Genomic DNA, 55,169 nt, shown 5'->3' with positions numbered 1-55,169 from the left:
TCCCGGATTTGCCGGGTTGTATGTCGGACGGAGAAACTCCCGAAGAAGCTATTGTCAACGGTCGTGACGCGGTTGCCGCCTGGATGGCGGCCGCCAAGGAAGCGGGCCGAGAGATTCCCCGCCCAGGAGAATTGCCCAGTGGCAAGTTCATTGCCCGCATTCCGCGCAGCTTGCACGCGCGACTGACTGCCCGTGCAAAGCAAGAGGGGGTCAGCATGAACGCTTTGGTCTCTGCCTTCCTCTCTGAGAGTCTCGGCCGAAGGGAAGGCGCGGAGAAAGCCCTTTAACGAGGTGTCTGAGGAGCCCCCCATGACCCGAATCAATATCGACCAGCTGACCGAGGCGGAACTGATCGACCTGAACCGCAGTGTCGTCGAACGGCTGAAATTCCTGCAGCACATGCGCGCGCACAGCGCGATGATGAGGTTCAGCATCGGGCAACGGGTCGTGTTCGACGCGCCCGGGCAGCCGCAAGTGACGGGCGTGCTCGTCAAGTACAACAAGAAGACGGTCAGCGTGGTGACCGACGAAGGGGTGCAGTGGAACGTGTCGCCCGGTCTGCTCCGCCATGCGGAACCCAAGGACATCACCCCCGGGGCGGGCAACGTGGTGAAGCTCAAGTAAGCACGGGTCAGACCCAGTTCTGTCCGACCGCGAGCAAGCCGACTGATTCGCCTATCCGGCGACGGACGCTTTCATGTTGTAACGTCGTGACGCTATAGTGTTTTTTGTCGCACGATTCGGCTTTTCGGGCAAGAGCGCTACCGAATCCGACAGGGTGTGTACCGAATCCTGTACGAGGTAACCGCCGAGCTTCTGACCGTGACGGTCGTGAAGGTGGGCGACCGAAAAGCTGTTTACAAGACCAGTTGATTTCCGGGGACAGCAGTACCCCCGTTTCTCTACGGGGCCCGCGGGCGGTATCATCTACCGGAATCGCAAGGAGATGAGCGATGGCTGGAATGACTGGATTTCCTTCCGGGGCACCCGCATCATGTGCCGCAACGCGGCCATCGCCGGCAGTCAGCGGTATCGAGGTACTGTCCCCTGAAACGAGATTGAGGACCAGAACATGGCACTGCCAGTTTCGATCCAGGAAGTCGTGGATGCCATGCAGCTTCCGAACGATGATTGGTGTTCATACCTCAACGTGGACACCGGTGAAATCGTGACCGTAACCGATGAGGATCGACGTCTGGTCGAAGACGATGTCGCTCTGGACGACGTGCCAGTCTGGCAGCGCGAAGTGTTGCCCAAGGCTCGCGAGGCCCTGGAGTCGGACCGTTTCCTCCCACTTCCCGGACCGTTCGATATTCACGAATGGTCGATCATGGAAGAATTCGCCGACGGCCTCAGCGATGAGGATTCACGCGCGGAGGTTCTGGACGCATTACGGGGTCGGGGTGCATTTCGCCATTTCCGGTCCACGATCGAGCGTCTGGGGATCGAAAGCGACTGGTACCGATACCGGGACTCGGCGTTCGAGCGGATCGCGAAGGAGTGGCTGGACGCCAACAACGTGCCGTATCGCTAGTGGGTGTGTTCAAACGGCGAGTGGAGTGCGCCGGGTGGCCGGCGCTTGTCGCCCAAGGCGGTGCGTGTAGGCATTGGTCTTCTTTTGGGGAACAGTGCAGCGGTTTCTCGTCGGCCCGCCACGTTGGCATGGTCTGAGGGACTCACAGAAAGGGTAGAAATGATCAGAATGCCTCGTGTGCGTTCCGCGGTAGCCAGCTCACGCTCCGCCGCGCGGCAATCGCCGGCAGGCAGCGATACATCGAGGGGCAACGTCCCCGAATGCCGCTGACTATATGCCGGAACTGCCACGGCTGCAGAGCGGTGTTCGCCCCCGCACGCCTGAGGTAATCGTCCACATCCTCGCGAGAAAGCTCGGCCAACCGGCGCCCCGAAAACGATTGAATGAACTGCTCTGCACGCAGTACGTACCAGCGCACGGCAGTGGGTTTAACGCCTTGCTTCAGAAGCAGATTCCGGTAACGCTCCCAGAAACGACGCTCCGCGTCGCCGCGACTTCCTGTCGCCATGAGCCAACCTCCTGTAAGCCGATGGACGAAGTGCCGCCCAATCCTGCCGCACGGAGCGCGCAAGACGCAAGCGCCGCACCATGCTATACAGAATCTGTCTATCTCCGATATTCCAGTTTCTTCTGATTATACTGTTCGATCTGAAATAACAAGGAGGGAACATCATGCTTGACCCGACGCTCTATGGACTTCTCTCGCAGATCGATAGAGACGAAATCGTCTTGCCCGCCATGCAGCGCCCCTTCGTGTGGAAGAACGAACGCATCAGCCGGTTAATTGACAGCTTGCTACGGGGATTCCCGATCGGAGCCGTAATGCTGTGGCGGACGCGTACGGTTCAGCGGTACAGACGTATTTCGCGGGACATCGATACTGGGGTAGCGACCAAATATGTATTCGAGACTTCTTCGAGGAACGATAATCGGTATTTGGTGCTGGATGGTCAGCAGCGGTTGACAAGCCTGTATGTGTGCTTCCGGGGATCGTATGATCGACGGAAGTTGCATCTCGACGTGCTAAGTGGTGATGGCACGGACAAAGACCCCGGGACCGAGTACTACGACTGTAGGTTCCTGTCGAGCGGGGAGGCCGAGGCGCTGAATGGAGAGGCCAATGGTGCCCGCGTCCGGTTCGTGCCCGTTTCATCTCTGGTCAACATTTCGCCTCAGAAGGCAGCGATCACCGCCAACAAGATCGGGACAGAACTGGGACTCAACGAGCCCGAGATGGTGCGTATGGCTGATACGTATATCCGTTGTGCCTCCATTCTTGGCGACCACAAGTCGCTTCAAGTCATCACGGTTGACGAGGACCCCTCGGACAACACGCCAATTGAGGAAGTGCTCGAGATCTTTGTCCGGATCAACTCGGGCGGACTGGTTCTGCTGAAATCCGACCTGCTGATGAGCCTGCTCGATCTGAAGTGGAATGACATTCAGCCTGAGCTTCAGGATCTGGTGCGAGAGGTCAACGAGAATCGGCCGTACGAGTTCACAAGGGATGATGTCCTTAAGAGCCTACTGTTGGCTGAAGGTGCCGAGACACGCTTTGATCGGCTCGTCTCGGACCGGAACCAAGTCGAACTTCTGGCTGAGAATCTGCCACTGCACATAGACAACGTCCGCCGCGGATGGCAACTATTGGGCTGTATTCTCTTGGACGACTGCAAGATCTCCTCCGAGCGCTTTTTCCGCGGCGGCCACAACGCATTGCTGCCTTTCGTCCTATTTCTGGCTTGTAATCCAGAATTGAGCCACAGCGAACGGCGCAAACTTGTCCTTGGCATCTACGTCGCGTTGATGAGTGGCATTTTCGGTGGTGCGGAGGCGCGCATGGGAGTTTTCGCTCGAAAGACGGTTGCCTGCGCGTACAAGTTCCCGCTTCGCGAGTTGTGCGAACTGACTCGCAGGCACTACGGGATTACTTCGCTGGATGATCTTCTCAGGAGACATCTCGATCTGGCTCTGAATATCGCTCACGGTGGCATCACGCTGGATCGCAATCCGGAAGAACTGCAGCGAGACCATATTTTTTCGAAGGCGCGGTTACAAGAGAAAGGCTATGAGCATGAGCAGATCAACCACTACGCGAACTTCCATTTTCTTCGCGCCACTGACAACCTGAACAAGTCTGATCGCCCGCCTCACGAGTGGTTCCGGAGTCCTGGGAAGGCCCCAACCTACAGTGACCAAGATCTCGCTGAACGCCTCCTTACCTGGGACGAATTGGAGCCCGGGAATTTCGAGCGGATGCTTGACGCCCGGGGGCGGAGGATTCGAGAAAAAGCCGAGGAAATTCTCGGGTTCTCAGAGACCGAGATCACCTCTCTCTTCGCAAAACATGCCGAGGAACGGAAGGTCGAACAAGAGGATGGACAGGGACGGTCAAAACTGTCGCCGCTGGACTCTCTTAGTTTTTACCGCCCGTCATCCAATCGTTAGGACATCGAGTCTATGACCAGAGACGATTTACGGTTAGTAGCGGAAGATCTTGGGTACCTAGCAGAGTGGGGGCCCGACATTACTGACCGTGAAATCCGTCACGGGAGCGCTGTCCTAAGAAGGCTTCTCGTTGAGGACGTCTACGGGGCTGCTTGGCGAGCTGTTGGCTGGAAAAAACAGCCAAAGCTTATTGCTGTATCGATTGATGAAATTGCTTCGCCTGACAATCTCTCCAAAATTGTCTATGCAATTGCTGCAGGAGCAAATTTCCGCGGTATCCAAATGGCATGCATGATGATGAATAAAGGCTCATCGCCTATAGGCCAAGAGCTTGGGCCACCGTTGCGGGAAAACGGCTATCCCGGAGATCGAGAGTTTTCACTCAGTGCGTATCTCTCATCCTTATCTGGTGTCGTAGATGGTAAAACATTTAATCGACGTGAAGTAATAAAGTACATCGCCAATGTGAAAGGTGGTGTTCATCTAAGCGCCAAGGAAAGAAAGGCCGAAGCGAAGCTAGTAGCTAGGCTTGGAAAAATAGAGAAGAAAATTATGGTGCATACAACGGATGGGCTGCTCGTTGAACTCGTCGCAATTGGCCAAGCGGTAGGGGCTTCCACAGATGCGCAGTCATTTATTAAACATGTGCGAGAAATGTCCTAATCGGGTAAGGGCGGGTCTTTAACCCGCCCTCCCCACACCACCCGGCATGCGGGTCCGCACCGGGCGGTTCATGAGAAAGAAGCACACGGGGAGATCAAGCGTAGCCATGGGCCTTCGTCCACAGATCGCGGACGCTGATCAGCCCTTGGCGGTGCAGCCACTCATTCGTCATTCCGCTCTGTGTCGCCAGCGTCCGCGACAAGCGCCAATAGCTCTTGCTGCTGAGCGCCGTCAGGATCGCCTGGCGTTTGAACGTCCCCAAGGCGAGCGGGTTGCGGACCTTGGTGCGCACGTAGCGCCACTGTTTCCAGTAGCACATGCGCACCCGGCGGCGCAGCCAGTGGTCGACCTCGGGGATCGGACGGTAGTAGTCCGAGATGCCGAAATAGCCCATCCAACCACGAACGTACTGGGCGAGCTTCATGAACCGGTATGGCATCGAGACGCCCCAAGATCGTCCGGTCAATCGCCGAACGTTGTGCTTGAAGTCCTCGAAGGCGCGGTCAGACCAGCGCAGTTTCGTTCCCCGGAAGGTGAATCCGAGAAACTGACAGTCGTTGGTTTTGACCACCCGGGTCTTTTGCTCGTTGACCAGCAGCGCCAGCTTGCGGGCAAGAAAGCGAGTCACGCTCGCCTTCACCCGGTCCCCGGCGCGGAGCGTCTTGACGAGGATCACGAGATCATCCGCATAGCGGGTGAATCGGTGTCCTCGCCGTTCCAGCTCACGGTCGAGATCGTCCAACAGAATGTTGGCGAGCAATGGGGAGAGCGGCCCGCCTTGCGGCGTGCCGATCCCCGTTGCCTGGACGGACTTTCCGACCAAAACGCCCGCCCGCAGGTAGCGGCCGATCAGGGCCAGCAACCGCTTGTCGCGCACCTTTCTGGCCACGCGGGCCATCAGGACGTCGTGCTGGACGTTGTCGAAGAACTTCGCCAAGTCCAGATCGACGGCGATGCGGTAACCGGCCTGGATATGGCCCTGTACCTGCCTGAGTGCTCCGTGGGCGGAACGGCCCGGTCGGAAGCCGAAACTCGAGTCCGAGAAATCGGGATCGAAGATCGGCGTGAGTACCTGCGCGATGGCCTGCTGGATCACCCGGTCCATGACCGTGGGGATGCCCAGCAGCCGCTCCCCGCCCTTGGGCTTCGGGATTGCGACCCGTCGCACCGGCTGGGGTTGGTAGACACCATCGGCAAGTTGCCGGCGGATCTGGGGCCAGTGCCGTCGTGCAAACGTTGGGAAGTCCTCGATGGGCATCCCGTCCATGCCGGGAGCGCCCTTGTTGGCCTTCACCCGCTTCCATGCCCGCTGCAGGTTGGTCCGGTCCAGAACCCGCTCCATCAACCCCTCGTGCAAGGCTGGCTGCGTGGGGCCACGCCGCGACACATCTCCCCCGGACGGGTTCGGCGATGGTGGCGAGTGATCCACGGCTCCCCCTTGGTTTCTCATGTTCGGCCCTTCATCGTTGGGGGTTCCGCCCCCCCCCCCTGCCGATTACTATGGCCTCTGCTGGCTTCTGCCCAGTCACGCCGTGCGTTGCCGCAGGGCGCGCTGCCGGATGCGTGCGGTAGGGTCCGGTGGCGGTTCCGCGGCTTTCCCCGCGGGCCTCAGTCCGGCTCCCGTGACACACCCCGGCCGCAAGCCGGGCAGACCTCCCCGAATAAGGACATGAACTTTCAGTGCACAACCGCCGCATTTACCCTATCCCCTGCACCTGGCGGGCTTCGTCATCTTGTGCTGACTCGCCCGGGGACTGAGCCTTCTATGCGATTTCTGTCCGTCGGCTCGCACCTTTGCGCTCGGGCTTCCTTCAGACATCCCCTCACGGGTTTGCCCTTGCCGTCGGCTAGTAGTTACATTCGTCCACACTTCGGACACTACAGGTACTCCTACAGGGGACTTTCACCCCATCAGTTCATGCCCATGTCGGGCGTACACAACCGCTTCGAGTCCGACGGCTTGCCCCTCCGCTGCGCTCCGGCGCAAGCCCCGGCTCAAGCCGAACGTTATGTGTAAGGGGAGCATGGATGGGATTTCAAGCTATTCCAATCATCCGAATTTTCGATGAAGCCAAAGCCAAGGAGTTCTATCTGGAATTTCTTGGTATGTCGTTGGATTGGGAGCACCGCTTTGAGCCGGGCTTTCCTATCTACATGCAGGTTTCCAAGGGTGGTCTGGTCTTTCACCTCAGTGAGCACTATGGAGATTGTTCTCCCGGTGCTAAAACGTTTGTGAATACTGACGAGTTTGAGGCCCTGTACGGTGGAATTACCTCGCGAGGTTACAGGTACTCTCGGCCAGAACTTACGACTGCACCTTGGGGTGATAGGGTATTTGAGGTGATAGATCCGTTTTCAAACAGAATTTTGTTTAATGAATGTATAAACACATAACCAGGTCAAGCACGGGGACAGCTTTTTCGTTGCGGCTTTGCCTCCACTACAAAGCTGCCCGTGTTGGCAGCGTTAGGTGCGCTTGAAACCCGAGGCGTTACAGGTTACACTCAGAGTATGATCCGAAGCTTCAAGCACAAGGGTTTGGCCAGATTTTTCAGGTCCGGTAGCACCGCAGGGATACAGGCTGCTCATGCGAAGAGGCTTCGATTGATTCTCGGCAGGCTAAATGCAGCGTCAGAAATCAAAGACATGGACTTGGCAGGCCTTCGGCTGCACAAGCTCTCTGGGGGTCGCGCCGGGACTTGGTCGGTAACAGTTAGCGGTAACTGGCGAGTGACCTTCCGGTTCGAGGACGGAGACGCCGAGATAGTGAACTATGAAGATTACCACTGAGGTGCCGTCGATGTTGATGCACAATCCCCCCCATCCTGGTGAAGTGTTGCGTGAGCTTTGTCTGGAGCCCATGGGTCTCTCTGTAACGGCCGCTGCAGAAGCGCTGGGAGTAAGTCGAAAAACCCTGAGTTCCGTATTGAACGGTAAGGCCGGCATTAGTCCAGAGATGGCCATTCGACTATCCATTGCGTTTGATACTTCGGCAGAGAGTTGGCTGAACCAGCAGTCCCAGTATGAGCTCTGGCATGCTGAGCAGCACCGTAAAGAGCTCAAGGTTAAAAAGCTTGTCGCCGCCTGAAGAAGCACATAACGGATAAGGCTAGATCGTGTGAGCGAAGCGAGCCACGATCTGAGCCGTTTGTTGGACAAGCCTGGTTCAAAGGGAAGTGGCGGGGGTTCTGAAAACAGCTTTTCGGCGGGCGGGTGTCGCTGCCGATGGTCAACGTGTCACGGGCGCGCTCGAGGGTTTGTCGGTCCGTGGTTCCGGCAAGGCGGGCGCCAAGAACGGGGATTTGGGGCGGTGACGGCCGTTTTCCGGGCGCGCACACCCCTCGGCTCGAAGGCACCGAACGCCGAGGGGACCCGTGCTGGCGAAGGCGTTTACATAGCCGCGGCTCCGGCGACGGCATCCTGGATGCGGGTATAGCCCTGCCCTATACCCACATCTAGTGCTGGACAAACGCCTGCCGGCCGGGTACCGTGCCGGGCATGTGGGAGCAGAGCCAGATCAAGCGCACGTTGAGCGCGCCGGCGAACCTGGCTCGGGTGCAGGCACTGATCCGGGAAGCGCCGGAACTGCACCGCACCGCGCTGGCGGATCAGATCTGTACCACCTGGGGCTTCTTCGATGCGCGTGGGCGGCCGCAGCGGGCGGGCTGCTTGAAGGCGCTGCGGGCGCTGGAGCGCGCGGGCCGGATTACGCTGCCGCCTGCGTGCAGCAGCCCGGGGCGCGGGGGCCAGGGCCGGCGCCTGGGGGTGGCGGTGCCGGCACCCCAGGGAGTGGGCCGCGAGGTCACCGAGCTGGAGGGCCTGGCGCTGGTACGGGTGGACACGGCCGAGCACCGGGCGCTCTGGAATGAGCTGATGGCGCGCGAGCACCCGCGCGGCATGGGGCCGCTGGTGGGCGCGCAGCTGCGGTATCTGGTGGGTTCGGCGCAGGGCTGGCTGGGGGCGCTGGGGTTTGCGGCGTCGGCGTTGCAGTTGGCCGCACGCGATGCCTGGATCGGCTGGGATCCGGCGCTGCGGGAACGCCACCGACACCGTGTGGTGGGACTGAACCGGTTCCTGTTGCGTCCGGGCGTTTCCTGCCGGAACCTCGCGTCGTGGACGCTGGGTCGGGCGTTGCGGCGGCTGGGGGCTGACTTCGAGGCCTGCCATGGGTATCGTCCCTGGCTGGTGGAGACCTTCATCGAGCCTCCGCACACCGGGGTCAGCCTGCGGGCGTCGAACTGGCGTTTTGTGGGCGAGACCGGCGGGCGGGGGCGCCAGGACCGGGGCCACGCCGCGGCCGAGACCCGCAAGGCGATCTATCTCTATGAACTCGAACCCGATTGGCGCGCACGCTTGGGGGTGGGTCCGGCACCGGCACGGGGCGACACACCGCTGGAACCCGCCGAGGGTCTGGATGCGCAGCAGTGGGCTGAACACGAGTTCGGGGGTGCGCCCTTGGGGGACAAGCGATTGACGAAACGGCTGGTGGACAGCGCCCGGCGCCAGGGGGAGGATCCGCTGCGCGCCTTTACCGCGGTGGCCCGCGACGACTGGGCGGCGGTGAAGGGCTACTACCGGCTGATCGACCAGCCGGCCGATTCCGAGGTCACTGCGGAGCACATCCTGGCGCCACATCGCGCGCGCACGCAGCGCCGGATGCAGGCGCAGGCGACGGTGCTGTGCCTGCAGGATGGCACCGATCTGAACTTCACCACCCGCCCGCAGACGCGCGGCATCGGCGTCATTGGCCGTAACCAGACCGGTGCCGAGAGTCTGGGACTGCATCTGCACTCGACGCTTGCGGTCAACGCCGACGGGCTGCCGCTGGGCGTGCTCAAGGCGCAGTTCGAGGCGCCGCAGCTGCGGGGCGACGAGGAACCGTCGCAGGAAGAGAAAAAGAGCTTTCGCTGGATCGCCGGTCTGCGCGATACAGCCGCACTGGCGGCGACCCTCCCCAACACCCGGGTGGTCAGTGTCGCCGATCGGGAGGCGGATGCGTTCGAGCTCTATGCCGAGCAGCAGCGCCATCCCGAGGTGGAACTGGTGGTCCGTGCCCAGCACAACCGCCGGCTCGCCGACGGGCGGCGCCTGTTCGACGTCGCTCGGGCGACGGCGAGCCGCGGGTCGGTCGAACTCCAGGTCGACGGGCAGAGCCTGCGCACCAAGACCAGCAAGCGCCCCGCCCGCCTGGGTCGGGCGGCACGGACCGCGGAACTGGAACTGCGCTACACCCCGGTCACGCTCCGTGGCACACCCGCCGGTGCCGATCCGCCCGTGACGCTGGAACTGACCGTGGTGCATGCGCTGGAACGGGATCCGCCGAAAGGGGAAAAGCCGCTCGAGTGGTTCGTGCTCACCACACTGACCGTCACCTCGGCCGAACAGGCCGCCGAGATTCTGCGCTGGTACCGCCTGCGCTGGCGCATCGAGGACTGGCACCGGGTGCTGAAATCGGGTTGCAAGATCGACGAGCTCGGCCACCACAGCGTCGAGCGCCTGGAACGCGCCATCGCGATCCGGCTGGTCATCGCCTGGCGGGTGATGCTGATGACCCTGCTGGGCCGCGAGGCCCCGGAACTGCCGCCGGAGCTGCTGTTCTCGGACGTCGAACTGCGGGTGCTCGGTGACTACGCCCAGTCCCGGCGCCGACCCCGCCCCACCAGTCTCCAGGAAGCGGTTCGCGAAGTCGCCATCCTGGGCGGCTACACCAACCGCAATCACGATCCACCGCCCGGACACCAACTGATGTGGCACGGCTACGCCAAACTCACCACCATGTCCTTCGCCTACGCTTTACGAGATGAAATCGGATGACACTGCCCTGCAACCATTGGTCTGCGCAACTTGTGGGTAAAGGGCAGGTATAGCCCTCGTGCGGGGAGATCCGGGTGCGCAGGATCTTCATGTTCCCGCCGCAGCAGGGATAGGCCAGGGCCGGGCGCGGTCGCACGGCGGCGGGGACCGCCGCGGGGCGCAACTTGAGCAGCACCTGTAGCAGGTGGATCAGGCGTTTGCGGTTGGGGTGCAGGAAGCCGTAGGTCCGAACGCGGCGGAAGCCCTTGGGCAGGACATGGCGCAGGAGGTGCCAGAGGAAGTCGGCACCGAAGAGCGTAGGGGTCCGCGGCTTGCGGGTCTTGCTGTCCTGGTACCGGAAGGTCACCTGGCCGTCATTGCAGGCGAGGATGTCCTTCTCCTGGAACACGCCGCGATAGAGGTAGCGGCCGAGGTAGACGAGCGCCTTTTCGCCGGGCGGTCCAGCGGCGTGGTGGCCCGGGCCGCGGCGCGCCGCCCGCCCTGGCGGCTGGGGAACAGCCACACCGGGTTGCGATGGGTGCGCCAGAAGTCGCGCAGCACGGTGAGCGTGGTGTCGGGCAAGGGCACGAAGCGGTCCTTGTTGCCCTTGCTGTCGCGCACATGCACCCGCGCCCGTTCGGCGTCGATGTCGCCGACCTGGAGACGCAGGCCCTCGCCGAGGCGCAGGCCCAGGCTGTACAGGGTGAAGTAGAACACGCGGTAGCTGAGGATGCGGGTGGCATCGAACAGGCGGGCGGCTTCGGCGACGGTCACGATGTCCGGCAGACGCTGGGACCTGGGTGGCTTGATCAGCCCCACCGCCACCCAGGGCTTGCGCAGCACGTGGGTGTAGAAGAACTTCAGGCCGTAGAGATCGTGTTTCGCGGCACGCCAGGAGTGGGTCTCCAGGAGATCAGTGAAGTACTCGGTGAGCTGGGCCTCGGAGAGATCCTCGATACGGTGGTCGAAGTAGGCGCCGATGCGCCGAATGGCGCGGGCATAGGCCTCGATGGTCTTGGGCTGGAGGCCCTTGAGCTTGAGGTGCTTGAGGTGGGTCTCGTACTGCTGGTTGAAGTCGGGCGGGGTTGCTGGTCTCATGGTCGTGCAGCCTCACGGTTCTTGCTGGAACGGCCCCTCAGCAATGAGGGGGGTGAGGCTGCATTCTAGATTTCACCCGGCGGAGCCGCCCTTCTCCGCGTAGCGGCTTCGTCCAACAAGTAGTAAGTATCGGGTAATCCGGAGAATGTTGGCGAGAACGCGGGGAACGCGGCAAACTTGTATGATTTGAAGTGCGTATCGGGCCCGATCCCACGGCATCCGATGGAGGAAAATGGAAATGAAAATACGAGTAGTACTAGAGCCAAGCGAAGAAGGCGGATACACGGTCTATGCGCCGAGCCTGCCTGGATGTATCAGTGAAGGGGAGTCAAAAGAAGAAGCCCTGGTCAATATCCGGGAGGCAATCGAACTGTACCTCGAGCCTGTTGAGGACGACACCGGCTACAATCCGAATGCTGAAATTACTCATGTCGCGGTATGAGCAAGGTACCGAGCCTCCCGTTCGATAAGGTCATTGGCGCCTTGAGGCGTGATGGATGGGTAGTTGTACGGCAGCGGGGTAGCCATATCCGGTTGCAGAAGCATACCAGGGAAGAGGTATTGAAGATCACCATTCCAGCTCATAGACCCATCAAGAGATCGACTCTTTCACATATTCTGAAACAGGCGCGTTTGGATGTTGCTGAGTTCATCAAGTTACTGTGAAACGGAATGGAACAAGGCAGGTTAAGCGTAGGCATAGAATCCTGTAGGCCGCAGGGGTGATCGCGCACCCTCAAGTGCTGGTACAGCTTCGACAAGCTCAGTTCCGGCCGCTGAGGGTTTAAACTGCACCGAAGGCAACACAGAAGCACCCGTCAAGGCGAGGGTGTGGAGGTCCGGCGGAGTCCATAGGCCGTGGCTGCGAGGCAAGAGATACGTCGGAGAACTCGGGAAGCCCCGATGGGCTCCTGGACGGACTTGCCACCGACAGGGCATGCGGTTATTGAGGCCCGCAAGGGGAAACCCAAGATGCGGACTCAATGATCGCTCAGAGATGCGGGATGAACTCGACGGGGGTCCCCAAGCCTGGCGAGCCAGGCGGCTACGGTTCGGTGTTGCTACTCGTGTGGCCGCGCCGCTGACTGGATCGAGCGCGCGACCGAAGCCGCGGCAATGATGGCCACCGCGGCCAGCGGGATCAATGCCCCGGTTGCGTCGATCGCGATCAAGGTCAGCGAGCCGATCAGGCACCACAGGATCGGAATGAACGAGGCGAGCCAGAAGCTGGGGCCGCGCAGGAGCATCAGCAGCACGCCGAGCGTGGCGATGGCCGTGGGGTCGGGGTGCAGGCCGTAGGTCTCGGCATGGCTCAGGCCGGGGCCGATGGTGGCGGCGATCAGCGGATAGCCGAGCAGAGAAACCAGCGCGACGGTGGTGGCGATCCCGGTCGAAAGCCCTTTGGAAGGCCCTTGCGTTCGGCTTGATCCGGCGAACAACGCGAGTACGAGCAACAGGGCAGCCTCGGCGATGAAGCCCCAGCCAAACCAAGGGGCGGCCCAGTTCAGTTCGGCGTAATAGGTGAAGTGGAAGAGGATTCCGCTGGTCAGCCAGGCGGGGGCGAGCAGGGCCAGGGCGATGCGTTGGTTGCCGCGCAGGGCGAGCAGCAGCGCAGTCAGGCCGATGGCGACAGCCAGAACGTGCAGTGGCCAGAAGGCTTCGTTGATGCGTTCCAGCAGCCGCCAGTAGATCTCCGGGGTGAACGGGATGAAGTCTTCGAGGCGGTAGGTCTGCCAGCCGTGCATGGCGCGATTACAGCGACGCGATGTGGCGGATCATGCGTTCGCGCGTCGCTTGCGTCGGCATCGGCTCGTGGCCGGCGCGCATGTTCTCGATCACGTGCTCGACGCGGGTCGTTGCCGGGATGGCGCAGGTCAGCGCCGGATGGCTGACAATGAACCTGAGCAGGAAGTCGGCCCAGTTGCGGCAATCGAATTCTTCAGCGGCCCATGCAGGGACTTCATGCCGGCGCTTGAGGTTCTGGATCAGGCGCCCGCCGTCGTACGGGCGATTGGCGATCACGGCAACGCCTTTTCCCGCGCCAGCGGCAGCAGGCGACCCTCGACCTGGCGGTGAGTGATGCTATAGGTGAGTTGCACGAAATCGATGTCGTGTTCCCGCATGATGCGCTCGATCTCGTCGTGCCGGCGACCGTGCGAGGTGGTGATGCCGACGTGAGCGATCTCGCCATCGGCCTTCATCCGCTGGAGAACGTCCAGGTGCTCGCGCCAGTCGGTGAGGTTGTGGACCTGGACCAGGTCGAAGCGGGCGACACCCCAGCGCTCGGACAGATCGGCAATCTGCTCGCGCGTGCTGCCGCCGGCCGGGCTCCAGACCTTCTCGGCCGTGTAGAGCGAGTCCGGCTTGGCCCAGCTTGTCGAGTGCGTAGCCCATCACGTCGGGTGCGGAGCCGTACTATCGGTGAAGAATCGACCAGGCCGCCGCCGTGTTCGAAGAAGGCCGCACCACCTCGGTCCGGGCGTCGAGCAGTTGCGGATCGCGGCCGACATTGAACGTCCGCCAGGTACCCAGGCCGATCACCGGCAGCTGCCCGCCATCGGGGATGGACTTGCGGACCAGCGTGCCGGAGTGGGCAAGGGACAGATGCGGCATCCACCAGGCAGCGGCGATGCCGGCACCGAGGAGTTTCAGGGCGGTTCGGCGCGAGTGGCGATGACCCATCAAGACGACCTCGTCCGGAAAAGCTCAGGTCTTACGACCACCGTAGCCAGAATCAGTGCGAAGGCGGAGAGCACAAAGACCTTGTTGACGAACCAGTTGGTCCTCCAGAGGGTCCAGTCCGGCTCGGCCAGAAAGAGGGAGAACAGGGTCAGGATGATGACGATCTCGATGACCGACATGCCCACAGCCAGCCAGCGCGTGTACCAGGGCTGGGTCAACAGCGCCCAGCCCAGCCAGACATGCGCGACCGGCCACAGGTCCCAGAAGATATGCGCCGTCCAGGCCTCGCCCGTGAACAGGGCGAACGTGATCGGAAAGACGTACTTGATGAACACCGACCACCGGGAAGACGCGCGTGGCGATTGCGCTGGTGGACGCGTTGCAGCGCGCCGGCTGGGTGAAAAGGGTGCTGTTTCTGGCCGACCGGGTGTCGCTGGTGAATCAGGCCTGCAACGCCTTCAAGGCGCACCTGCCCGAATCGAGCCCGGTGAACCTGGTCACCGAGAAGGACACCGAGGGGCGCGTCTACGTCTGCACCTATCCGACGATGATGGGGATGATCGACGAGACCCGTTCAGATAGCGGGGGCGGGCAGGCGCGCTTCGGCGTCGGGCATTTCGACCTGGTGATCATCGACGAGGCGCACCGCTCGGTGTACCAGAAATACGGTGCGATCTTCCGCTACTTCGATGCGCTGCTGGTCGGGTTGACCGCCACGCCGCGCGACGAGGTCGACAGGAACACCTACGACCTGTTCGACCTGGAGCCGGGTGTGCCGACCGATGCCTACGAGCTGGAACAGGCGGTGGCCGACGGTTTCCTGGTGCCGCCGCGCGTGCAGCAGGTGGATCTGAAGTTCCCGCGCGAGGGCATCGACTACGAGCAGCTCAGCGACGAAGAGAAGGCGCAGTGGGAGAGCCTGGACTGGGGCGACGACGTGGAACCGGGAACGCTGCCCGACCGGGTGAACGCCGCCGCGATCAACAGCTGGCTGTTCAACCGGGACACCGTCGACAAGGTGCTGCAGCACCTGATGGAACACGGCCACAAGGTGGACGGGGGCGACCGGCTGGCCAAGGCGATCATCTTCGCGCGCAACCACGAGCACGCGAAGTTCATCGAGGAGCGCTTCAACCACCACTACCCGCACCATGCCGGGCAGTTCGCGCGGATCATCGACAATTACGCGAAGTATCCGCAGAGCCTGATCGACGACTTCGTGCAGAAGGACAAGGCGCCGCACATCGCCATTTCGGTGGACATGCTCGACACCGGCATCGACGTGCCGGAGGTGGCGAATCTGGTGTTCTTCAAGCCGGTGTACTCGAAGATCAAGTTCTGGCAGATGATCGGGCGCGGCACGCGGCTGTGCCCCGGTCTGTTCGGGCCGGAGGACGACAAGCCGGACTTCCGGGTGTTCGACTTCTGTTTCAACTTCGATTTCTTTCGCGAGAACCCCGACGGCATCAACGCCGGCGACAGCGCGCCTTTGGGCACGCGGCTGTTCCGTGCCCGGGTGCAACTGCTCGGCCATGTGCAGACGCATCCGGAGCTCGACCCGGACGCGGCGCTACGGGGCTCACTCGCCGATGGCCTGCATGGCGAGGTCGCCGCGATGAACCGCGAGAACTTCATCGTGCGGATGCACCTGGAGGCGGTCGAACGGTTTCAGGAACGGGGTGTTTGGGAGCGGCTCAGCGAAGGCGATCGCGAGACGCTGCAGCGTGAGGTGGCGGGCCTGCCGTCGGAGATTGCCCACGACGACATCGAGTCGCGGCTGTTCGATCTGACCGCGCTGCGAATGCAGCTGGCGCTGGTCGAGGCGGACGAGAACGCGTTCGAGCAGCACCGCAAGCGGGTGGTCGAGATCGCGAGCCTGCTGGAGGAGAAGGCGACGATTCCGGTGGTCGCGGCCCAGCTCGAATACCTCGCTGCCATACAGGAGAGCGCATTCTGGAAGGGCATCTCGCTCGCGGGGCTGGAGGAACTGCGCCTGCGGCTGCGGGGGCTGGTGACCTTTCTCGACAGGAAAAAGCGAACGATCGTCTACACCGACTTCAAGGACGAGGTTCTGGGCGTGCGGGAAGGGGAGGTGGTCTCCATCCCGAAGATGACCGGCGTGCAGTACGAGAAGAAGGTCAACGACTACCTGCGCCAGCATCTGGACCACCTGGTGGTCCGTCGCCTGCGGAGCAATCAGCCGCTGACCGCAATGGACCTGAAGGGGCTCGAAACGACGCTGGTCGAGATCGGCGAAGAAGACGGGGAGACGCTGCTCTCGGCCCTGCTGGCCCGCAGCGAGTCGCCGTCGCTTGCCCATTTCGTGCGCAGCCTGGTCGGGCTCGACCGCACGGCGGCGCAGGCGGCGTTCACGCAGTTCCTGAACGACCGCAGCCTCACGCCGCAGCAGATCCGGTTCGTCGAGATGGTGATCGACCAGCTCACCGCACGCGGCGTGATGGGCGCCTCCGCGCTCTACGAGCCGCCGTTCAGCAACCTGCACGCGGGTGGGCCGGACGAACTGTTCGCAGGCAGGGAGAACGTGATCAACGCCGTGTTCCAGACCCTGGCATCGCTGGAACCCCGGGTTCGGGCCGCCGCAGGCTGAGGGCTGTGGGGCAAGATCAGGGACGTACCGACATGGCGCCGCAGGCGGTGGGGGCGGGCGCAACGCTGGTCAGGAAGCCGTGGAAGATGTCTTGGGGTGGCTACAGCGGCTACTTCAAGGATCCTGAGGCCAACTTGGCCAGTCGCCATATTTACCACCATATTAAGATATGGAAATCGCGCCATACGTCTGCTAGGCTCTCCGCATGAGCATGGAAAGCTTTGAATGGGATCCGGAGAAGGATCTTCTCAATCAGGCTAAGCACGGCGTTTCCTTCGCTGAAGCGCAGTTGGCTTTCGCTGATCCGGATCGTGTTATTGCTGAAGACCTGTCCCACAGTCACACTGAGAAACGGTATTACTGTTTCGGGAAGGCCGGGGACGGCATATTGACTGTCCGATTCACATTCCGCCTTGGTGTCATCCGGATTATCGGGGCGGGCTATTGGCGCAAAGGTAAGCAGATTTATGAGCGCGAAAATTAAATACACTGATGAGCCCGTGGGCCCCTTAAAGATCGTATCCGATTTCCTGCCTGCTCCTGAGGAACTCGTATTCAAGGAAGATACGGTTAAAGTGACGATTGCTCTGAGCAAGGAGAGCGTTGAGTTTTTCAAGCATGAGGCTGAAAAGCATCATACCCAGTACCAGAAGATGATCCGCCGGTTGCTGGATGCCTATACGCTGGCGCATAAGAGGCCTCTAACAAAGCGTTCCAGCCGACGGAGAAAGCGCGCGGCTGAACGCTGACGTTGTGCGTCAGGTCACAAGGGCCTTCTCAGACGAGTTTCCTTTCCGTCGCGGTATTCGGCGACGCGGCTACGGTGGGCTGGGGTCAGGGCGTGCTGCCAGGCGCCGGAGGCTGCGGCGTCGCGCGCGTAGTCGCTGAAAGCTCGTGGCACGCGGCCCAGGGCGCGCTGGACCCCGTCGCCAAGCTGAGCATTGCGGCCGTCGAGGACCTCGGAAAAGAGGTAGGAAAGCAGGGCCACGGCCGCCTCCGGTTCACCTTGCTCGGCCAGCGCGGACACGAACTGCTCCATAGAGATCTGCACGTAGTCAACCTGCCTGCCGGTGGCTCTGGCGATCTGCTCGACCGCTTCCGCGAAGGTCAGCAGCTGAGGACCGGTGAGTTCATAGATGTGGCCGGCGTGCCCGCTCTCCGTCAGCGCAGCGACCGCGACGTCCGCGACGTCGTCGAGGTCGACGAAGGGCTCTGCCACGCTCCCGGCCGGCAATGCGACTTCACCGGCGAGCACCATGTCCAGGAAGCTGCCTTCGCTGAAGTTCTGGCAGAACCAGCTGGAGCGCAGGACGGTCCAGTCGGCGCCTGAGCGCCGCACAGCGTGTTCGGCGAGCTGTGCGCCTTCTTCACCCCGCCCGGAAAGCAGTACCAGACGCCGAACCCCGCTCGCCACCGCCAGCTCCGCGAAAGACCCGACGGTTGCAGCAGCGCCTGGCACTGCCAGGTCCGGGAAGTACGCCAGGTACGCGGAGGTCACGCCGAGCACAGCAGGCGCCCAGGTCTCTCTGTCCTCCCAGTCGAATGGAGGCCGGCCGGAGCGCGAACCAACCCGCACGGGCAGACCGCGCGCCGAGAGCCGCTCCACAATGCGCCGGCCGGTCTTGCCCGTGCCGCTGAGAACCAGGGTCGTTTCTGTCGTCAGGTCGGTCCGCTTCATGGTTGGTCCCTCGTTGTGAGTTTCGCTGTACGTCCAGTTTCGTTGCTTAGAACCGGACGAACAATGCTCGATGAGCTCGATTTCATGCCTATTCGTCCATTTCTTCTGGACGGTGGTGTGGATCGAAGCGCACACTCGGTTGCATGAAGGCAAAGGATCTGTGGAGCCCGCTGGATCGGCTCGGCGAAGCGCTGCACCTGCTGCGGATGAGCGGCAGCTTCTATTGCCGTTCCGAGTTCACGGCACCCTGGGCTCTGGAGCTTCCCGCGTTCGAGGACTGCCTGATGTTCCACGTCGTGACTTCGGGCCAGTGCTGGCTGGAAGTCGAGGGCGCCGAGCGCCGGATGCTGCAACGCGGGGATTTCGCGCTCGTGCCACATGGCGAAGGCCACACCCTGCGGAGCGAGTTCGGCATTGCCGCCGCGAAGCTTTTCGATCTTCCTCGGGAGCTCGTGAGCGAGCGCTACGAGATCCTTCGGACCGGTGGCGGCGGGGAGGCGACGAGCGTGGTGTGCGGCGTCGTCCGTTTCGAGCACCCGGCCGCGCAGCGCCTGGTCGCGCTGCTTCCGAAGATGGTTGTGGTCGAGGCCTCGAGTTCCCCTCACGCGGATTGGACCCAGAGCACGCTGCGCCTCATGGCTGACGAAGCCAGGGCGCTCCTCCCGGGAGGCGAGACGGTCATCACGAGGCTCTCCGACATTCTGGTGGTCCAGGCGATCCGGTCCTGGATCGCGCAGGACCCCGCTGCGCGCAAGGGTTGGCTCGGAGCGCTTCAGGACCGGCAGATCGGTCGCGCCCTCGCGCACATTCATCGAGACCCGGCGCGCGAGTGGACGGTGGCATCGCTCGCGGACGAGGTGGCCATGTCGCGCTCGGCACTTGCGGCACGCTTTACCGCACTCGTCGGGGAGCCGGTGATGCGTTACGTGACGCGCTGGAGAATGCATCTCGCACTCACGCAACTGAAGGAGGAGGATACGCCGCTTGGCGATCTGGCGTCCCGCCTCGGCTACCAGTCCGAGGCCGCGTTCAGCCGCGCCTTCAAGCGCTTCATCGGCGTCGCGCCGGGCGCCGTTCGGGCCCAGGCAAGGCCTGCTACTGCCCAACAGACGGTCTCGGCGGGCGACCCCAAGCCCCGCCGCTGAGCCCGAGCGTTGGCAAGAATGAGGGTGTCGACTCATGGATGGCATTTCGAATGGGGGAGGCGAGGCCCTCCGACCTGCCAGGCCTGGAGCAGCGGCTCAATCTGGACATGTGACGTCGCCGTGTGGCAAGGACGTTCCATCACGCGGCTACGTCCGCGTGTCTGATCACGGCCTCATGAGGAGGCCGGGGAACGGAAATTCAGGCCTCGGGGTTGAGCACATGGCACGACCTTACCTGGTGGCGATCCTGGTGCTGTTGTCCGCATCCATGACTGGCTGCGGGCTCGTCAGTGACGCGGACGAGAAGCTCTACTTCGGCGAAAAACGGCAGCCCGTTGAACTGGAGTACCAGTACGTCGCTCTCGCCAACGAGCTTCAATCGATCAAGCCCTGCTATCTCATCCATCCTCGTAGTTTGAGGGCTGGAGCATTCGGCTCGGTGGGAAGCCAGGTGTCACTGAATCGCAGCACCTGCTTTGCGTGGGTGGCGGAAGGCTCGGGAAACGAAAAGCCTTGCGATAAGGTCCGGTCGGCGAGCACGCTGTTCCTGTCGGGAGCGGATCTGAACGCGGAGACGTGCCGCCGGAATGCACGTGTCCCGGGTATGGTGTCCTTGAGGCTGGATGTGCCCGAAATCGTCGCATTGGCCGGCTACGAGGAAGAGGAAATCGACGTCTATCTGGTATCGGAAGGTCGATTCAGCGGCATCGAGGCCGCGCAGCGTTATCGACGGGACCAGCCTTCGACCTACTGGAACGAGGTGCAGATGACGCTGCTTCACACCGAACAGTTCTTCGATCGGATCGGGCGCCTGCCCGGATTCGGTACCGCCGAAGATCAGGCGACCATGAATGCCCTCAGGTGGGAACCCCGGCAGCAGCGGCTCTGGACCCTGCCGGAGCAGCGCACGCGTTCGGTACCGGAAATCAGAGTGCCGGCGCCGTCGGAACGGGAATGACGGCTGGACGCGCCTGTTTGCGCGTTGCGGAAATAGCGAGTGATTCCATGCAGCCGAGGGCCGCAGCTCGCGCGGCGGATCGATGTCTCTTGGCTTGGTCTGCCGGGACCCGCGCGCCGATTCGGGGGTTCGGCAGCCATAGGGGCATGGCGCACCGCGGCGCCGAAATCCACTTGAATCGGGCGCCTCCATTCTGACGGAGGCCCGTCCAGGTTCCTCGATGACCAGCCCTCAACCAGACCAGAACTGCTATTTCTGCCGGGTTTCCGCCGGTATGACCGACCCGTTCAATTAAGAGAACCGCTCGTTCGTCGCCATCTTCGACACCAATCCGGTGAATTCGGGGCATGCACTGGTGATCCCCCAGCGGCACGTCGTCTCGCTGTTCGAACTCAACGAAACGGAGCAGTCGGATTACTTCGACGCCATTCACGGGATCCGGCAGGCGATCGAAGCGACCGACATGAACGACCTGTGCCGGAACATGCTGGACCGCGACTATTTGAGGGAGCGACCGAAGGGCCACATCGAAGCGGTGCTGAAAGGGCCCTTCCTGAACAGGCGGCCCGATCGTGGCGCGCGGGATGCCCGGGCCACGAGTGCCGGAGCGTGCTATACAGAATCTGTCCATCACCAACAGGTCAGATTCCGTCAGGCACTCGGTTGACGGTTGGCCAGGGAAAGAATCGGATGACGAATCAGTCGAGCTCCGGGACGGAGCAGTGGCCGTCCGTGCCGTTGGAGGCGTGGAGCGACACCTGCGCGACCCTCCACCTGTGGACCCAGATCGTGGGCAAGATCCGCTTGACGCAGAGCCCATGGGTGAATCACTCATGGAATGCGACGCTGTACGTGACGGCCCGCGGTCTGACCACGTCGCCCGTCCCGCACGGCGCCCGGGTATTCGAGATCGAGTTCGACTTCATCGCGCATCGCCTTTCGGTGCGTACGAGCGAAGGGGAAACGGGGGGCTTCGCGCTCAGGCCCGAATCCGTCGCGGGCTTCTACGCGAGGCTGATGGATGAGATGGGCCGCCTGAACCTGCCGGTGACGATCCAAAGGAAACCGAACGAGGTCACCGAGGCCATTCCGTTCGATCGGGATGATCGCCCCCGATCGTACGATCCGGTCTTTGTGAACAGGTACTGGCGTGCTCTGGCGCAGGTGGATCGGGTCTTCAAGCAGTTCCGCGCGAGGTTCATCGGGAAGTGCAGCCCCGTGCATTACTTCTGGGGCGCCCCCGACCTGGCGGTGACGCGGTTTTCGGGGCGGCCGGCGCCGCAACACCCGGGTGGAATTCCCAATCTTCCCGACTGGGTGACGCGGGAAGCCTATTCGCACGAGGTCAGCAGCTGCGGTTTCTGGTCAGGCGGCGGGCCCGTTCCGTATCCGGCCTTCTACTCGTACGCCTATCCCGAGCCGCAGGGTTTCGCGGATGCGGCGATCCAGCCGGCCGAGGCCTTCTTCAGTACCGATCTTCGCGAGTTCGTTCTCCCCTACGATGCGGTTTGGCAGTCACCGGATCCGGACGGCATGCTGTTGGACTTTCTGCAAACCACGTATGACGCCGCAGCGGATCTGGCGCACTGGGACCGGGGATCCCTGGAGCGCGATCGTGATCCGAGAGACGCGCTCTGACCAGCGGCGGACGCGGAGACACGCGCCGTGCGCGGAGCCCTGGCCGCCGCCGCAGGTCGGCCAGCCGCCGCGAGTCGGCAAGGAATGAATCGACATGGCGACACCCAGTTCTTCCGAGGCGCAGGCCCGGATTGTCTATTTTTCTCACGGCGGAGGTCCGTTGCCCATTCTCGGCGACGCCAGCCACCGGGCGCTGGTGGATTTCCTGCGCGAGCTTCCGGCGCGGCTGAGGAAGCCGGATGCGATTCTGGTGATCAGCGCGCATTGGGAGGAGAGGGTGGCGACCGTGCTCGATGCGCCAACACCGCCGCTGCTCTACGACTATCACGGTTTCCCACCGGAAGCGTACGAAATCACCTATCCGGCACCCGGAAGCCCGACGCTCGCGCAGTTGATCGTCGCTCTGCTGAATCGAAACCGGATTCCTGCAGCCGTCGACTCGCAGCGGGGCTTCGATCACGGTCTGTTCGTGCCGCTGAAGCTGATGTATCCGCAGGCTGACATCCCCGCGTTACAGCTGTCGCTACTGCAGGGGCTGGACCCCGCCGCGCATATTGCGCTTGGCAAAGCCTTGGGCGAACTGAACGGCGAGAATGTCCTCGTGGTCGGCTCTGGCTTCTCGTTTCACAACATGCGCGCCTTCGATTGGCGGGGTGAGCGCGTGCCGGACCCTGCCAATGATGCATTCCAGGATTGGCTGATCGACGTCTGCACGGGGTCCCTGTCGCAGGCGGAGCGGGAACAGCGGCTGCTCGAATGGGAGCGGGCGCCGTCTGCACGTTACTGTCATCCGCGCGAGGAGCATCTGTTGCCGCTTCATGTGTGTCAGGGAATGGCCGGCAAGCCGGCGACGTTGGTGTTTGACGACTACATTCTGGGTAAACGCGCCGTTGCATTTCAGTGGTGAGGAGCCGGCCACCCTCCCTGCCACCGGAGCCGCCGGCTGGCCTCGGGCAAACCGGCGGCCGAGCCGGTCACTTCAGGGCTTCGAACGATTCGGGCAGGATCTGGCCGCCGTCTACGATCAGTGTCTGCCCGGTGATGTACCGGGCCTCGGGAGACGCGAGGAAACACACGGCGAAGGCAATGTCCTGCGGCTCGCACAGCGCCCGGGTAGGGATGGACTCCGCCATCTCGCGCAGGTAGTCCTCGCCCTGTGCCTTCAGCCCTTCAGTCAGCACGTTCCCCGGCATCACGGCGTTTATCGTGATGCCGTCCCGTGCACATTCGAGGGCCGCCGAGCGCATGAAGCCGAGCTGGCCCGCCTTGCTGGCACCGTAATGTGCCCAACCCGGGTACCCGGTCACGGGTCCGGTGATCGATGACGTGAGCACGATCCGACCGTATCCCTGTTCGCGCATGCCGGGCAGTACCGCCTGGGTCATGAAAAAGGCGCCGCGGAGGTTCACCGCGATCATCGTGTCCCAGTCGTCTTCCGTCATCGTGTCCAGGGGCGCCTGCGGAAAGATGCCGGCGTTGGAGCAGAGCACCCCCACCGGCCCCAAACGTTCCTGGATCGCCTGTACGGCGTGCCGGCACGAGTCGCGGGAACTCACGTCGAGCGCCTCGAACTCCACTCCCAGTTCGCCAGCCGCCTGCCGGCCCTCGGCCTCGTCGATGTCGGTGATCACGACCCGGGCACCGGCCTGCACAAGCACGCGGGCAATGCCCCGGCCGATGCCCTTCGCGCCTCCGGTGACGATCGCCACCTGATCGGTCAATGCAAACATGTCAACCTCCTTGCGCGTTGCCACGATCGGTCCACCGGTGGAGCATCCTTGATGATATGGTCCCCCCTCGTGCGTTCATCCGGGGACAGTCGGGGATGTTGGGCTACATTCCGACCAGTTCTGCGTGCACGCCGGTCGTGGTGACCGTGTCCAGGATCGTGCGGCTGTTGATCACCTCGGGATCGTATCCGACCAGGACCAGGTGGGGGGTGTGGTCCCGGCTTGTGGCAGATACCACACCCTCCAGATCGCGCAGCCGGTCCTCGATTCCCTCGCGACTATGGGCAACAAGGGTTTCGTCCAGATGAATCGTCACATCAACGACGTGGTTGCTCATGGCTGCCTCCTCCGTGTTGGTGGGTTCCACGCAACGAACCTGCGGTTTGACACCGCCATTTTTCCGGTTTTGACTCGATGGAGCCGAGGCCGTTCACGACGTAGCGCTCGCTCCGGGCATCCACCCCGGGGGCAATGGGCCGCAGGGCGCGGCGGATGGCCGTGCCGTCACCGTCATCGTTCAAGGGATACGGGAGGGCATCAGGCATCGCGGGGGTTGGAGCCGCTTCCCAGGCAGTAGGGCAGGCTTTCCTGCAGAGAACGCGGTGTGATGCCGAGATCGGCGAAGCTGCCGACCCCGTGACCGACGATGTTGTCCCCCTGCATCAACAAGACCTGGTCCCTTGTCAACGGTGGGCCGGGCAGGGGGGCTCGCGAGCAGCGCCGGCGTGCGCCACAGGAAAAAGGGGACCGGGATCATCGGGCTGTGGCGGCCGAGATGCGCGAGCACCTGCTCCACGAGCTCGCGATAGCGGTAAACCCGAGGGCCGCCGAGTTCGAACAGCAAGCTCTCGGAGTCGGTCGATTCGAGCCGCTTCGTCACGGCCTCGGCTACGTCGTCGACCAGGACGGGTTGCAAGCGGGTGTCGCCGCGGCCGAACAGCGGGATCACCGGCAGGCTTGCGAGGCGGGTCAGGTTGGTGAGGAAGGCGTCGCCCGGCCCGAACAGCACGCTGGGGCGCACGATGACCGCATGCGGGACGCCGCCCGAACCCGGTCCTCGCCACGGGCACGGGCCCGGACGTAGGGCGACGGCGAGGACGGGCTCGCTCCGATCCCGGAGATCAGCACCAACTGCCGCACCCCGGTCTCGTGCGCCACCCGCGCCACGCGGCCGGGCCCGGTCACATGAACGGCCTCGAAGGTATCGTCGCCGCCGGATTCGACGTAGAGGCTCACCGTGTTGACGGCGCAGTCGGCGTTCTCCAGCGCCAGCGCGACGCTGGCTTCGTCGTGGATGTCGGCGGTGGCGAGCTCGATCCCGTCACCGTCGCCCGCCCATTCGGGGCGAACCGGGTGGCGTGCGGCGATGCACACCGCTTTCCCCGAAGCCGCGAGCGCCCGAACAATGCGACGGCCCAGGAACCCCGTGCCTCCGAAGACCGTGGTGACGTTGTCACTCATCGTGACCCTCGCGGTCTGCATCCCATGCAGTCAGGCATCCGCTCAGTCCGCCCTCGTTACGATCGCGAACCCCAGGGTATTCTCGTGTCACGGTTTTCATGAATCTATCCTCTCACGGAGAAGGACTCCGGAATCCCCGGACCAGTTCAGGAGCCGTGATGCGTGCAGGAGCGCGCCTCGCGCGCGAACGGTGGGGCCGTTGTGTCGGGGTTGGCGCCGCGTTCTCGACCGGCGGCGCATTCGGGATGATCGGCATCGCAACCCCGGTCCGCGCCGGGGCAGGCGTTTGCGGAGAAACGGCCCTGTTGCGCAGCCTGTCGATTCGCTCCACGCAAGGTGTCCGGCCTCGGATTCACGGAAGCTTCCACGATGATGACCATAGCGGCGATTCTGCTTTGCATCGGGGCCGGGACCGTCGGCGGCGTGTTTTTCGCCTTCTCGACGTTCGTGATGAAGGCGCTCGCTCAGCTGCCGGCGGCACACGGAGTCGCGGCAATGCAACGCATCAACGTGGTTGTCCTCAATCCAATGTTTCTCGGGGTATTCCTGGGGTCGGCGGTGGTCGCATTCGGCGCCGTCGTGCTGTCGGGCTCTGCCTGGTCATCCGCGGGTGCGCCTTGGCTCCTGGCGGCTGGGCTGTGACTTGCCTGGATGCATGTCTGACGGAGAAACACCCGAAGAAGCCATTGCCAACGGTCGTGACGCGGTTTCCGTCTGGATCAAGGCAGCCAAGGAAGCAGGCCGAGGGATTCCCCGTCCAGGAGAATTGCCTAGCGGAAAGTTTATTGCGCGCATCCCGCGTAGTTTGCACGCGCGGCTCACGGCCCGCGCCAAGCAAGAGGGCGTTAGCATGAACGCTTGGTCTCTGCCTTTCTCGCGGAGGCCCTTGGCCGAAGGGAAAGTACGGGGGGAGGCCGAACAAGTCGATTGAGACGGAACAAATGGTTCTGTCACGTCTCATGCTTGCGCAAGAGTCGCGCCAGAACAATTTGTCCGCTGATCTCATTCGCGCTGTGCATCGAATAGCGCTGGCCGACGCAATAGGGAATCCTGGACGGGCAAGGACTCAAAGCTCAGGGGAAAAATCTTGGCGGGAAGCGCCGACCAGGTCACGGCTATCCTTCTGAAATACCGACTTGAGACATGTCGGGGAAAGTACACCCATTTCTCTGCGGCGTGGTGCCCGGGTGCCCGCATTTGCGGCAGCGCGGTAATCGTCGGGGGACAGGGATACGGATTTAGATGGACTGTCCCCCGAAACGGACGCGTTCCCGGTATCAGGGCTTGTTGCCACGGGTTGTGGCGGGAAGTGGCTGGAGCAGGTCGTCACAAGGTTCAAGTCGGACTTCCTTGAAATGCTCGGCCACGGCCTCCTGCATGCGTGGGAAGGCGGGATGGTCCAGCACGCCGCTCCCCCTGAAGCAGCGTTGGCGGCATTCCTCGTCGGGCCATAGGGCATACGACCAGAACAGGCCGTCCTCGCCCTCGTGCAGGCGTGCACCGAAGGATCCGCAACGTTGATGAATCAGCGCCGTGCCCTCGACCCAGGCCTGCCGAAACTGCGCTTCATATCCGGGTCTGACGCGCCAGCGGTAAAGAATCGCGATGCTCATGAAACGGCTTCCAACGTTTGGGCAGACTCCCGAGCCGTCCGGTGAGGCGGCGCCGATCAAGAAATCTGGGGCGCCCGCAGACTTCGCTACGTCGCGGTGTGCGCCTCCCATACCCGAGATGCGGCTTCAATCATCGCACAGAGATGCGGGATGAACTCGACGGGGGTTCCCAAGCCTGGCGAGCCAGGCGGCTACGGTTCGGTGTTGCTACACGTGTGGCCGCGCCGCTGACTGGATCGAGCGCGCGATCGAAGTCCCGGCAATGATGGCCACCGCGGCCAGCGGGATCAATGCCCCGGTTGCGTCGATCGCGATCAAGGTCAGCGAGCCGATCAGGCACCACAGGATCGGAATGAACGAGGCGAGCCAGAAGCTGGGGCCGCGCAGGAGCATCAGCAGCACGCCGAGCGTGGCGATGGCCGTGGGGTCGGGGTGCAGGCCGTAGGTCTCGGCATGGCTCAGGCCGGGGCCGATGGTGGCGGCGATCAGCGGATAGCCGAGCAGAGAAACCAGCGCGACGGTGGTGGCGATCCCGGTCGAAAGCCCTTTGGAAGGCCCTTGCGTCCGGCTTGATCCGGCGAACAAGGCGAGCGCGAGCAACAGGGCCGCCTGGGCGATGAAGCCCCAGCCAAACCACGGGGCGGCCCAGTTCAGTTCGGCGTAATAGGTGAAGTGGAAGAGGATTCCGCTGGTCAGCCAGGCGGGGGCGAGCAGGGCCAGGGCCATGCGTTGGTTGCCGCGAAGCGCGAGCAACAGCGCAGTCAGGCCGATGGCGACGGCCAGAACGGGCAGTGGCCAGAAGGCTTCGTTGATGCGTTCCAGCAGCCGCCAGTAGATGTCCGGGGTGAACGGGATGAAGTCTTCGAGGCGGTAGGTCTGCCAGCCGTGCATGGCGCGATTACAGCGACGCGATGTGGCGGATCATGCGTTCGCGCGTCGCTTGCGTCGGCATCGGCTCGTGGCCGGCGCGCATGTTCTCGATCACGTGCTCGACGCGGGTCGTTGCCGGGATGGCGCAGGTCAGCGCCGGATGGCTGACAATGAACCTGAGCAGGAAGTCGGCCCAGTTGCGGCAATCGAATTCTTCAGCGGCCCATGCAGGGACTTCATGCCGGCGCTTGAGGTTCTGGATCAGGCGCCCGCCGTCGTACGGGCGATTGGCGATCACGGCAACGCCTTTTTCCCGCGCCAGCGGCAGCAGGCGACCCTCGACCTGGCGGTGAGTGATGCTATAGGTGAGTTGCACGAAATCGATGTCGTGTTCCCGCATGATGCGCTCGATCTCGTCGTGCCGGCGACCGTGCGAGGTGGTGATGCCGACGTGAGCGATCTCGCCATCGGCCTTCATCCGCTGGAGAACGTCCAGGTGCTCGCGCCAGTCGGTGAGGTTGTGGACCTGGACCAGGTCGAAGCGGGCGACACCCCAGCGCTCGGACAGATCGGCAATCTGCTCGCGCGTGCTGCCGCCGGCCGGGCTCCAGACCTTCTCGGCCGTGTAGAGCGAGTCCGGCTTGCCCAGCTTGTCGAGTGCGTAGCCCATCACGTCGGGTGCGGAGCCGTACATCGGTGAAGAATCGACCAGGCCGCCGCCGTGTTCGAAGAAGGCCCGCACCACCTCGGTCCGGGCGTCGAGCAGTTGCGGATCGCGGCCGACATTGAACGTCCGCCAGGTACCCAGGCCGATCACCGGCAGCTGCCCGCCATCGGGGATGGACTTGCGGACCAGCGTGCCGGAGTGGGCAAGGGACAGATGCGGCATCCACCAGGCAGCGGCGATGCCGGCACCGAGGAGTTTCAGGGCGGTTCGGCGCGAGTGGCGATGACCCATCAAGACGACCTCGTCCGGAAAAGCTCAGGTCTTACGACCACCGTAGCCAGAATCAGTGCGAAGGCGGAGAGCACAAAGACCTTGTTGACGAACCAGTTGGTCCTCCAGAGGGTCCAGTCCGGCTCGGCCAGAAAAAGGGAGAACAGGGTCAGGATGATCGCGATCTCGATGACCGACATGCCCACAGCCAGCCAGCGCGTGTACCAGGGCTGGGTCAACAGCGCCCAGCCCAGCCAGACATGCGCGACCGGCCACAGGTCCCAGAAGATATGCGCCGTCCAGGCCTCGCCCGTGAACAGGGCGAACGTGATCGGAAAGACGTACTTGATGAACACCGACCACGCGGCCAGCACGAAAAGCAGGTGGGCGAGGAAGGTGATCCAGCCGGAATCGGGAGCTTGTGATCGGGAGCGAGCCATGCTGGCCATTATGACGCACCCAATGGGTTGCCGCGGCAGGATCGCACGGGTTCATTTCGTGGCCCCCCATCATGTGGCACAGCGCGGCCATCGCCGGCAGACAGTGATCGCGGTGTACCGTCCCCGGAATTCCCGTGGGGTCATTGTTGTCCCGCAAGCACCTGCGGCTGCCAGACCACCCGCGGGGAAGGGTTGTTGATGCCCGCCAATGTGTGGCGGGATACTGCAGTTCCACGCGTGCAAGGACGGAACGATGGCTGGGGCTGTGGACCCCGACGAGATGGGCATCGAGATCTTTCGCCTCGATGGGGAGCATTACACTTTTGTCCCGACCCTGTGATAGTGCGGTTCTCGGCCCAGCGCCATCACATGGATACGGCACCAATATATCAACATGTTACGAAGCGAACACTGAAATATCAGTCACTTGCACGGATTTTGGTCTGGGACAAAAGTGTAATGCTCCCCCTCGATGCGGAGGGCCGCTGGGTGCTTTACCCTGTCCGGCCCGGACAGAGGTCCGGCTGGACAATGTCGGACTCGATGTTCCCATGGTGGTGGTTCTTTCCACTTCTGATTTGGAAATCCCAGCGCACCTTGGATATGTGGTCAGGCGTGAATCAGGGAACCCGAAAGAGATTGTTGGGCGGTTAGTCAGGGCGGGTATGCAACATCTTTACATTGACGGCGGGGTTACGATTCAGCGGTTTCTGAAAGAGAAACTGATTGATGAGCTCACGATCACCCGCATTCCCGTGCTGCTCGGTGTCGGCCTTCCCCTCTTTGGGGGTGCTTCTCCAGCGCAGAAGTTGACGCTATTGGAGGTGACAGCGTCCGATAATGGGTTTGTCCAAGAACGCTACAAGGTTGAGAGCGTCGGATGACAGTCGGCTGCAGTGGCGGGCGTGCCGTTTTGCGGGAGTTTGGCGCCGAGAAAACCGCAGGACGGCAGTAGGCGCCATTTCGGTCAAGGCGGGAGAATCGGGTGGCGGGGCCGGTTAACCCGAGCGGGCGAGCGACGGCCATGGGAATCCCAAAGGAAGGGAATGAAGCGCGGCCAACGCTGACCGTATCGATAGGTGGGTGGCCATGAATCTGCGGCTTCGAGAGATCTCGCGCGAGGATTTGCCGCTCATTGAGCAGTGGCTGCATGCGGATCATGTCCGTGCCGCATGGGGTGATCCGAATTCCAATCTCGTTCTGCTGAGCGAGCCAGCAGCTGATGGCGCATCGCGGGCCATCATCGAAGCGGATGGATGGGACGTCGGGGTTGTGCTGTGGCAGCACCCCTCTCGGGACGAACTGGACGCAGCGGGCCTCTGGGAGATTCCGACGAGCGTGATCGATATCGACATCATGATAGGTGAGCCGACTGCGTTAAACTCGGGATTCGGGTCGAGTGCCATACGACGGGTTACCCAGGACGCATTGGCCGACCCAAGGGTGCCGTTCGTAATGGCGTGCGCTCGACTGGACAACCGGGCGTCGCAGCATGCCGTTGCCGTTTGTCACCACCCACCAGGCACCGGAGCGTTTCAGCCGGGCGTGGCTGATGAACTTGTTGGCCGATTCGATCGCGCCGCTGCCGATCGGCAGGCCTTCGGCCTTGCAGGCGTCGTCGTCGATCCGCTGGCGGTGGTTCTGCAGGTAGGTGATGAGCTTGTCGATCTCGGCTCTGGCGAACGCATCGGCCTGGAGCCGGTGCAGGCCCCAGATCACCGCGTCGACCTGATTCGCGGCCAGCCGCGCCAGCGTGGCTTCCACCCATCGATGGCCCGGGCGCAGTGACCGTAGTGGGCATCGGCCAGCGATTGCAGCACGCCACCGAGCAGCTGCTGGCGGGTGCGGGTGAAATGCTGGCTCAGCTCCAGCAGCGTGGGCGGCTTTTCCTGTTCGAACAGGGGCCGCATCTGCTCCAGCCATTGATCCAGTTGTTCGTGGGCCATGCGGCGGACCTCCTCCAGCGGGTCGAGCTCCAGCACCCGAGCGGCGCAGCCCATCGCCTAGCCTTCCCCGCGCAGCCAGCGCCGGCTGTGCCGGTGCAGGGGATAGAGCCACACGCTTTTGGGCGCGGCGCCATGACGGCGGTGGCGGCGGTCGTCGCGGCCGCGGCCGGTGGTCTCACCCAGCGCCATCCAGTTGGCGGCCCGATAGCAGGCGCCGCGAAAGCGGGAGTCCACCAGCGTTTCGAGCAGCCAGGGGGTGACACCATACTGCGCTGGCCAGTCCGCCACCACCTGCCGGGCACCCCGGGCCAGGAGGTGGCTCGCCAGGTTCGGGACCTGCACCCAGGGCAGGATCAGAAACCGGCTGTTGCACAGCACATGCTGCAAGCGTTCCTGGCGCTGCGCGTCGCTCCAGCCGATCCAGCGATCCCGGCCCTGCAGCCGCCAGGCGGGGCTCGAGTATTGCAGGCAGCCGACCACCCCCTGCGCCGACACGGCGAGATAGCGCAGATGGGCGCCAAAGGGAATGCGATGCCCCAAGTAGTGATGCTGCTCGACCAGCGCGCGCCACTGGCGGCGCTGCTCGGCACTGGTGATCGCTTGCAGCTGCAGCGAACCCAGTGCCGCGAGCGGCCCCTGGATCGGCACCGGCGCCGGCCGGTCCTCGGAGGCGATCGCCACCGCCACCCGCTTGGCCCGCTTCTGCCGCCGCGCCGGCAGCACGATCCGTTGCTGTTCCTCCAGGGTGTCGAGAAAGCCCCTGCACTCGACGGTCTTCGGCTTGCCGTTGGCGCGCAGCCATCCCAGCAATTCACAGGCGGTGGCGGCCAGTTCCGTGCGGCTGAGCCCGGGATAGCGGGCGACCAGCCCCCGGATCAGATCCAGTTGCGGTTCCTCGACGACATGGCCGCAAAAGCGCGGCAGGGGTGCGGAGTGGGGCATCGCGTTTCCCGTGGGCGGTTGTCTCCAGCGCCACCCTACTCAACACCGGCCCAGATGTCCAGCGCCCGAACTCGGCTGGGACAAAAGCGTAATGCTCCCCGCCCAACTATAAGAGAGGTTACGCGAACGCGCTGCAACGTGCCGACCGGGAGAGTATGCGCGTCATCCATCAGACGACAGGCTTGGAGGGGACACCATGGCGACCTCGAATACAGACGAACTTTTCCGAAACAACCAACAATATGCCAGCGGCGAACCGGTACACATGCCGGGCTACCCTGGCAAACAGCCGATCCAGCCGTCGCGGCGCGTGGCGGTCGTCGCATGCATGGATGCACGCCTGGACGTCGAAGACCTGCTGGGACTGCAGACCGGCGAGGCGCATATCATCCGCAACGCCGGCGGCGTCGTCACCGAGGATGCGATCCGCTGCCTGATTATCTCGCATCACCTGTTGAACACCAACGAGATCATCCTCATCCACCACACCCGCTGCGGCATGCTGGCATTCACCGACGATCTGCTCAAGGCCGGCCTCGAGGGCGATGCGGCCGCGGAGAAGCTGCTCGGTCAGGCAACTGGCCGTACCTTCGTCAGTACCGGCAAGGCCTCGAGCAGTCCGGTTGCCTTCCATGCCTTCCGCGGCCCGATCGAGCCACTGGACTCGCCGCGCGACGACAAGAACATGGAGCGTCTGGCGTGGGACGTTCGGCGGGGCATTTCGGCGATCAAGAATCACCCGTGGCTTCCTGCCAGCGGGCCCGACGCGGTGACGGTGCGTGGGTTCATCTACGACGTTGATACCGGCGAGCTGGAGGAGGTGAGTTACCCCGGACCCATGGGATCGATCGGCTGACCGGCATAGGGAGACTACCTCGCGTCGAGGCTTGTGCAGGTCGAGCGCGACGGCCCCGCACCGATGTGACCCCAGAGGGCTACGCTGGGCCTGCTGGACCGCAAGGTTCGTTCCACGGATCGGCAGCGGCATGGCCCGCTGGGTGCGCACGACTGGGCACGGTTTCGACGTGGGGAAATCGATGTCGCCCGCGATAACTCTGCTGCGTTTGGGAACGCCATTGCCGGCGACGGCCTTGCCGCGGTCCAGACGCTGGAAACGGCACACGCTTGCTGCCTGGGAATCCGCCCATGCGCCGCGTTGGGGACTTGCCGGTGAAAAAACGCCGGATGCTGACTACACTAGTCGGAAAGTCGTAGATCGTGCGTTCTAAGTAGGCGGGGTGTTCGGGCGGCGCGAGTTGCTAGCAACGATTCTGCGGCTGGTTCCGGCCAACGGAGCCGAGTGCCTGCCAACCAACCGTACGCGGGGTGCCAGGGATGTTCAGAGCATTGCTGGCCGTTGCCGGGCCCGGATCGAGTGTACGCGCTGCTGGATTCGTGCTCATGCTGGCAGGTGGATCGGCGGCGTTCGCAGCCGACGCCCCGTTACGAGACGCACACCAGCCGCCCAGTCTCGAGTATCGCTCGGCCTGTCCTGTTGCGCCCTCGGGCCCGGACTACTCGGGGCAGGATCTCACCAACCGCAACTTCCATGACCGCCCGGCCGGCTCGTTGCGGGGCGCCAACTTCGAGAACGCGATCCTGAAGGGGGCCCGCTTCGACGGCCAGGACCTGACCGGTGCCAGCTTCAGGGGAGCCGACCTGGGCCCCTCCGGTTTCGGGCCTGTGAATTTCTCCGGCGCGGTGCTCTACGAGACCTGTTTCATCGACGCGATCCTGAACGCCACCCGCTTCACCTTCGCCGAGTTCCGCTGCACCGACTTCTCGGGCACGTCGCTGATGCACGCGGAGTTCGGGCCGCTGCAGAAGATCGCCGCCGGCGACGGCTGCCGCACGGATTTCAGCCATGCCACGCTGGACGTGAACGCGATCACCACCGACCACTGGGGGCAGATCGACTTTACCCGCACGAACTTTCAGAACGTGAGCCCCTCGACCTTCTCCCTGAAGGGAAAGGACATCACGGGCGCGATCCTGGTGGGCGCGAACTTCAGCAGCATCGACATGACCGGCGCCAATCTCACCGGCGTGGACTTCAGCGGGGCGAATCTGATCGCGGCGAAGCTCGACGACGCCGCCCTGAACGGCGTCAGCCTGGTGCACGCCGACCTGACCGGCGCCGGGCTCTCCTGCGCGCGGTTCTATGGAGCCAAGGGCGACGACAAGGACAATCCCAACGGCAAGGCCTGCCCGGACACCCCGGATTCGCGGGATCCACGCAAGGCAGCGGATCTCACACAGGCGGTGTTCAGGGGAGCCAATCTCTCGCACGCCACGCTGAATTTCGCGGTGCTGCATGGCGCGAACCTGTCGGGAGCGACCCTCAGGAACGCCAGCTTCATCCATGCGGACCTCACGCCCAGCGGTACGCTGCCGGCCGCTTCCGTGCTCGGAGCCGACCTGACCGACACCTACTTTTCCGGCGCAGCCGTCAACTTCGTCCAGTTCAACAGCGTCATCCTGACCCGGGCCCGATTCAACGACGCGACCCTGCAGGGAACGAGCTTCAACGGCGTGATCATGCCGGACGTCAGTTTCGATGGGTCCATCCTGGAGAACGTCAGCTTTCACGGCTCGGTGCTGCAACAGGCCCGCTTCACCGGCACGACCATGAAGACCACCCCGGACAGCGGCGGCACCGGTGTCGATTTCACCTGTACGCAGCTGGGTGGCAGCGATTTCAGCAACGCCACGATCACCGCCGCCGACTTCCAGGCCGCAGTGATGCCGCCGGGCGGCGAGTGCTGCCCGCCCAAGGCGGGATTCGCCTGGTGCGGCACCATCGACATCACCCAGGAGGCGTACGGGCCCGTTACGTTTCCGGTGCTGAACGCGAGCGTGTACTGTCCGAACGGCGAGGTCGCCCCCTGCACCGGCCGGCAGTGGATCATCCCCGGCTGGCAGACGCGCGACTGTTCGCCGCCCCCCGACCACGCGTTGCGGACGGTGTGGTCGAAACCGCCCTGTGATGCGCCTCCCGGCGACATCGTCCACTTCAAGGATGACAATCTGAAGTCCTGCATTCTGGAGATGCTGCCGGGGCACCCGTCAGAGGTGACGGTACAGACTGCCCAGGCGCTGCCCGAGGTCCGCTGCCCTGGACGGCAGATCGAGGATCTCACCGGGCTCGAGCACTTCACTTCGCTGCTGAGCCTGGACCTGAGCGCCAACCGGATCGAGCAGTACGCGCTGCCGCTTCCGAACCTGCAGAGCCTGAAGATTGCCAACAACGCGCTCACGCTGCTCGACCTGTCGAACACCACCGGGCTGGTGCGGCTCGATGCCTCGAACAACCGGCTCAAGTCGATTCAGCACCTCGATATCCTGCAGGCGCTGGAGGTGCTGGATGTATCGGGCAATGCGCTCACCGCGCTCGACCTGGCCATCCAGGACACGCTGATCTACGCCGATGCCTCGGACAACCAGCTCGCCTCGGTGCTCGACGCCTACAACCCGACTCTCGATCGTCTCACCTCGCTCAGCTATCTCGACCTTTCCGGGAACTCGCTGTCGAGTGTCGGGGCACTGACGGCGATCGCCAACAGCGCCAAGCAAAACCCCGATGGCCGGCTCGCCTTCCTCGAGGTCGGGTGCAATGCCGGCTTCGACTGCGCGGCGTTGCAGCTGGACGGGAGCTATCGGGCGCTGCAGACCAGCCAGTGCGCGGAGTTCAACTCCGCGAACAACCAATGGGTCGTGCTCAAGACCCCGAAGTGCCCGACGCGTTAGGCGCCGTCGTGGCAGCCGGCTTCCCGGACGGTGTCGCATCGCCTACGGGAGTTTCACGTACACCGCCACGCGGGAGAGACCGCCGGGCTGGATTCATCCATCAAGCATTGTGCAAGGAGATGTCATGACCGGAGCTGTCGAAAGGATTGACGCCGGCAAGGCTCCCGGAGTCTCGGGACCGGTGCCCACGGTGTTTCACGCTGACCTGTCCGATGCCCACCCCGGCGAGGAGTACTGGCTGCATGCGGTGGGGACACGACATGCGCTGGTGCCGCATACGGCCCGGAGCCTCGCGCGGCTACGCGAGCAGGCGCCGCAGCTGGCGCAGGTGCCGGACCGACAGCTGACGCACTACACCGAACGGCCGGTGGAACTTCCGGCCGGTACGGTCGTTCGCGTTCATCTCAAGCACACGCTGAAGTCGTTTCCCGAGGCCAGGGCGGTTCACGGCGTTTCCCATGTCGCGATCCACTGCCCGCCGCCGCCGGAACGGCTGGCCGCGCTGACGGCCAATGGCGGCGCGGTGCACCAGACCATCGACTACGTCTCTACCGCGAAGTCGCTCGTCTTTCACCACGCGGACCTGATCAACAAGGATCCGGAGACGACCCGGATCATCCACGATCACATGGACAACAACGTCCAGATCAGCGCGCAGTTCAACGATCTGGCGGCACAGATGCGCCGGATGGGCCCTCCGACCGAGAACTCCGGCTGGGCGCGGCTGGTCCCGTTTACGCCGGACAACCCCGACGCGGGATACCCCGGGGACAAGACCTACTACTTCGCGCAACCGACGCCGCAGAGCATGGACGCCGCGGGCGCGGTGATGACCTCGATGATGAAGGCCACGAAGAACGACCCGCGCCTGAAAGTTCGGGAGAACGCCAGCACCGGGCAATGGCAGGGGAAGTGGACGCAGCAGACGGGGCAGAGCGTCGACGTCGCGACGGCATCCGAAAGCCTGCAGCTCGCCGCCGACATCCGCGCGCTGGCGGGCGACGACTGGAACGCCACACTGCAGAACAGCCGCACCGTGCACGGCATGAAAGCGGCGATGGAAGTGCTCGATCGCGACAAGCGCAAGGTGAAGCTCACCCTCACCAACGAGTACATCCGCTACCTGGGCGCCTACATCCGCTTCTACGACGCGGACGGCAACGCGATGAAGGTGCCCGACTGGAGCGCGGACGCCGGAATCATCACAGAGGTGATCAACGAGGCGCTCGACATCCAGTACGAGGATCTCCGCTTCATCGGCTACATCGGCCCGGTGAACAACGTGATGGCGATTCCGATCGTCGCGGATCCGGGCAAGCTGGAGGTGACGCTGACCTTTCCGCCCGACGCGGTCAGCGCCAGCATCTACGGGTCGGGTCTCGGCACGGGCGCCGACCACTGGCCGAAGACACCGATCGTCGGCGGCGTGATGACCGGCGTCTTCAACCTCGGCGTACCGGCATTCATGCTGGCGGCGGCGACCGCCGTGCAGGCCTACAAGCCGCTCTACGACATCGTCGACGAACTTTCCGGGAACAAGAAGTTCGTCACCGTAGTGGTGGGCGGCGGCGTGGCCTTTTTCGGTGCGCAGTTCGGCGTGAGCGCCGCGCACAAGGAGATGAACTGGCACGCCTTTTCCACCCTGGCGCAGCTGCTGTTCAACAAGGCGGCCACCAAGGCGCTGCTCTGGGTCGAGGCACAGATGGCGGCCGAGGAGGCGGCCGACGAGATCCCGTTCGCGGGGTGGATCATGATCGCGATCAACATCGCGACCGGGATCGCGCAGATGGCCGAAACCATCGTCGAAGTCGCCACCTCGCCGTGGAACATCGAGAACCGGATTTCCACCGCGATCACCACGCAGGTGACGCTGCACCCGGACCCGCGGCATGGCACCTGGCCCCAGGGACCGGCCGGGAGTAGCGCGTCGTATACCGTGAAGATGATCTACAGGGACCAGGCCCGTCCGGCGCGGCTGGTGCAGCACGACCTGCCTGCGGGCTTTTCCGATGCCACGCTGGCTGCCAGCTTCCCCAACAACACGCTGGGCGGCCAGGTGAAGTTCGAGGCGGACTTCTACCTGGACCGATGGCTGGCCGGCAAGGCGACCACCGGCTGGCTGGAGAACGACGAGTCCGATGTCGCGCAGGTGACGATGTATCTGGTCCAGTATCCGATCCCGCTCACGGAGAAATCCATCTACCGGCACTCGGCGTTGCTCACCTTCCGGGAAGGCCGCTACCAGTGGCAGCCAACCGCAGAGGCTCCTACCGCCACGATCGCGAGCCGCAACACCAGCAGCACCGGCAACGCGATCTCCGAGTGGTACGGTCTCACGCTCAGCCAGCGGCAGGGAATGATCGGTTTTGCCTGGAAGGCGGCCGGCATGGGCATCGACTCGTGCGTCAGCGGTCAGGGAGGACAGCTGAACGCCTTCCAGAACATCGCGATCCCCGGGATGGCCGTTCCCGCCGCCAAGTTTCCGCAGTGCGGCTTTGAGGGGCCGACGCAACTCGTCTACGACCCGTACCCGCCGAAGTTCGAGATGAAGGACGGACAATGGGTGCTGGGCCCCGACGGCAAGCCGTCCCCCGACCCGAACGACGTGGCGCTCGGCGCCTACTACATCGATCCGCGCAAGTCGGATGTCAGTCTCGACAAGGACGGCGGCTACCACCTGCGAAGGGTGGTGCTCGATACCAGGACACCCTTCGATACCGGCGCCAAGCTGCCGAGCCACGGGCGCTTCCCCTTCTTCCCGACCTCGTTCGCGCTGCACCCCGCGGGCTACGTGATCGCGGTCACCGCCCACAACCGGATCAACAAGCTCCAGATCGCGCCGCTTTCCATCGATGGCGCGGCAGACGACGCCCTGCCGGTGGCGCGCAGCTATGCGGGCGAGGCGCTGGAAACGGATCGGGCGGGTCTGCTGTTCCGCCCGGTGGCGGTGACCTGCTCGTACGACGGCACCATCCTGGTGCTGGAGGACACCCGGGCGGAAGGCCAGGGCACCCATGTCGTCGCCCGCATCCAGGCGTTCGATCTGCACGGTGACCCGGTCAGCCGTTTCGTCGACGCGGGCGGCCACCCGACGCCGTTTCTGCCGTTGTCCCAATCGGGTGAGCACAGCTATCTCGACATCGCCGCGGTCGGCAACGAGAAGCAGACGTACATCTACGTCCTCTACTACACCGGCGATGGGGCCGCCGCGACCGACTACAGCATGGCGGTCTACCAGTACGGCACCGAGGCGCCGAAAGTGAATCCGCTAGTGACCACCCCCGATATCCCGGCGGCCAAGCTGGTCGTGGACCTATGGCATACCGTCTACACGCTCAACTTCGACATGACCACGGACGGTGCCGGCCACCATGCGGGACCGGGCAACGCCTCGACCGGTCCCGCGGGCCGGACCGTGCCCTCGGTCAGCGAGTGGATCCCGCCGCTGCCGGGTACCTGATCCTTCCCGACCGGTGTGCCCTCCCGCCCGGGCGGCGATCACGGGGCGGGCATATATCCAACCCATGAGCCACGGAGGCCACGAGTATGAGACGGACACTGAGGAAAGCGGACGGCCGGCGCGGCATGCTGCCGCTTCTGCTGCTGCTGCTGTTGCTGCTGCTGACGGGCCCGACCACGGCACTGGGCGCAACGCCGGCATCGGATCAGGGCACGGACCCGGCGCCATCGGCGGGCACCGCGCCGGAGGCGCTGGCCGTACCGCTGGGCGACGACACCCGCCGGGTGCTGGCGGGTGAAGCGCCCTATATCTGCCCCTACTGCGACCTGAAGGGGGCCGACCTGTCCGGGCGTGATCTGTCCGACGCCAATCTGACCGGGGCCGACCTGAGCAACGCGAACCTGGGCGGCAGCAACCTGAACGGGGCTTCGCTGACCGGCGCCAATCTTGCCGGGGCCGACCTGAGCAACGCACGGCTCGACGAGTCGGACAGGGGCCCGGCCGACCTTTCGCGCAGCAATCTCGCGGGGGCGCGCCTCGCCGGCGCATCAATGGATCGCACCGATCTCCAGTATGCCGACACCAAGGGGGCCCTGTTCGCGGACGTCGATCTGGGACACGCACTTCTCGGCCCGCGCGCGAGCGCACGCGACCTGCTTGCCATGGAGGAACCCTGGGTCTGTGGCAAGGCGGATTTGTCGCAGCTCACCAGCCGGATCTACGTTTCGACGGCCGGCACCGACGGCGCGGACTGCGGCACAACGCCGGCGGGCGCTTGCAGGACCATCGACCGGGGTCTCGAGCGCTGCGGGCCCTCCGGCTGCGGCGTGCTGGTGCAATGGGGCGAGTACAGTCCGGGGGCAAGCGTCGCGTTGCGCGAGGGCGTGGATATCTATGGCGGTTGCCTGCCCGAGAGCCAGTCCCATCCGGACTACTTTTCGGTGATCCAGGCACCGGCCGGTGGGAAGCCTGCCGTGACCGCTTCCGCTGTCAACGCCGCGACAACCATGCAGGGCTTCCAGCTGGTGGGCTCGGCGGTGACCGAGGCCGACGGCGCGCCGACGATCGCGCTGGCGGTGTCCGGGAGCGGCGGCCTCTCGATCGTGAGATCGGAGATCGTCGCCGGCACCGGCGGTGCCGGGGCCGGGGGCGACGACGGACGCGATGGCACCCGGGGCGGAGACGGCAGCGGGCGTGCCGGCGGCAGTGTCACCGCCTGTGCCAATACCACTGGTGGCGCCGGTGCAGTAAAGCAGAAAGTGAGCGTCCATGTCCGTGCGGTCGACTTCACCTGCAAGCCCTCGTGCAGTGAGCACGGCTGCTGGGGCTACGCTGGCGCACCCGGTAGCACGGGCAACTGGGCGGCCGGCGGGAAGTGGGGGAGCGGTAACTGCACAGAATGCCCGCGCAGCCGCGGCAAGACGGGGCACGAGGGTGCCACCGGCAGCAACGGCGCCTGCGGCCACAACGGCAGCCGCTCCACAGACACCGCAGGCGGTTTCACCGGAACCTCCTGGGACGGCTCGAGCGGCACGGCGGGCACCTCGGGCGGCACCGGTGGCGGCGGCGGGGGAGGCGGTGCCGGCGGCTACAAGGCCGGTGCCTGCTTCTGGGTGAAGACCGAGGACCCTGGCAATGAAGGCGGTGGCGGTGGCGCAGGCGGCTGCGCCGGCACCGCCGGGGGTGGCGGCCAGCAGGGTGGGGCGGCGTTCGCCGCGGTCCTGGTGGGCTCTACGGTCGCCTTCACCGATTCACGTATCGTCGGCGGCCGCAGCGGTGACGGCGGCAACGGCGGACGTGGCGGCAACGGCGCCGCCGGCGGCAGTGGAGCGGCTGGCGGCACACACGAATCCGGCGGTCACGGTGGCAGGGGCGGAGACGGCGAGGCCGGCGGTGCCGCAGGGGGCGGCGCCGGCGGCAACTCCGGCCCGTCGGTTGGCGTGGCGCTGGTTGACGGCTCGGTCGCCAACACCACCGACACCCCTTTCTACCAGGGGGCGGCGGGTACTGCAGGCGAGGGCGGCACGGGTGGCACTGGTGCGAAAACGGGGCTCTGCTCCTCGGCCAGCGGTGAAGACGGGCTTCCGGGCGTTGCGGCGGCCGTGTTCGAGTACGACTGACCTGCCAACCCACTGTGAGACACCCACGTCATGCCACAACCCACCATCAACCCACTGTGAGACACCCACTTTATGCGACACGAAGTCGCACGCTCCCGGTATTTCCCGACCCGGAGAGTACCGCGCTGCTCGACGGGTTCACGGCCGCGTTGAGCGAGTTGCGCGAGACGGTGATCGGTAAGGCGGCCGGGAACCTCTGTATGGTCCGGCTGCCCGGCGAGGGGCGTGCCGAGCCGCTGTGTTCGCGCGCGGAGACCTACGCCCAGGGCGCTCATGTGACCACGCTGGTGGCGAAGGCCTTCCTGGCGCGGGAGGGCAGCGCCGACCTTGCCATCCAGAACGCCGGCGGCGTGCGCGCCAGCATCCCGGCGGGGCCAGTCACCATCGCCGATGTCTTCACCATCCTGCCCTTCACCAATACCCTGCATGTGCTGGATCTGTCCGGGGCGGAAATCATCGAAACGCTCGAACAGGCGGTCGCCGACCCCGACAGCGTCGGGGGCGCGTATCCGTACGCGGCCGGTCTGCGCTTTGCGGTGGATCTGTCCGCGCCCCCGGGCGCGCGCATCGGCGCGGTCGAGGTCAATTCTCGGTTGGCCGGCGACTGGCTGCCCATCGATCCGGAGGCGCGCTGCGCGGTGGTTACCAATTCGTTCATCGCCGGGGGCGGGGACGGATACGAGGTGTTCGCCCGCGCCAGTGCCGAAGGGCGCGTGCGTGACACCTTCGCCGAATACGCGCAGAGCTTCGTCAACCATGTCGCGCCCGGACCGAGGCGGGCGAGCCGCTGATGCGTCCGGCGCCGGAGCGCATGAGCACCCAGCATTTCATCAATGCCGATGGCTGCGACCACGCCCAGCGTCTGGATTGCCGCTAACTGTCATGCCGCCGGGCGCGCGGCACCCCCGATGATGAAAGATAATGGGCGTGCTGTCGCGTCGGGCTGAGGTCGCGATAATTCTTGATGGCGCCTGACCGCGCACGCTAACTCGACCCGCTGCCCTTCACTCGTACCCCGGATTGCCTGGCATGGCCTGGAAGGGTCATGGACAGCGCACGCTAAAAAGAGCCGTCGAGTCCCGACAGGCCGTTGAAGGACGGCGCCCTTGGCGACAGCACATCGTGAAGGATAGTGCGTTTGCCCGAGGAGGTCAGCATGGACATTACCCCGATTCACCGGCGCGTTGTCGGTCTGGATGTGCACCAGAGCAAGATCACGGCCTGTGCGCTGATCGAGCAGCCCGATGGCAGTGTGGCGGTGGAGCACCGGGAGTTTGGTGGTTTCAAGCGCGATCGGCGGGCGTTGGCCGAGTGGGTTCGCGGGTTTGACCCCGAGGTCGTGGTGATGGAGAGCGACTGGGATCTACTGGAAGAGCCCCTATGCGGCCCTTGAGCGTGTGGGCGTCATGGCCTGGGTGGTCAATGCCCGTCACGCCCGAAACGTGCCTGGCCGCAAGACCGACCTCTCCGATGCCCAGTGGCTGGCCACGCTGGCCCGTGCCGGTCTGCTGCGGGCTTCGTTCATTCCTCCGGCCGAGATCCGCCATCTGCGCCTGATCGCCCGGCAGCGCCAGAAGCTGGTCGGGATGCTGGCCGCGGAGAAGAACCGGCTGCACAAGGTGCTGACCGATGCCGGGATTCGCCTGAACGTGCTGGTCTCCGACGTACACGGCGCGTCGGCACGGGCCATGATCAAGGCCCTGCTCGCCGATGCCCCATGCACGCAATCCTCGACCTCGCCGGCCGCCTGCGGGCTTCCCGCGAAGAACTGTTCGAAGCCCTGCAACCGGAGGAACTGAGCACCAGGCACCGCTTCGTGCTCAACGAGGTTCTGGCGCACATCGAGTACCTCGAGGCCATGATCGCCCGCTTCGAACAGGAACTGCTTGCGGGTCTGGCCCCCTGGGAGCCGCAGGTGTGCCTGCTGGAAACCGTGCCCGGCATCGACCGCATTGGCGCCGCCATGCTGCTCGTCGAAATCGGTACCGACATGGCGAGCTTCGGCAGCGCCGAACGCCTCGCGTCCTGGGTCGGCATCTGCCCCGGCAACCGACGAGAGCGCCGGCAAACGCAAAAGCGGACGCACGCGCAAGGGCAACGCCTGGGTCCGTCGCCTGCTGTGCGAGTTCGCGCAAGCCGCCTCCCGCACCCGCTGTGCGCTCAAGGACAAGTTTTCGGCCTTGTCCATCCGCAAGGGACACAAGCGCTCCATCGTGGCCCTGGCGCACAAGCTCCTGCGCATCGTCTACGCCATGCTCAATCATGCGGCCCCCTACCAGGATCGCACCGTCGATTACGAGGGCTCTCGTCGTGCAGCGCAACGCGCCGCGCTGGCTGAAGATGCTGGAAAAGCACGGCTATCTCACCGCCACCTGAGCCGCCACACAGGCTCTTCGAGTCCCGCAAGCAGGCATTTGCGCACCGGGATGCGTCACGCCAGAATCTCGCTCGCCCCAACGTCAGGTTCTTTCACGCTAACTTTCATGCCCTCGGGGGGAGCACCCCCGATGATGAAAGAGATGTAGGGCGGAAAAGGCCGAAGGCCGTCATCCGCCAGCTGGTGCCCGGATTGCCGCGGGCGCCTGGGCACTGCGAACGCCGTACGGCGGATGACGCTGCGCTTTTCCGCCCTACGGGTCGCCCGGGACACGAGACAGGCCGTGACTTTCACGTTAAACCCAGGCTGACTCCAGGCGTTCGAGGCGCCGCGGGCCGGCGGATGCGTTGCCACCCGTTCGTGGTGGCATGCGGATCTTCCTGTCCTGGGGTAGCTACCGCAACGATGCCGCTGGCCGAGGACGGCCGTCCGCGACCCGTTCGGAAGCGACGCGTCCTACCCGGGGCCGTGCTGCAGATACGCGCGCAGCAGCGGCGGTCGCAGCGCCTGCAGGCGCTGCCGGGCCTCGACCTCGTCGGCCCCGCGCAGGTGGGTGCGCAGCAGTTCGGCCATCGCTGTGAACACGGCGCCGACCGGAGCCGGTGAATCGGCACGGTCCAGGTGATGCACCAGGCCCGGTTCCCGCAGCAGCAGCCAGGCCGGGAAGTCCGTCGGCTCCAACGGCTCGTCGAGCTCCTCGAACATGAGCGCGCGGCGGTACAGGCGCGGCGACGCTGCGCGCAGGAGATCGGCCGGAGACATTTCCGGGGCCCGTTCGCTGCAGCGTGCCCAGGCCAGCGTGGCGGCCTCCGGTCTCTGGCGGTGCTGGAAGGCCTGCGCCAGGCGTGCCAGCAAAGCAGGGTGCTGCGCATGATCCGCAACCGCCTGCACCGAAGCGATCACGGCGTCCCAGTCCGGGATTTGCGTCTCGGCGTAGCTTGCGTGCAGGTCGGGATCGTTGGGGTCGAAATCCGCGCGGGGCAGTGCCGCGGCGAGGCGTCGCCAGGCCGGCGCCAGATAGTCCCGCGCCTGAGCGCGCAGGCGCGTGTGCGCCAAGGGCGCGATCTCCTCCCGCAGGGCCGCCAGCTCCTCGGCGCAGGCCTCGGGGGCGACTGGCGCGGCCTGTTCGATGTGGCGCGCGTACAGCACCAGGATCTCGTATTCGCCGAGCCCGGCGTGATTCGGGGCGATCCGGCACAGGCGTTCGAAGCTGGCGTCGGCGTCGGCCGCGTTTCGGGGCCGCCAGTGCGCGGTGCAGGTCGTTTTCCGCCGCACTGGCCCCGTTGTCCAAAAACAGATCGAGCTGGGGCAGGTCGGCGGGGCGTACCCAACGCCGTGCCAGCAAGACCTGGCGGGCCGGAATCGGGCTCAGCGCCAGTGTCTGTTCGCCCCGCCCCGGCTGCCAGCTTTGGTAGGTCTGCGCTTCATGGACGAGCTGCAGCGCCTGTGCGTGCGCCTCGCCCTCCCGGAGCCACCGGGTCCAGTCTTCCGGCGCGGCCTCGATCGCCGTTTCCAATTGCGGGATCTCTCCGAGGCGCCAGCATTCGTAGGCTGGATACGGCAGCAATGCCGATTCCAGCAGCCACTCCAGCGCCGAGTAGGCACCCGTCTGCTGCACCTGCCGCTCCACGGTGGCGAGGTCCAGCCGCGGCAGTTCGGGGCCCGGCAATCCGTTGTCATCGATGCTCATGGCGAGACCTGTGACCTCCAATGCTCCATCGCGATAGGCAGTTCGCCACGGATGCGCGCTTTCGCGCAAGCGGCGCGAAGGCAGCCGGAATGAGCCGGCGTGGGTGTCCTGCGGCGCAGGGTTTTGAAAGTCCGAACCAGGTTCAGCCTTCGAGCTCTGTCTCACCTGTTCCAGCGCTCCGCGAATCGCACCGGCGGTAAGCCCGTTTTCGACCCGGAGCGGCCGGTGACGAAACCTGCCCGGAAGTCTCCAAATCACCTCATTGCTGACGCCCGATGTGGCTGAAGCAGCGCCACAATCTCCTCTCGCCCCAAGCCACCCCAGTGCGGTGACGGTCGGGCACGGCATGCTCACGGACCGATCCGGACTGCGCGACACGGAAGCTGGGCCGTGCTATACAGAATCTGGCTATCGAGGATATAGCCGGTTCTCGTTATTGAACTTTGGGCAAGAGAAATACGGCTAGCGGAAGTACCCGCTATCGTTACACAGAGGAGGTCAGAGCCATGAGTCCAAAGCAATTCGTCGTGCAGCCGGGTGATCGCAGCGCTGCCCTCAGCGTCATCGGTACTAGCGTAACGGTCCTTGTTTCGGCTGCTGAAGGGAAAAGCCAGCAAGTTACGCTCCAGTCAGGCGACGAGGGAACCGGACCGCCGCCGCACAGCCACGACTGGGACGAGTCGTTTTATGTAACTCAGGGCCAAGTTCAGTTTACTTGTGCTGGCAAGAGTACGATGTGCGTGGCAGGCACATTTGTCCACGTTCCAGCCGGTGTCGTTCACGCTTTCAACTATGGTCCCGGTGGCGGCGAAATGCTGGAAATCACCGGAACGGGAAGCAAAGCAATTCAAATGTTCACTGCCCTGGATCGCGAGATTCCACCGGGTCCACCGGACGTTCAAAAAGTGGTCCAGGTAGCTGGCGACCACGGCGTCACGTTTCACATTTGATACGGCACGCAGATTTGTTCCTCGTTGTCGCCCAACAACAAGCTCAGCCGGCGTTGATGGATGATACGGGAACGAAGGCTTCGGGCCGACCACTGCCACGATTGGTCATACGGTGTCTCGAGCCGACCCAGAACGGGCAGTCAGCGGGTACTAATTCCGGACCGCTGTTGCTGGTGCAGCCGACATCTGATCACCTCCTGCATCAAGGCTTCCGAAGCCTGGAAAAGGTCCTCGACCCGAGACAGAAAATAGGAATCCGGAACTGCTCAGCCCATTGTCCAAATGCCGGCATCTTCAAGTCATTTCGGCTGAGGCCCCATGTTCATCCGGGAAACTGTGACCGGCAGGCCATTGGTTGGGGGGGCAACACCTAACCCAGCACGCGCGTGTGTGCCCTGGGCACGGAACCGGCCGCGGCCGGATCGAGCACCTGAAGGCGAGGCTTAGCGCGAACCGTCGCCCTGCTGGAGCTGATGCTGCAGGGCAAGCAGTTCCTGGCGCAGGACCGGGTCCGGGTCATTGATCTGAATGACGCCGGGGCTCACGGGCTCGTTGATCCGGGACTTCAGCGCCTGGTGCCCGGCCACCGTCAGTTCCAGTAACTCGCCCTGATGTTGCTGGGTGATCGCTTGGAGTCGGCTCACCGCCGTGGGTCGGAGTCGGAGCCAGACCTGCTGTCCGTCCATCGCCACTGCGCTGATCTCTTCGGCGGCCAAGTTAACGCGGACGACCGGCTCCGCCTGTGCCGCGCTCGCGATTACGGCGGCAAGGGCGAGCCAAACACTCAAGAGCAGCGATCGCATCTCGGTCTCCTTGCAAATAGCAGTATGGGTCGGACGGCATGCCCCGGACCCAGGTTGAGTCTACCGAATAAGTCACAACAAAGGCGTGCGATCCCGTGCAGACATCGAGCTGCCAGGGCATCGGCTTCTGCCGCCACATGCTGAAGGCCGGCCGGTATTCATTAAATCGACAGAATCGGGTTCCGCGAGTTTTGAGGACTTCACGGAGGAGACCCGGGGCAGAGTGATTCGCATTGTTCTCGGTGATCGCGAGTTCATGGCAGCGAGAATCACGGCGCCGATCCCGAGCGGAAGGCTGCAGGGGACATTCAGTTCGAGGGACGCCGCCGTGGTTTGTCAACGAATGCTGGCCGGCGAATTGCCAGCATCTCCGTGCGGTGCAGGGGACGCAGAAAGGCTCAACGTGTCACGGTAAATGCCGCAACCTGGAGTTCGAGCGGGTCCCAGCAGCCTTGACCCGCGCTGCTTGATCGCACCCTGCTCGCAGCGGGAGGACGGACGGAGGTGACGATTCCGTGCCGGGGTGTTTCTGGTCTCAGGGCGGTGCCACACAACCGGTTGGGCCGGTTCCCCCGGGGAACTCGCGGATTCTGACCTGTAGGTCGTGGCCCCTGTAGTTGGTGTCGAAGGCACGCACCTCGAACAGGGTATCGTGCCTCGGGCCGACCAGTTGAGGCACCGTATGGTGCACCGAGCGCTCGGCCTTCAACGTCATTGCCAACCGCGGCAGATCGTCTTCGTCGTACTCCAGTCGCAAGGCCTCGAAGCGCCAGACCACTGGTGCGCCCTCAGCGCAGGTCCTCAGGTTCAACGGGATACCCGGCGCAAGTTCGAAGTGCTGGCGTTCCAGCTCTCTGCCGGCGCCGTCCGTCACCACCAACCGATAGTTGCGAGGTCCTGTCTCCGGCGGCCCTTCCTCCGGCAGGGTGGCGAACAGCGCCGCGCGCACGGGATCGACCCGGAGCAGCGGCGGTTGAAAAGGCAGCATATACCCCGGCCCAGGGCGATATAGGAAGCGCAGCGAGAGCATCTGCTGGCTCGAGGCCTCGAGACCGGGCACGCTTCCGGACATCGACATCACCGTGCTGGGCTCCCAGGCCAGCTTGGCGTGTCGTCCCTGCGCGGTACGCAGGAAGATCGTGCCGGGCGTGTCGCTCAGGGACAGACGCTCCGCCGTGGGCGGTTCGGGAGAGGCATCCAGATAGCGCAGAAGGTAGTCCTCGGAAGGTGTGGTCACCTCCTGCGCCTCGGCCGTCACGAAGTGCAAGCCTCCCCCATCGGGTACCGCCAGGATGACCTCAAAGGGTTTGCGGCTCAATTTCAGGGGATAAAGATCCGCTAGCGCCAGATCGCGGGTCGGCGCGTGGTCAATGAACGACCAGCCGAAGGACTCGCTGGCCTCATCCCAGCCGAGGACTGCCGTGCCGCCGGGTAGCCGCTCGGGGTGGTTTGCCACCGTCTGCAGATGCAGCTTCGCTCCCGGCGCGACGTAGCCCACGTTGAGGGTGTGAAAGCCTTCCGCCTCTGCCGTTAGTCGGCCACCGCCGCTGCCCACGAGCCATACTGGGCCAGGCATGGGCACGCGGAAGTGCCCCTCGGCATCCGTGGTGGCGGTGGCCACATAGCCCTTGTCCCAGATCAGCTGCCCATGATGATCGCTACGGCCCCAGCCCTGGCGGCGGATAGTGATGGTCGCACCGGCGACCGGCGTCTCTTCGTGATATTCCACCAGCTTGCCCGTCACCGGTGCAGGCAACATCCACCAAAGAGTCAGTGGTGCCAGCAAGGCCAGGACGCCAGCCGGCAGGAGGTAGCGCAGAATACGGTTCACAGGCTTCGGATTCCGAATGGTGACGGTTGAAGTCTAGCCGCACTCTCCGTCGATTCCCGCGCGCGATGCTGCGAACCGCTTATTCCCTCGCGCGGCTGCACATTCCGGCGACGGTGACCGACGACTCCTCGCCAAGACCTGATCAGTCACGTCCCAACGGAATCACCGGTCACGTTGCCCTGGAATGAAGGTCACGATGTCCCGGAATAGCAAGAGGACGGTGGACCCTCGTTCCCCGCCCGAGGTTTTCTTCGATCCACTCGCAGCAGCGTCCGGCCTCTGCCTCTTGGAGCATCGGCGCTGAAGCTCTCGCTGGCGAGAATGCTGGAAGCCCCGACCAGGCGCGCGGTGTCTTCGGCAAAAGGGACGGCGATGCCCCCGTCTTGAACGGAGGGTTTGGCGCTTCGAGTCGGCCGCCGCGACGCTGGCCGATCGGGGGGCTCTTGCCGACCCGAACCAGCCACCCGCATCGGGAATCGTCGTGCCCGCAAGCTGGCCGACAACGGACGGTTACGTCCGGCGAGTAGAAAAGAGGGTGCCGGTGTGCCACACGGACCGCCGGGGAAGCGAACACGCCTGCCCCGAAAGATAGGCATCCACGCCGTGACGGGCCTGCCCGGAAGGCGCCGGTACTTCGCGGCTTGCGAGTCCCGGCAACACAAGCCAGAATACACACACGCAAGTACACATTCGGAGGTGCCTCATGGGGACACTGACCACCCGCGTCTTCAACAACGGCAACAGTCAGGCGGTTCGCATTCCCGCCGAGTTCCGGCTGGACACCGATCGTGTGAGCATATCCCGCAAAGAGGACGGCGATCTCGTGATTCATCCACTACCCGCGCAGCGCGGCACGGCACTGATGCGGACGCTACAGGCGCTGAGCGAGGTCGATGACGCCTTCGTTGCCGCGCTGGAGGCCGAACAGCGTTCTTCCTTGCCGGTGCAGGAGCGTGAGGTCCTGTGACCTACCTGCTTGACACCAACATCCTGATCTACTTGATCAAGAATCGGCCGCCCGGCATTGGACAGCGCATCGATGAGTTACCCGACGCCGATGAACTGTGCATGTCCTTTGTCACATGGGCCGAATTGCTCAAAGGGGCCGAGCGAAGCACGCGCAAAGCCGAGGTCGTTCGCCGGCTTGAAGCCCTCGCGCGGCAGGTGCCGGTGCGTTACCCGGCCGGACCGGGCATCTGCCGTCACTATGCAGAGCAGGCCACGCGTCTCAAAGACAGCGGTACCCCCATCGGCGCCAACGATCTATGGATCGCGTGCCACGCGCTGGCGGAAGACGCCACTCTCGTAACCCACAATACCCGCGAGTTTAGCCGCATCGGCGGCCTGAGAATCGAGGACTGGGCGGCATCCACCGAGACTTGATCGCCAGGAGCCTCCGGAGTCATCCCGGCGGATTGCGTTCCCGTCGCGCATTCAGCCGCTGCTACCCGCGGGGCCAACGCAGCCAGTTGGATCATCTGGCCGTACTCCACCCGTCCACCGGCAGGTAGACAATCGCAGACCTTGCCTCCGTTGCAGCGCCACCCCGGGTCATCGCGTCCGGGAGAAGACCGTAGCGCGTAGGCAGCCGGTCACTCGTGGTCATTCGTGCACGTTTTCGGAGTGGCGGCTCCGGGCCGAGCCCTGCCACTGCCGGGTCTCGTGGCGCAGCAGTCCCAGTAGCAGAGCTCTGGTCTCGGCGCCCGAGGCGATTGGCGTTTGGTGGATCCGGGCCCACACCTGCCTGTTGTACGCCAACCACCTCTGTTCGGCATGCGCCGGCGAGGTGGCCGATGTCGTGGCGTTGAAACGCAAAGGGCAGGAACTGCGCGTGCGGGTCGTGCAAGGCAAGCATTCCGCCTCGGACAAGCCGGGTGCCGGCATTGACGATTTCTATACCGCCTGCAGCCAGGCGCAAGAATCGGTTCATTGGCGCGAAAAGCCCCGCCGCCTACTCAAGCACTTGCTCCATCAGGAGGACCTGCGCCTGAAAGCCAGCGGCGCGTCGCGTTTCGAGCGCGGCTCCCGGCGCGATGTCCAGCAGCTTGCCCAATGCCTGCCGCGAACTGAGCTTCGCCTACCGGGGCGTGATCGTGCAGCCGGGCCTGTCCAAAGCGAAGATCGCGCCGGCCGCCCTCGAAGTGCTCGGGGGACCGAAACCTTCCTTCAGGGGACGTCCTCAATGCCGCTTGAGGTGATTGCGAGCGGCTGAACCTGCCCGGATGATCCGGCAGTACAACCGGACATGGGAAAGGCTAACGTGAAGCTGGGATGGGTCATAAGCGGATGATAGAATTGGATTTATGAGTGATTCCAAACCGGACATAAAAGCGGACAAAAGTCCGGCCAAAGACACGGTCCCTGCGGATCGCGGCGAGAGCATCGGCCTGATGGAGCCGCTGCTCATCAGCGAGAGCTCGAGGCACCGCAGGGCGCTCACCGACCTTGCCGTCGAACTCGCCGCCCGCTCGGCCGGCTTCCGCCGCAGCCTGCCGCCGGGGGTGCTGACGGCGCTGGCCGATCTCGTACGGGCGATGAACTGCTACTACAGCAACCTCATCGAGGGTCACGACACCCATCCGGTCGATATCGAGCGCGCGCTCAAGAACGATTACAGCGCAAACCCCGAAAAGCGGAACCTCCAGCTCGAAGCCAAAGCCCACATCACGGTCCAGCAATGGATCGATGAAGGCGGGCTTGCCGGGGACGCCACCGCGCCGGATGCCACCCTCGAAATCCACCGCCGCTTTTGCGAGCTGCTGCCCGAAGAGTTGCTTTGGATCACGGACCCGGACACCGGCGAGAAAATCAAAGTCACGCCCGGCGCACTTCGCCACCGCGATGTGAAGGTCGGCCACCACGTCCCCGTCAGCCCCGGCGCTCTGCCGCGTTTCATGGACCGGTTCGCCGCCGCCTACACCAAGCTGGGCCGCACCGACGCCATTTTCGCCGCAGCGACGGCACACCATCGCCTGCTGTGGATTCACCCGTTCCTTCACGGCAACGGCCGCGTCGCCCGGCTGATGTCCTACGCGATGCTGCTGGACACGCTCGATACCGGCGGCATCTGGTCGATCGCCCGCGGCCTCGCCCGAAACGAGAACGGGTACAAGAAACGACTGATGGCCTGCGATGCCGAGCGCCACAACGATCTCGACGGCAGGGGCCACTTGTCCGAAGAGGCGTTGGCGGAATTCACGCGGTTCTTCCTCACCACCTGCATTGATCAGGTCGATTTCATGGAAAAGCTGGTCCAGCCGGAACGCCTGCGTGATCGCATCCTGATCTGGGCCGAAGAGGAAATCCGCGCCGACACGCTGCCCTCGAACTCAGGCGCAGTGCTCGAAGCCGTTCTCTTTCGGGGAGAACTGCCACGAGGCGACGTCGCCAAACTGCTGAATGTCGGCGACCGTCAGGCCCGTCGCGTCACCTCGGCCCTGATCGACCATGAGGTGCTGACCTCCGAGAGCACCCGCGCCCCCCTGCGCCTCGCGTTCCCCGCTAGGCTGGCGGGAAGATGGATGCCAGGGCTTTTCCCGGAGCAAACCGGCTAACGGCAAGAGCTCAAGCTAACTTCCACCTGAGTATCACGAAATCTCCTCAGCCAGTGCGACACTGCTCTGCGTCGGTCGTCATTGCGAGCGTAGCGCGGCACTAATGCGCATAGCGCATTGAACAGCCGCAGGCTGGCCCGAAGGGCGAGCGCAGCGAGTAATCCAGGCGGCGCGGGGTAGACCATCGCCGTCTGGATCGCCACGTCGCTTCGCTCCTCGCGATGACGCTGGTTTCAAGGATGGCCCGTTCCAGCTTGCGGAGCTTCCGTGATAATCAGGAACTTCCATGGCCTATGTGGCCACCACCGATGATGAAAGAGGCGTAGGGCGGAAAAGGCCGAAGGCCGTCATCCGCCAGCTGGTGCCCGGATTGCCGCGGGCGCCTGGGCACTGCGAACGCCGTATGGCGGATGACGCTGCGCTTTTCCGCCCTACGGGTCGCCCGGGACCCGAGACAGGCCGTGACTTTCACGTTAAACCCAGGCTGACTCCAGGCGTTCGAGGCGCCGCGGGCCGGCGGATGCGTTGCCACCCGTTCGTGGTGGCATGCGGATCTTCCTGTCCTGGGGTAGCTACCGCAACGATGCCGCTGGCCGAGGACGGCCGTCCGCGACCCGTTCGGAAGCGACGCGTCCTACCCGGGGCCGTGCTGCAGATACGCGCGCAGCAGCGGCGGTCGCAGCGCCTGCAGGCGCTGCCGGGCCTCGACCTCGTCGGCCCCGCGCAGGTGGGTGCGCAGCAGTTCGGCCATCGCTGTGAACACGGCGCCGACCGGAGCCGGTGAATCGGCACGGTCCAGGTGATGCACCAGGCCCGGTTCCCGCAGCAGCAGCCAGGCCGGGAAGTCCGTCGGCTCCAACGGCTCGTCGAGCTCCTCGAACATGAGCGCGCGGCGGTACAGGCGCGGCGACGCTGCGCGCAGGAGATCGGCCGGAGACAGGTCCGGGGCCCGTTCGCTGCAGCGTGCCCAGGCCAGCGTGGCGGCCTCCGGTCTCTGGCGGTGCTGGAAGGCCTGCGCCAGGCGTGCCAGCAAAGCAGGGTGCTGCGCATGATCCGCAACCGCCTGCACCGAAGCGATCACGGCGTCCCAGTCGGGGATTTGCGTCTCGGCGTAGCTTGCGTGCAGGTCGGGATCGCCGGGGTCGAAATCCGCGCGGGGCAGCGCCGCGGCGAGGCGTCGCCAGGCCGGCGCCAGATAGTCCCGCGCCTGAGCGCGCAGATCGGAAGAGCACAAGGGCGCGATCTCCTCCCGCAGGGCCGCCAGCTCGGCGCAGGCCTCGGGGGCGACTGGCGCGGCCTGTTCGGTGTGGCGCGCGTACAGCACCAGGATCTCGTATTCGCCGAGCCCGGCGTGATTCGGGGCGATCCGGCACAGGCGTTCGTAGCTGGCGTCGGCGTCGGACGCGTTCCGGGCCGCCAGTGCGCGGTGCAGGTCGTTCTCCGCCGCGCTGGCCCCGTTGTCCAGAAACAGATCGAGCTGGGGCAGATCGGCGGGGCGTACCCAACGCCGTGCCAGCAAGACCTGGCGGGCCGGAATCGGGCTCAGCGCCAGTGTCTGTTCGCCCCGCCCCGGCTGCCAGCCTTGGTAGGTCTGCGCTTCATGGACGAGCTGCAGCGCCTGTGCGTGCGCCTCGCCCTCCCGGAGTCGCCGGGTCCAGTCTTCCGGCGCGGCCTCGATCGCCTTTTCCAGGTGCGGAATCTCTCCGAGGCGCCAGCGTTCGTAGGCTGGATACGGCAGCAATGCCGATTCGAGCAGCCACTCCAGCGCCGAGTAGGCACCCGTCTGCTGCACCTGCCGCTCCACGGTGGCGAGGTCCAGCCGCGGCAGTTCGGGGCCCGGCAATCCGTTGTCATCGATGCTCATGGCGAGACCTGCTGACCTCCAATGCTCCATCGCGATAGGCAGTTCGCCACGGATGCGCGCTTTCGCGCAAGCGGCGCGAAGGCAGCCGGAACGAGCCGCCGGGGGTGTCCTGCGGCGCAGGGTTACCCGCCTTGCTCCAGCAGATCCAGGAGTTCGGAGTGCGTGAGCCTGAGGCGTTCGCCCTCGCTTTCCGCCGCGGCGTACACGCCCTCGAGTTGCCTGCGCTTGTGGATCTGCAGCGCATGGACCCGCTCTTCCACCGTGTCCTCGGCCAGTAGCCGGTACACGAACACCGGCTGGGTTTGTCCGATGCGGTAGGCGCGGTCGGTGGCCTGGCGCTCCGCCGCGTCGTTCCACCAGGGGTCGTAGTGGATCACGGTGTCGGCCCGGGTCAGGTTCAGCCCGGTGCCGCCGGCCTTCAGGCTGATCAGAAAGACCTGTCCCGCGCCTTGCCGAAAGGCATCGATGACCGCCTGGCGGTTCTGCGTGCGCCCGGTCAGCATCTGGTGCTCGATTCCGGATTCGGTCAGATCCTCGGAGATCCAGTCCAGCATGCGGCGAAACTGCGAGAACACCAGAAGGACCCGGC

Annotated in this window: 51 protein-coding genes and 7 pseudogenes (2 of these 58 only partly in view); 35 read left to right on the top strand and 23 right to left on the bottom strand. The window is 64.4% G+C overall.

Annotation, left to right across the window (positions count from 1 at the left end; genetic code table 11):
• The 5 genes from TVNIR_RS10955 to TVNIR_RS19805 all read left to right on the top strand — a co-directional run.
• On the top strand, positions 1–287 hold the 3' portion of the coding sequence (locus TVNIR_RS10955) for a toxin-antitoxin system HicB family antitoxin (protein WP_335338132.1). 7 nt of this gene lie to the left of the window's left edge; only the last 287 of its 294 coding nucleotides appear in the window; its start codon lies off the left edge, out of view; its stop codon occupies positions 285–287.
• Between the two features lie 22 nt (positions 288–309).
• Positions 310–624, top strand: coding sequence for a hypothetical protein (locus TVNIR_RS10950; RefSeq protein ID WP_015259091.1), 315 nt, complete (start codon positions 310–312; stop codon positions 622–624).
• 448 nt (positions 625–1,072) lie between these two features.
• Positions 1,073–1,534 (top strand): UPF0158 family protein, encoded by a 462-nt coding sequence (locus tag TVNIR_RS10945; RefSeq protein ID WP_015259090.1) that lies wholly within the window; start codon positions 1,073–1,075, stop codon positions 1,532–1,534.
• 672 nt (positions 1,535–2,206) lie between these two features.
• The gene (locus TVNIR_RS10935; protein WP_015259088.1) at positions 2,207–3,982 is read left to right on the top strand and encodes a DUF262 domain-containing protein; all 1,776 of its coding nucleotides are present in this window, start codon (positions 2,207–2,209) and stop codon (positions 3,980–3,982) included.
• A 12-nt stretch (positions 3,983–3,994) separates the two neighbouring features.
• Positions 3,995–4,645 (top strand): hypothetical protein, encoded by a 651-nt coding sequence (locus tag TVNIR_RS19805; RefSeq protein ID WP_157092262.1) that lies wholly within the window; start codon positions 3,995–3,997, stop codon positions 4,643–4,645.
• A gap of 94 nt (positions 4,646–4,739) precedes the next feature.
• On the opposite strand, the gene ltrA is transcribed toward TVNIR_RS19805, so the two are convergent.
• Complete coding sequence (gene ltrA / locus TVNIR_RS10930; protein WP_015259087.1) at positions 4,740–5,987, bottom strand: group II intron reverse transcriptase/maturase; 1,248 nt, start codon at positions 5,985–5,987, stop codon at positions 4,740–4,742.
• 686 nt (positions 5,988–6,673) lie between these two features.
• Here ltrA and TVNIR_RS19125 point away from each other — a divergent pair.
• From TVNIR_RS19125 to TVNIR_RS10920, 4 genes are all read left to right on the top strand, one after another.
• Positions 6,674–7,039, top strand: a complete 366-nt coding sequence (locus TVNIR_RS19125; RefSeq protein WP_083499448.1) for a glyoxalase superfamily protein — start codon at positions 6,674–6,676, stop codon at positions 7,037–7,039.
• 117 nt (positions 7,040–7,156) lie between these two features.
• Positions 7,157–7,435, top strand: coding sequence for a type II toxin-antitoxin system RelE/ParE family toxin (locus TVNIR_RS19120; RefSeq protein WP_083499447.1), 279 nt, complete (start codon positions 7,157–7,159; stop codon positions 7,433–7,435).
• Between the two features lie 10 nt (positions 7,436–7,445).
• Entirely contained in the window at positions 7,446–7,733 is a 288-nt protein-coding gene (locus TVNIR_RS10925; RefSeq protein ID WP_043740574.1) for a HigA family addiction module antitoxin, read from the top strand.
• Positions 7,734–8,143: 410 nt separating this feature from the next.
• Positions 8,144–10,459 (top strand): IS4 family transposase, encoded by a 2,316-nt coding sequence (locus TVNIR_RS10920; RefSeq protein ID WP_015259085.1) that lies wholly within the window; start codon positions 8,144–8,146, stop codon positions 10,457–10,459.
• On the opposite strand, the pseudogene TVNIR_RS21290 reads toward TVNIR_RS10920, so the two are convergent.
• Both TVNIR_RS21290 and TVNIR_RS10915 read right to left on the bottom strand, forming a co-directional pair.
• A pseudogene (locus TVNIR_RS21290) lies at positions 10,413–10,892 on the bottom strand (transposase); the annotation flags it as partial. The gene TVNIR_RS10920 and the pseudogene TVNIR_RS21290 overlap by 47 nt on opposite strands.
• Positions 10,802–11,536: a tyrosine-type recombinase/integrase gene (locus TVNIR_RS10915; protein ID WP_015259084.1), complete on the bottom strand. Its 735-nt coding sequence runs from the start codon at positions 11,534–11,536 to the stop codon at positions 10,802–10,804. The pseudogene TVNIR_RS21290 and the gene TVNIR_RS10915, both read right to left, overlap by 91 nt.
• A 238-nt stretch (positions 11,537–11,774) precedes the next feature.
• Here TVNIR_RS10915 and TVNIR_RS19110 point away from each other — a divergent pair, with 238 nt between their 5' ends.
• Both TVNIR_RS19110 and TVNIR_RS21285 read left to right on the top strand, forming a co-directional pair.
• Positions 11,775–11,978: a type II toxin-antitoxin system HicB family antitoxin gene (locus TVNIR_RS19110; RefSeq protein WP_083499446.1), complete on the top strand. Its 204-nt coding sequence runs from the start codon at positions 11,775–11,777 to the stop codon at positions 11,976–11,978.
• A complete protein-coding gene (locus TVNIR_RS21285) occupies positions 11,975–12,202 on the top strand; it encodes a type II toxin-antitoxin system HicA family toxin (RefSeq protein WP_083499445.1) in 228 nt (75 codons plus the stop codon). The genes TVNIR_RS19110 and TVNIR_RS21285 overlap by 4 nt, the downstream gene beginning before the upstream one ends.
• Before the next feature lie 395 nt (positions 12,203–12,597).
• Here TVNIR_RS21285 and TVNIR_RS10910 read toward each other — a convergent pair whose 3' ends face one another.
• The 3 genes and pseudogenes from TVNIR_RS10910 to TVNIR_RS10900 form a co-directional block, all read right to left on the bottom strand.
• Positions 12,598–13,281 carry a DUF6064 family protein gene (locus tag TVNIR_RS10910; RefSeq protein WP_015259083.1) on the bottom strand — a complete coding sequence of 228 codons (684 nt, stop codon included), beginning with the start codon at positions 13,279–13,281 and terminating at the stop codon, positions 12,598–12,600.
• A gap of 7 nt (positions 13,282–13,288) precedes the next feature.
• A pseudogene (locus tag TVNIR_RS10905) lies at positions 13,289–14,218 on the bottom strand (aldo/keto reductase).
• The gene (locus TVNIR_RS10900; RefSeq protein WP_015259082.1) at positions 14,218–14,553 is read right to left on the bottom strand and encodes a hypothetical protein; all 336 of its coding nucleotides are present in this window, start codon (positions 14,551–14,553) and stop codon (positions 14,218–14,220) included. Before TVNIR_RS10900 ends, TVNIR_RS10905 begins: the two are co-directional and overlap by 1 nt.
• A gap of 20 nt (positions 14,554–14,573) precedes the next feature.
• On the opposite strand from TVNIR_RS10900, the gene TVNIR_RS10895 reads away from it, so the two are divergent.
• From TVNIR_RS10895 to TVNIR_RS19100, 3 genes are all read left to right on the top strand, one after another.
• Positions 14,574–16,826 (top strand): type I restriction endonuclease subunit R, encoded by a 2,253-nt coding sequence (locus TVNIR_RS10895; RefSeq protein ID WP_015259081.1) that lies wholly within the window; start codon positions 14,574–14,576, stop codon positions 16,824–16,826.
• 205 nt (positions 16,827–17,031) lie between these two features.
• Entirely contained in the window at positions 17,032–17,310 is a 279-nt protein-coding gene (locus tag TVNIR_RS10890) for a BrnT family toxin (protein ID WP_006749035.1), read from the top strand.
• The gene (locus tag TVNIR_RS19100) at positions 17,294–17,575 is read left to right on the top strand and encodes a CopG family transcriptional regulator (protein ID WP_083499444.1); all 282 of its coding nucleotides are present in this window, start codon (positions 17,294–17,296) and stop codon (positions 17,573–17,575) included. Before TVNIR_RS10890 ends, TVNIR_RS19100 begins: the two co-directional genes overlap by 17 nt.
• Positions 17,576–17,589: 14 nt before the next feature.
• On the opposite strand, the gene TVNIR_RS10880 is transcribed toward TVNIR_RS19100, so the two are convergent.
• On the bottom strand, positions 17,590–18,504 hold the full coding sequence (locus TVNIR_RS10880) for a Rossmann-fold NAD(P)-binding domain-containing protein (protein WP_015259080.1): 915 nt from the start codon (positions 18,502–18,504) through the stop codon (positions 17,590–17,592).
• A 143-nt stretch (positions 18,505–18,647) separates the two neighbouring features.
• Between TVNIR_RS10880 and TVNIR_RS10875 the strand changes: the two genes are divergently transcribed.
• The 5 genes and pseudogenes from TVNIR_RS10875 (at position 18,648) to TVNIR_RS10855 (ending at position 23,152) form a co-directional block, all read left to right on the top strand.
• On the top strand, positions 18,648–19,649 hold the full coding sequence (locus tag TVNIR_RS10875; RefSeq protein WP_015259079.1) for an AraC family transcriptional regulator: 1,002 nt from the start codon (positions 18,648–18,650) through the stop codon (positions 19,647–19,649).
• 238 nt (positions 19,650–19,887) lie between these two features.
• A complete protein-coding gene (locus TVNIR_RS10870) occupies positions 19,888–20,607 on the top strand; it encodes a hypothetical protein (RefSeq protein ID WP_157092261.1) in 720 nt (239 codons plus the stop codon).
• 220 nt (positions 20,608–20,827) lie between these two features.
• Positions 20,828–21,274, top strand: a pseudogene (locus TVNIR_RS10865) (HIT family protein).
• A 23-nt stretch (positions 21,275–21,297) separates the two neighbouring features.
• Positions 21,298–22,245, top strand: coding sequence for a DUF5996 family protein (locus TVNIR_RS10860; protein ID WP_015259076.1), 948 nt, complete (start codon positions 21,298–21,300; stop codon positions 22,243–22,245).
• Positions 22,246–22,339: 94 nt separating this feature from the next.
• Complete coding sequence (locus TVNIR_RS10855) at positions 22,340–23,152, top strand: DODA-type extradiol aromatic ring-opening family dioxygenase (protein WP_015259075.1); 813 nt, start codon at positions 22,340–22,342, stop codon at positions 23,150–23,152.
• A gap of 67 nt (positions 23,153–23,219) precedes the next feature.
• On the opposite strand, the gene fabG is transcribed toward TVNIR_RS10855, so the two are convergent.
• The 3 genes and pseudogenes from fabG to TVNIR_RS10840 all read right to left on the bottom strand — a co-directional run bounded on the left by fabG (position 23,220) and on the right by TVNIR_RS10840 (position 25,436).
• Complete coding sequence (gene fabG, locus TVNIR_RS10850) at positions 23,220–23,975, bottom strand: 3-oxoacyl-ACP reductase FabG (RefSeq protein ID WP_015259074.1); 756 nt, start codon at positions 23,973–23,975, stop codon at positions 23,220–23,222.
• A gap of 103 nt (positions 23,976–24,078) precedes the next feature.
• Positions 24,079–24,312, bottom strand: coding sequence for a hypothetical protein (locus tag TVNIR_RS10845; protein WP_015259073.1), 234 nt, complete (start codon positions 24,310–24,312; stop codon positions 24,079–24,081).
• A 200-nt stretch (positions 24,313–24,512) separates the two neighbouring features.
• Positions 24,513–25,436: pseudogene (locus tag TVNIR_RS10840) on the bottom strand (complex I NDUFA9 subunit family protein).
• 369 nt (positions 25,437–25,805) lie between these two features.
• Between TVNIR_RS10840 and TVNIR_RS10835 the strand changes: the two are divergent.
• Positions 25,806–26,078 (top strand): anthrone oxygenase family protein, encoded by a 273-nt coding sequence (locus tag TVNIR_RS10835; protein ID WP_052316637.1) that lies wholly within the window; start codon positions 25,806–25,808, stop codon positions 26,076–26,078.
• Positions 26,079–26,091: 13 nt separating this feature from the next.
• Positions 26,092–26,367 (top strand): toxin-antitoxin system HicB family antitoxin, encoded by a 276-nt coding sequence (locus tag TVNIR_RS19095; protein WP_237251628.1) that lies wholly within the window; start codon positions 26,092–26,094, stop codon positions 26,365–26,367.
• A 346-nt stretch (positions 26,368–26,713) separates the two neighbouring features.
• Here TVNIR_RS19095 and TVNIR_RS10830 read toward each other — a convergent pair whose 3' ends face one another.
• The 4 genes from TVNIR_RS10830 to TVNIR_RS10815 all read right to left on the bottom strand — a co-directional run bounded on the left by TVNIR_RS10830 (position 26,714) and on the right by TVNIR_RS10815 (position 29,296).
• Positions 26,714–27,049: an antibiotic biosynthesis monooxygenase family protein gene (locus TVNIR_RS10830; protein WP_015259072.1), complete on the bottom strand. Its 336-nt coding sequence runs from the start codon at positions 27,047–27,049 to the stop codon at positions 26,714–26,716.
• 207 nt (positions 27,050–27,256) lie between these two features.
• The gene (locus tag TVNIR_RS10825; protein ID WP_015259071.1) at positions 27,257–27,940 is read right to left on the bottom strand and encodes a DUF6064 family protein; all 684 of its coding nucleotides are present in this window, start codon (positions 27,938–27,940) and stop codon (positions 27,257–27,259) included.
• Positions 27,941–27,947: 7 nt separating this feature from the next.
• Positions 27,948–28,877 (bottom strand): aldo/keto reductase, encoded by a 930-nt coding sequence (locus TVNIR_RS10820; RefSeq protein WP_015259070.1) that lies wholly within the window; start codon positions 28,875–28,877, stop codon positions 27,948–27,950.
• A complete protein-coding gene (locus tag TVNIR_RS10815; RefSeq protein ID WP_237251627.1) occupies positions 28,877–29,296 on the bottom strand; it encodes a hypothetical protein in 420 nt (139 codons plus the stop codon). Before TVNIR_RS10815 ends, TVNIR_RS10820 begins: the two co-directional genes overlap by 1 nt.
• A 551-nt stretch (positions 29,297–29,847) precedes the next feature.
• Here TVNIR_RS10815 and TVNIR_RS10810 point away from each other — a divergent pair.
• Positions 29,848–30,180 (top strand): dihydrofolate reductase family protein, encoded by a 333-nt coding sequence (locus tag TVNIR_RS10810; RefSeq protein ID WP_052316636.1) that lies wholly within the window; start codon positions 29,848–29,850, stop codon positions 30,178–30,180.
• A 205-nt stretch (positions 30,181–30,385) separates the two neighbouring features.
• A pseudogene (locus TVNIR_RS21280) lies at positions 30,386–30,739 on the top strand (GNAT family N-acetyltransferase); the annotation flags it as partial.
• 44 nt (positions 30,740–30,783) lie between these two features.
• On the opposite strand, the pseudogene TVNIR_RS21390 reads toward TVNIR_RS21280, so the two are convergent.
• Positions 30,784–31,113, bottom strand: a pseudogene (locus tag TVNIR_RS21390) (ISKra4-like element ISTni1 family transposase); the annotation flags it as partial.
• A gap of 186 nt (positions 31,114–31,299) precedes the next feature.
• The gene (locus TVNIR_RS10795; protein ID WP_015259065.1) at positions 31,300–32,184 is read right to left on the bottom strand and encodes a Druantia anti-phage system protein DruA; all 885 of its coding nucleotides are present in this window, start codon (positions 32,182–32,184) and stop codon (positions 31,300–31,302) included.
• Positions 32,185–32,380: 196 nt separating this feature from the next.
• Between TVNIR_RS10795 and TVNIR_RS10790 the strand changes: the two genes are divergently transcribed.
• The 6 genes and pseudogenes from TVNIR_RS10790 to TVNIR_RS10765 all read left to right on the top strand — a co-directional run bounded on the left by TVNIR_RS10790 (position 32,381) and on the right by TVNIR_RS10765 (position 43,887).
• Positions 32,381–33,040, top strand: a complete 660-nt coding sequence (locus TVNIR_RS10790) for a beta-class carbonic anhydrase (protein ID WP_015259064.1) — start codon at positions 32,381–32,383, stop codon at positions 33,038–33,040.
• A 545-nt stretch (positions 33,041–33,585) separates the two neighbouring features.
• The gene (locus TVNIR_RS10785; RefSeq protein WP_015259063.1) at positions 33,586–35,931 is read left to right on the top strand and encodes a pentapeptide repeat-containing protein; all 2,346 of its coding nucleotides are present in this window, start codon (positions 33,586–33,588) and stop codon (positions 35,929–35,931) included.
• Positions 35,932–36,055: 124 nt separating this feature from the next.
• Entirely contained in the window at positions 36,056–39,391 is a 3,336-nt protein-coding gene (locus TVNIR_RS10780) for a hypothetical protein (protein WP_083499441.1), read from the top strand.
• 86 nt (positions 39,392–39,477) lie between these two features.
• Positions 39,478–41,511: a pentapeptide repeat-containing protein gene (locus TVNIR_RS21085; RefSeq protein ID WP_157092260.1), complete on the top strand. Its 2,034-nt coding sequence runs from the start codon at positions 39,478–39,480 to the stop codon at positions 41,509–41,511.
• Between the two features lie 158 nt (positions 41,512–41,669).
• Positions 41,670–42,302: a 5'-nucleotidase C-terminal domain-containing protein gene (locus TVNIR_RS10770; protein ID WP_157092259.1), complete on the top strand. Its 633-nt coding sequence runs from the start codon at positions 41,670–41,672 to the stop codon at positions 42,300–42,302.
• Between the two features lie 365 nt (positions 42,303–42,667).
• Positions 42,668–43,887 (top strand): annotated as a pseudogene (locus TVNIR_RS10765) (IS110 family RNA-guided transposase).
• A gap of 55 nt (positions 43,888–43,942) precedes the next feature.
• Here TVNIR_RS10765 and TVNIR_RS20735 read toward each other — a convergent pair.
• Entirely contained in the window at positions 43,943–44,182 is a 240-nt protein-coding gene (locus tag TVNIR_RS20735; RefSeq protein WP_237251626.1) for a hypothetical protein, read from the bottom strand.
• 162 nt (positions 44,183–44,344) lie between these two features.
• On the bottom strand, positions 44,345–45,163 hold the full coding sequence (locus TVNIR_RS10760) for a hypothetical protein (RefSeq protein WP_015259059.1): 819 nt from the start codon (positions 45,161–45,163) through the stop codon (positions 44,345–44,347).
• Between the two features lie 921 nt (positions 45,164–46,084).
• On the opposite strand from TVNIR_RS10760, the gene TVNIR_RS19075 reads away from it, so the two are divergent.
• The gene (locus TVNIR_RS19075) at positions 46,085–46,528 is read left to right on the top strand and encodes a cupin domain-containing protein (RefSeq protein ID WP_083499439.1); all 444 of its coding nucleotides are present in this window, start codon (positions 46,085–46,087) and stop codon (positions 46,526–46,528) included.
• 443 nt (positions 46,529–46,971) lie between these two features.
• Here TVNIR_RS19075 and TVNIR_RS10750 read toward each other — a convergent pair whose 3' ends face one another.
• On the bottom strand, positions 46,972–47,331 hold the full coding sequence (locus tag TVNIR_RS10750; RefSeq protein WP_043739618.1) for a hypothetical protein: 360 nt from the start codon (positions 47,329–47,331) through the stop codon (positions 46,972–46,974).
• 85 nt (positions 47,332–47,416) lie between these two features.
• Between TVNIR_RS10750 and TVNIR_RS21275 the strand changes: the two genes are divergently transcribed.
• Positions 47,417–47,746 carry a SecDF P1 head subdomain-containing protein gene (locus TVNIR_RS21275; RefSeq protein ID WP_418081036.1) on the top strand — a complete coding sequence of 110 codons (330 nt, stop codon included), beginning with the start codon at positions 47,417–47,419 and terminating at the stop codon, positions 47,744–47,746.
• Between the two features lie 120 nt (positions 47,747–47,866).
• On the opposite strand, the gene TVNIR_RS10745 is transcribed toward TVNIR_RS21275, so the two are convergent.
• Complete coding sequence (locus TVNIR_RS10745) at positions 47,867–49,162, bottom strand: carboxypeptidase-like regulatory domain-containing protein (protein WP_015259057.1); 1,296 nt, start codon at positions 49,160–49,162, stop codon at positions 47,867–47,869.
• 703 nt (positions 49,163–49,865) lie between these two features.
• Here TVNIR_RS10745 and TVNIR_RS10740 point away from each other — a divergent pair.
• From TVNIR_RS10740 to TVNIR_RS10725, 4 genes are all read left to right on the top strand, one after another.
• A complete protein-coding gene (locus TVNIR_RS10740; RefSeq protein WP_015259056.1) occupies positions 49,866–50,129 on the top strand; it encodes an antitoxin in 264 nt (87 codons plus the stop codon).
• Positions 50,126–50,545 carry a type II toxin-antitoxin system VapC family toxin gene (locus TVNIR_RS10735; protein WP_015259055.1) on the top strand — a complete coding sequence of 140 codons (420 nt, stop codon included), beginning with the start codon at positions 50,126–50,128 and terminating at the stop codon, positions 50,543–50,545. The genes TVNIR_RS10740 and TVNIR_RS10735 overlap by 4 nt, the downstream gene beginning before the upstream one ends.
• A gap of 403 nt (positions 50,546–50,948) precedes the next feature.
• Positions 50,949–51,374 (top strand): hypothetical protein, encoded by a 426-nt coding sequence (locus TVNIR_RS10730; RefSeq protein WP_211263113.1) that lies wholly within the window; start codon positions 50,949–50,951, stop codon positions 51,372–51,374.
• A 91-nt stretch (positions 51,375–51,465) separates the two neighbouring features.
• Positions 51,466–52,716 carry a Fic family protein gene (locus TVNIR_RS10725; RefSeq protein WP_043739614.1) on the top strand — a complete coding sequence of 417 codons (1,251 nt, stop codon included), beginning with the start codon at positions 51,466–51,468 and terminating at the stop codon, positions 52,714–52,716.
• A 274-nt stretch (positions 52,717–52,990) separates the two neighbouring features.
• Here the strand turns inward: TVNIR_RS10725 and TVNIR_RS20730 are convergent, their stop codons facing one another.
• The 3 genes from TVNIR_RS20730 to TVNIR_RS10715 form a co-directional block, all read right to left on the bottom strand.
• Positions 52,991–53,188, bottom strand: a complete 198-nt coding sequence (locus tag TVNIR_RS20730; protein WP_237251625.1) for a hypothetical protein — start codon at positions 53,186–53,188, stop codon at positions 52,991–52,993.
• A gap of 162 nt (positions 53,189–53,350) precedes the next feature.
• Positions 53,351–54,580, bottom strand: coding sequence for a hypothetical protein (locus TVNIR_RS10720; protein WP_015259052.1), 1,230 nt, complete (start codon positions 54,578–54,580; stop codon positions 53,351–53,353).
• Positions 54,581–54,702: 122 nt separating this feature from the next.
• Positions 54,703–55,169: the 3' end of a DEAD/DEAH box helicase gene (locus TVNIR_RS10715; protein WP_015259051.1), read on the bottom strand. 2,431 nt of this gene lie beyond the right edge of the window; 467 of the gene's 2,898 nt are visible here — the last part of the coding sequence; its start codon lies beyond the right edge, outside the window; the stop codon is at positions 54,703–54,705.

Origin of the sequence: Thioalkalivibrio nitratireducens DSM 14787 (assembly GCF_000321415.2) — a bacterium.
Lineage (GTDB): Bacteria > Pseudomonadota > Gammaproteobacteria > Ectothiorhodospirales > Ectothiorhodospiraceae > Thioalkalivibrio > Thioalkalivibrio nitratireducens.
The sequence above is the reverse complement of the archived record's forward strand: the minus strand, read 5'-3'. Positions and strand labels throughout refer to the sequence as shown.

Coding starts and splice junctions, on each gene's coding strand:
- TVNIR_RS10915 (WP_015259084.1), bottom strand. CDS start 11,536: ATGAGACCAGCAACCCCGCCCGACTTCAACCAGCAGTACGAGACCCAC.
- TVNIR_RS21085 (WP_157092260.1), top strand. CDS start 39,478: ATGAGACGGACACTGAGGAAAGCGGACGGCCGGCGCGGCATGCTGCCG.
- TVNIR_RS10835 (WP_052316637.1), top strand. CDS start 25,806: ATGATGACCATAGCGGCGATTCTGCTTTGCATCGGGGCCGGGACCGTC.
- TVNIR_RS10810 (WP_052316636.1), top strand. CDS start 29,848: ATGGTGGTGGTTCTTTCCACTTCTGATTTGGAAATCCCAGCGCACCTT.
- TVNIR_RS10935 (WP_015259088.1), top strand. CDS start 2,207: ATGCTTGACCCGACGCTCTATGGACTTCTCTCGCAGATCGATAGAGAC.
- TVNIR_RS10845 (WP_015259073.1), bottom strand. CDS start 24,312: ATGAGCAACCACGTCGTTGATGTGACGATTCATCTGGACGAAACCCTT.
- TVNIR_RS10925 (WP_043740574.1), top strand. CDS start 7,446: ATGTTGATGCACAATCCCCCCCATCCTGGTGAAGTGTTGCGTGAGCTT.
- TVNIR_RS10950 (WP_015259091.1), top strand. CDS start 310: ATGACCCGAATCAATATCGACCAGCTGACCGAGGCGGAACTGATCGAC.
- TVNIR_RS10855 (WP_015259075.1), top strand. CDS start 22,340: ATGGCGACACCCAGTTCTTCCGAGGCGCAGGCCCGGATTGTCTATTTT.
- TVNIR_RS10720 (WP_015259052.1), bottom strand. CDS start 54,580: ATGAGCATCGATGACAACGGATTGCCGGGCCCCGAACTGCCGCGGCTG.
- TVNIR_RS19120 (WP_083499447.1), top strand. CDS start 7,157: ATGATCCGAAGCTTCAAGCACAAGGGTTTGGCCAGATTTTTCAGGTCC.
- TVNIR_RS10890 (WP_006749035.1), top strand. CDS start 17,032: ATGAGCATGGAAAGCTTTGAATGGGATCCGGAGAAGGATCTTCTCAAT.
- TVNIR_RS10750 (WP_043739618.1), bottom strand. CDS start 47,331: ATGCGATCGCTGCTCTTGAGTGTTTGGCTCGCCCTTGCCGCCGTAATC.
- TVNIR_RS10920 (WP_015259085.1), top strand. CDS start 8,144: ATGTGGGAGCAGAGCCAGATCAAGCGCACGTTGAGCGCGCCGGCGAAC.
- TVNIR_RS10880 (WP_015259080.1), bottom strand. CDS start 18,504: ATGAAGCGGACCGACCTGACGACAGAAACGACCCTGGTTCTCAGCGGC.
- TVNIR_RS21285 (WP_083499445.1), top strand. CDS start 11,975: ATGAGCAAGGTACCGAGCCTCCCGTTCGATAAGGTCATTGGCGCCTTG.
- TVNIR_RS10785 (WP_015259063.1), top strand. CDS start 33,586: ATGCTGGCAGGTGGATCGGCGGCGTTCGCAGCCGACGCCCCGTTACGA.
- TVNIR_RS10860 (WP_015259076.1), top strand. CDS start 21,298: ATGACGAATCAGTCGAGCTCCGGGACGGAGCAGTGGCCGTCCGTGCCG.
- TVNIR_RS10875 (WP_015259079.1), top strand. CDS start 18,648: ATGAAGGCAAAGGATCTGTGGAGCCCGCTGGATCGGCTCGGCGAAGCG.
- TVNIR_RS10825 (WP_015259071.1), bottom strand. CDS start 27,940: ATGCACGGCTGGCAGACCTACCGCCTCGAAGACTTCATCCCGTTCACC.
- TVNIR_RS19125 (WP_083499448.1), top strand. CDS start 6,674: ATGGGATTTCAAGCTATTCCAATCATCCGAATTTTCGATGAAGCCAAA.
- TVNIR_RS10945 (WP_015259090.1), top strand. CDS start 1,073: ATGGCACTGCCAGTTTCGATCCAGGAAGTCGTGGATGCCATGCAGCTT.
- TVNIR_RS19100 (WP_083499444.1), top strand. CDS start 17,294: ATGAGCGCGAAAATTAAATACACTGATGAGCCCGTGGGCCCCTTAAAG.
- TVNIR_RS10910 (WP_015259083.1), bottom strand. CDS start 13,281: ATGCACGGCTGGCAGACCTACCGCCTCGAAGACTTCATCCCGTTCACC.
- TVNIR_RS10725 (WP_043739614.1), top strand. CDS start 51,466: ATGAGTGATTCCAAACCGGACATAAAAGCGGACAAAAGTCCGGCCAAA.
- fabG (WP_015259074.1), bottom strand. CDS start 23,975: ATGTTTGCATTGACCGATCAGGTGGCGATCGTCACCGGAGGCGCGAAG.
- TVNIR_RS10795 (WP_015259065.1), bottom strand. CDS start 32,184: ATGCCCCACTCCGCACCCCTGCCGCGCTTTTGCGGCCATGTCGTCGAG.
- TVNIR_RS10820 (WP_015259070.1), bottom strand. CDS start 28,877: ATGGGTCATCGCCACTCGCGCCGAACCGCCCTGAAACTCCTCGGTGCC.
- TVNIR_RS10740 (WP_015259056.1), top strand. CDS start 49,866: ATGGGGACACTGACCACCCGCGTCTTCAACAACGGCAACAGTCAGGCG.
- TVNIR_RS19110 (WP_083499446.1), top strand. CDS start 11,775: ATGAAAATACGAGTAGTACTAGAGCCAAGCGAAGAAGGCGGATACACG.
- TVNIR_RS10780 (WP_083499441.1), top strand. CDS start 36,056: ATGACCGGAGCTGTCGAAAGGATTGACGCCGGCAAGGCTCCCGGAGTC.
- TVNIR_RS10815 (WP_237251627.1), bottom strand. CDS start 29,296: ATGGCTCGCTCCCGATCACAAGCTCCCGATTCCGGCTGGATCACCTTC.
- TVNIR_RS19805 (WP_157092262.1), top strand. CDS start 3,995: ATGACCAGAGACGATTTACGGTTAGTAGCGGAAGATCTTGGGTACCTA.
- TVNIR_RS19075 (WP_083499439.1), top strand. CDS start 46,085: ATGAGTCCAAAGCAATTCGTCGTGCAGCCGGGTGATCGCAGCGCTGCC.
- TVNIR_RS10790 (WP_015259064.1), top strand. CDS start 32,381: ATGGCGACCTCGAATACAGACGAACTTTTCCGAAACAACCAACAATAT.
- TVNIR_RS10830 (WP_015259072.1), bottom strand. CDS start 27,049: ATGAGCATCGCGATTCTTTACCGCTGGCGCGTCAGACCCGGATATGAA.
- TVNIR_RS19095 (WP_237251628.1), top strand. CDS start 26,092: ATGTCTGACGGAGAAACACCCGAAGAAGCCATTGCCAACGGTCGTGAC.
- ltrA (WP_015259087.1), bottom strand. CDS start 5,987: ATGGAGCGGGTTCTGGACCGGACCAACCTGCAGCGGGCATGGAAGCGG.